Source organism: Collinsella sp. BA40 (assembly GCF_008014645.1).
Classification (GTDB): domain Bacteria; phylum Actinomycetota; class Coriobacteriia; order Coriobacteriales; family Coriobacteriaceae; genus Collinsella.
This window is the reverse complement of the sequence record NZ_VOWY01000001.1, coordinates 57,365-115,035: the sequence shown is the minus strand read 5'-3', so window position 1 is coordinate 115,035 and position 57,671 is coordinate 57,365. Positions and strand designations below refer to the sequence as shown.

Here is a 57,671-nt window from a genome sequence, read left to right as displayed (position 1 = left end):
GAAGACCGTCATGAGGAAGCGCTTCTTATAGCGGAAGAGGTTGCGCGCGCTCACCTTGTTGAGGAAGCTCATGCGGCGCCACAACGGCGTGATGCGCTCGAGCATGATGCGCTTGCCCGCACGCGGCGCCTTGGGGCGCACGAGCGACGCCGGGGTCTCGCGCAGCACGTAGCGGCAAGCCAGGAAGGTGGCGCCCACGATGCCGATGGCGAACAGCGACACGCCCATAAGCGCCGAGCCCGGGTTGAAGTGCAGCTGGAAGGGCGGCAGCGCGTACATGGTGGCGAAGATGGTGAAGATGACCTCGGGCAGGGCCACGAAGCCGAACAGGTCGCCTGCGATGCCGCCGGTAACGCAGGCCGCGAAGGCGTAGATCACGTACTTGGACAGGATGCGCGCCTTGCTGTAGCCCAGCGCCTTGTATACGCCGATCAGGCCGCGGTCCTCCTCCACCATACGCGTCACCGTGGTAAGGCTGATGAGAACGGCCACCGTGAAGAAGATGAGCGGGAAGACCGTGGCGATGGACTCGATGGATTTCGCATCGGACTCGACGCTGGCGTAACTCGGCAGCGAGGAGCGGTCCTGGATGTACCAAGTCGCGCCCTCGATGCCGTCCACCTCGGCGCGCGCATCGGCGAAGCGCGCCTCGGCGTCGAGCTTCTTCTCCTGGAACTCGTCCTCGTTGCGCTCGAGCTCGGCGCGCCCGTTGGCGGCCTCGGCGGCGCCGGCCGCCAGCTCGTCGGCGCCGGCCGCCAGCTGCCTGCGCGCATCGGCTCGCTTGGCGTCGAGCTGGGCCCGGCCCGCTTCGAGCTGCGCCTGCCCGCGAACGACCTCGTCGCGCGCGGACGCAAGCTGGCGCCGGCCGCTCGCGACGGCAGCGAGCGCGGCTTCGACCCGAGGCTTTGCCAGGACCGCATCGGCCAGCTGCCCCGCCTGGGAGCCCGCGGCATCGATCTGGACGCGAAGGTCGGCCAAGGCGGCGGCGATGCGGTCGAGAGAGGCATGCGCCTCGTCGAGGCTCGGCGCCCCGGCCACATACGAGGCCACGAGCGCGCGGACGCGCTCGATCTCGCCCGCGGCATCCGGATAGACGGCTGCAAGGATCTTTGCCAGCCCATCGATGCGCTCGAGCAGCTCATCGCGCACGCCCGGCGTTGCGGGCAGCTTATCCAGCAGCCCGCGCACGGCGTCGAGCAAGCACGACGCTTGATCTATCTGCGCGACCGCCTCCGCGGTATAGGCGCTCACCGCCGACACGAAGGGCTCTCGGGCCGATGCATCGCCGGCCTGCAGGCGCGCCCAGGCATCGGCCGGCCACGCCTCGCCCATCAGGGTTTTCAGCGTAGCGGCGCCCGCCTCGGCGCGCTCGATCTGCTTCAGCGAATCTTCAGCAGCAGCCGCTCCCACATCGAGCTCGGCTTGCTTGGCTTGGACCGTGGCCCATGCCGCATCGAGCTGGGCGCTCGAAGCGTCCAGCTGTTTTTGCGCGGCATCGAGCTGCGACTCGGCGCTCGCCCCCTGCCGCTCCAGCTCGCGCCGGCCGGCTTCGATCTGCGCGAGGGCGTCGGCGACCTGGCCGCGGGCGCGGGCGAGCTGTTCGTCCGCCTCGGCCAGCTGTGCCTCTGCCTCGCGCTGCTTCTCCTCGATCTGGCCCAGGGCGTCGGCGCGCACGCGGTCGGTCCGCGCCGACGCGCCTGCTTCGCGCGTCTCCTCGACGCGCTGCTTGACCTCGTCTACCAGCTCGTCATATTCATCCGAATACGTAGGCAGCTCGGCCGCGCCCGCCACCGTGAGATACGCGACCGTGAACGTATCGCGGTCCCGTACGGCAGCCGGCGTGAGGAAGAAGGCGAACTGCGCACCGCCCCCCGCGCGAAACGACATCGTCTTGGTTCCAGCGTTCACGTCCATGGGATCGAGGACCGCGCCGGTGATGGTATAGGTGCCGCGCTTGAAGATCGGCTCGGACGCGGCGTCCGTCGCCGCGCCGTCCTGCGAGCCGGCGGCCTCGTCCCCGGCGCCTGTCGGCGCGTCCCCGGACGGCTCGTTTTCGTCGGCGCCGGCAAACGTCACCGTATCGCCCACGCGCTTGCCGCTCGCGTCGAGGAAGCGCTGCGTCACCGCCACCTCGCCGACATCGCGCGGCAAGCGGCCCTCGAGTACGCGCGGCTCGTTGATACCCGCCGCGGACAGTGCCTTGAGGTCGACCTTCGCGCGCCGCCCGTCCACCTGCGTGTAGGCGGTCTCGGTATAGCCGCCCTCCGCCTCGTCCACGCCCTCGAGCGCGGCGAGCGCCGCGATGTCCACCCCATCCAGGCCAAGCGTGGACTGCACGGATATGTCGAACAGGCGCTGCTGGTCGTAGTAGCTATCGGCCGTGGCACGCAGGTCGTCGCAGGCGGCCTTGAGGCCGACGAACATGGTGGTGCCCAGCGCCGTGATGACGAACAGCGAGATGAAACGCTTGAGGTTGCCCGTTATCGTGCGTTTGATATCGGTGGTAAACGCGTTTGGCCGCGCCTTCGCTGCGCGGCGGCCCTTCTTTCCCATCGCCATGCCTACCACTCGATCTGCTCGATGGGCACGGGATGCTCGTTGCGCTCCATGGACGTGACGCGCCCGCTCTTGAAACGGATAAGGCGGTCGGCCATGGGCGCGAGGGCGGAGTTGTGCGTGATGATGACGACGGTGATGCCGTCGCGGCGGCACGTATCCTGCAGCAGCTTGAGAACCTGCTTGCCGGTTTGGTAGTCGAGCGCGCCCGTGGGCTCGTCGCACAGCAGGAGCTTGGGGTTCTTGGCAATGGCGCGCGCGATGGAGACACGCTGCTGCTCGCCGCCCGAGAGCTGCGCCGGGAAGTTGACCGTGCGCTGCGCCAGGCCCACCTTGGCCAGGCATTCGGCCGCGTCGAGGGAATCGGGGCAGATCTGCGCCGCCAACTCGACGTTCTCGAGCGCCGTGAGGTTGGGCACCAGGTTGTAGAACTGGAAGACGAAGCCCACGTCGGCGCGGCGGTACTCGACCAGATCGTCCTCGGACGCGGCGCTGATGTCGCGCCCGTCAACCACCACGCGCCCGCTCGTGGCGCTGTCCATGCCACCCAGGATATTGAGCGCCGTGGTCTTACCGGCGCCCGACGCACCCAGCACCACCGCGAGCTCGCCGCGCTCGACCGAGAAGCTCGCGCCGTCCAGCGCATGCACCTCGCCCTCGCCCGATCCGTAGATCTTGTACACGTTTTCGAACTCTATATACGGCATGCAGGTACCTCCGACGCAAATACGCTCCATCGTGCGCGATGATTGGTACTTATACCCCGCACGGCGCCGATTTGACGCGATAAAACAGGCCGCTCAACGAGCAGGCCGCGTGCTGCAGGCAGGCAGCACGCGGCTTGAAGCGCGTTCGATATGAGAAGGGGCTGCAGGAGAGCGCCGGCGACGCACGGGCCCCGGGACCCATGCACCCCCGCGGCTCCTACTCGCAGAGGAGTTTGGCGATCTGGACGGCGTTGGTCGCGGCGCCCTTGCGGATCTGGTCGCCGCAGCACCAGAAGGTGATGCCGCGCAGGGCGTCGGGGTTGGAGATGTCGCGGCGCACGCGGCCGACCCAGATGAGGTCCTGGTCGGTGGTGTCCAGCGGCATGGGCCAGCGGTCGTGCGCGGACTCGGCGGCCAGGTCGTCCACGAGCTTGACGCCCGGGGCGGCGGCCAGGGCCTCGCGCGCCTGCTCGAGGGTGATGTCGCGCTCGAACTCGAGCATCACGCTCTCGGAGTGCGAGCGCAGCACCGGAACGCGCACGCAGGTGCAGTTCACACGCAAATCGGGCAGGTGCATGATCTTGCGGCCCTCGTTTTGCATCTTCATCTCCTCGGAGGTGAAGCCCTCGAACTTCTCGCCGCCGATCTGCGGGATGAGGTTGCTGGCCAGCTGCGCCGCGAAGGCGGACGGCGCCGGAAGCTCCTCGCCGCGGCCCATGCAGCCGATCTGCTCCTCGAGCTCGCGCATGCCGGGCACGCCCGCGCCGGACGCGGCCTGATAGGTGGATACGATCATGCGCGTCACGCCCGCGATTTGGTGCAGCGGCCAGGTGGGCACCAAGCCGATGATGGTAGCGCAGTTGGGATTGGCGATGATGCCCTTGTGCTGCAGGGCGTCGGCGGCGTTGATCTCGGGGATGACCAGCGGCACGTCCTCGTCCAGACGGAAGGCGTGCGAGTTGTCCACCACCACGGCGCCGCGGCGCACGGCTTCCGGGTACAGCGCCTTCGCCACGTCGTCCTCGGCGGCGCCCAGCACGATCTCCACGCCGTCGAACGCCTCGGGCGCGGCGGCCTCGACCGTGACGGGGCCCCACGGGGTCTCGACGACCTTGCCTGCAGAGCGCGGGCTCGCCAGGAGCTTGAGCGCGCCCACGGGGAAGCGCTGCTCCTCCAGGCATGCGAGCATCTGGGTGCCGACGGCGCCCGTCGCGCCGACGATAGCGACTGTGTACTGCTTCATGGTTGCTCCCCTTATAACTTAGAACGGACGCGGCGCGGGCTCGAGGTCCGCGGTGGTCACGATGCCGTCTTCATCGGAAAACGCCTCGTAGATGGTCTTGATGGCAAGGTCGAAGTCGCGCTCCTCCACGCCTACGATGATATTGATCTCGTCGCAGCCCTGCGTGATCATGCGCACGCTCACGCCCGCCTCGCCCAGCTTGCCGAAGAGATGGCCCGAGATGCCGGCGCGGCCGCGCAGGTTGCGGCCCACGGTGGCGATGAGCGCAAGGTCCTCGACGACCTCGATCTCCAGCGGCTCGACCTCCTCCTGGATATCGGAGATGAGCGAGTACAGCGAGTCCTTCACATCGGATGCCTGCACGACGGCCGCGAACTGGTCCACGCCAGTGGGCATGTGCTCGACGGAGATGCCGTAGCGCTCGAACACCGACAGCGCGCGGCGCATGAAGCCGATGCGGCTCTTGGTGCGGTCGCGCGAGACGTTGATGGCCAGGAAGTTTCGCTTGCCGGCGATGCCGGTGATGATGGGCTCGGTGTCGCCGTCCTTGGCCGTCTCGGAGATGATGGTGCCCGGGTCATCGGGCGCGTTGGTGTTCTTGATGACGAGCGGGATGCCCGCGTCGCGCACCGGGAAGACCGCCTCCTCATGCAGGACGGAGGCGCCCATGTACGACAGCTCGCGCAGCTCCTCGTAGGTGATGCGCGGGATGGGCTGGGCGTGGGCGACGATGCGCGGGTCGGCGGACAGGAAGCCCGAGACGTCCGTCCAGTTCTCGTACAGGTCGGCCTCGAGGCACTGGGCGAGGATGGAGCCCGAGATGTCGCCGCCGCCGCGATCGAGCAGCTTGACCTTGCCTTCCTTGGTGGCACCGTAGAAGCCCGGCATCACGAACCCGCCCTCGCGGGCGTTCTCGCGCACGAGCTCGGCGGTGCGCTTCATGGAAAGCGTCCCGTCGTGGTGGAAGGCAACCATATCGATGGCGTCGATAAAGGGAAGACCGAGGTACTCGGCCATGAGGCGCGCGGTGAAATACTCGCCGCGGCTCACCAGCTCCTCGGTACTGTAGCCGCCCGAGCGGGCGCGCTCGGCGAACGCAGCGAACTCCTCGCGTATGGGATAGGACAGACCGAGCTCGTCGGCGATGTCGAAATAGCGCTGGCCGATGTCGGCGAGCAGGTCGTCGCAGGACACATGGTAGTTCACGTGCGCGTCCACCAGGTAGAGCAGGTCGGTGACCTTGGTGTCACCCGAGGAGCGGCGTCCGCAGGCGGACACGACCACGAAGCGGCGGGCCGGGTCGGCATCGATGATGCCCTTGATCTTCCTGAAGTGCTCGGCATCGGCAACCGATGAACCGCCGAATTTGGTGATCTTGATCATGGTGAACGAATAACCCTTCCAACTCATACGTGCGACGCGCATCCGCGCCATCGTTTCACGAGCTATCGCTTTATCGTGGGAAAGCACCGTGAATGCTTAGTCTACTAAACCACATCGGCGGCATATTGCATAATCGCACTTTTGTTTCCAAACAAAGAACGTCCTGTGAAATGCAGCTGCACCCGTGCGCCAGACGGCTGGCGGCGCCGATGGGACCCTGCATGCTCTGCTACCATGTGCTGCAACGTTTCATCAGCGCCTGCATGGCGCTGCCGCACGCCGAAGGAGCACGTTTATGGCGACGTACCACAGCACCCGTTCCCGCATCGAAGCCCTCAGCGCCAAGCAGGCCATCCGCCGCGGCATTGCCCCCGACGGCGGTCTGTACGTATCCGACGAGCTCGGCGAGCGGCGCATCGACCTGGCGGGCCTCGCCTCGAAGGGCTACCTGGAGCTGGCGCGCGAGGTCCTGGGCCTGCTGCTGCCCGACTACTCCGCCGACGCGATCGCCGCATGCGTCGATGAGGCATACGGCGACACCTTCGCATCTCCCGAGGTCACACCCCTTGTAAAGCTCGCGGGCGAGAGCACGGACGCGCAGGCGCTCCCCTCCTACGTGCTCGAGCTGTGGCACGGCCCCACCAGCGCGTTCAAGGATGTCGCGCTGCAGATGCTCCCCCGCCTCATGGCACGCACGAACGCCGCCGACGAGGGCGCCGCGGACAAGATCATGATCGTCACCGCCACGAGCGGCGACACCGGCAAGGCGGCGCTCGCGGGCTTCGCCGACGCGCCCGGCTGCGGCATCACCGTCTTCTATCCCGAAGGCAAGGTCTCCCGCGTGCAGGAGCTGCAGATGAGCACGCAGGAGGGCGCGAACGTCTCGGTCTGCGCCGTGCGGGGCAACTTCGACGACGCGCAGAGCGCCGTCAAGGGCATCTTCGCCGACCGCGAGCTCGCCGCGCGCCTGGCCGCATCCGGCGTTCAGCTCTCCAGCGCCAACTCCATCAACGTCGGCCGCCTGGTGCCCCAGGTCGTCTACTACTTCGCCGCCTACGCCCAGCTGCTGCGCGAGGGCGCCGTCGAGGCGGGCGACGCCGTGGAGTTCTGCGTGCCCACGGGCAACTTCGGCGACATCCTGGCGGGCTACTACGCCAAGCGCCTGGGGCTGCCGGTCGCCAAGCTCATCGTTGCGAGCGACAAGAACAACGTGCTGTTCGACTTCCTCACCACCGGTGCCTACGACCGCGAGCGCCCCTTCTACACCACCACCTCGCCGTCCATGGACATCCTCATCTCGTCCAACCTCGAGCGCATGCTCTACTATCTGGCGGATGGCGACTGCGAGCTCGTCGCGCGCCTTATGGATGAGCTGGCCGGAGGCCGCTACACGGTGCCCGCCGACCTGCTCGCCCGCATCCAGGAGGTCTTCGGCTGCGGCTGGGCGGACGAGGACGAGGTGGCCGCGGCCATCAAGGACTGCTGGGAGCGCCATGGCTACCTGATCGACCCGCACACCGCCTGCGGCTACCACGCGCTGCAACAGGTCGCAGCCGCTCCAGACGCTCGCGCTCGCGTGGTCCTCTCCACCGCGAGCCCGTACAAGTTCCCGCGCGCCGTCGCAAGCTCGCTCGGCCTGTTCTGCCCGCCCGACGACTTCGCCTGCATGCAGGTGCTCGAGAAGGCAACGGGCACCTGCGCGCCCACGCAGCTGTCTGAGCTGCGGGAGAAGCCCGTGCTGCACGACGCCGTGGTGGACATCGATGGCATGGGCGCGTTCGTGGAGGCGGCGTCCGCCAAGCTGTAACCATCCCGCCCGAGAGCCGGGGTCGGTGCATCATCCGGCGCTCGGACAGTCCTGGGCTCGCGCGAAGGCGCCGCCGGCGCCTTCGGCTCGTGCGGAAACTCGCGGCGGACGATGCGCCGACCCCGCCCCGTCCTGCAAAGGAGCATCAACATGATCAAGATCACCGTGCCGGCCACCAGCGCGAACCTCGGCATCGGCTACGACACGCTCGGCATGGCCGTGTCGCTCTACTCGCACTTCACCTTCGAGCGCGCCGAGACGCTGCAGATCACCGGCTGCCCCGAGGAGTTCTGCAACGAGGACAACCTCGCGTACGCCTCCTTCGCCGACGCGCTGCGCGAATGGGGCGAGGAGCCCTTCCCGGTGCGCCTCCACATAGAGACCGAGGTGCCCGTAGCGCGCGGACTGGGGTCGAGCTCGACCTGCGTCGTGGCCGGCATCATGGCGGCCGCCGCGCTGACCGGCCACACCGTCGACCGCGCCGAGCTCGTGCGCATCGCCACGGCGGTCGAGGGGCACCCCGACAACGTCGCCCCCGCGATCCTGGGCGGCGCCGTATGCTCCTTCACGCCCGAGGGCGGACTCCCCCGCTGCCTTCGCTACGAGGTGAGCGGCCGCCTGCGCTTCATCACGATCATCCCGCCCTACGAGGTGCACACGAGCGAGGCGCGCAAGGTCGTACCGCAGGAGGTACCGCTCGCATCCGCCGTATGGCAGATGGGGCGCATCGCAGGCATGACCCGCGGGCTCGAGACCGGCGACCTCGCGCTCATCGCCGACGCCAACGACGACCGCCTGCAGGAGCCCTACCGCCGCGCGCTCATCCCCGACTACGACGCCATCCGCCGCACGTGCCTGGACGGCGGGGCGGGCACGCTGTGGATCTCGGGCTCGGGCTCCACGCTCATGGCCGTGACCGACGACACCATCGTTGCCAAGTTCCTGCAGGTACGCCTGCGCGAGCGGTTCCCGGAGTGCGAAACGCATATCCTCACCTGCGACACGCAGGGCGCGCAGATCGAGTACCTGTAGCGCCCGATCGCAATCGAAAGCGCATCATACGATTACACAGGCGAGCCCCGCCCGCGCGCATGCGGACGGGGCTCGTCTTCGCTCTAACCGGGTTGCACGCGGTCGCTCCCAGCCGCGGCGGCGGTCTATGCGCATCGTGACGAGCGTGAGGACGAGGGCGACCACCGAGAAGGACGCGCCCACCAGGCCCGCGCTCGCCATGCCGGGACCCGCGACCACTGCCGAGCCGACCGCCGTGCCGAAGCTGATGCCGATGTTGAAGGCGGTGGGCTCCACGGAACTCGCCAGCATCATGGCCTTGGGGTGCCGCTGCCGCGCGACGCGCATGAACATGGTGATGCACGGCACCGAGAGCACGTACATGGAGACGCCGATGGCGAGGACCACGGCCAGGGCGAGGGGCATCGTCGAGCCGAGCGCGTACAGCGCGAGCAGCAGACCGGTCTGGATGACGAAGACCGGCACCAGGCCGCGCATGCCCGCGCGCGAGTCCAGCACGCCCGAGAGCATGTTGGAGATGATGCACATCACGCCGTAGACCATGAGCACCGCGGACGCCTGGAAGGGGCTCAGTCCCAGGACCTGCTCGAGGTAGGGCGTGATGAACGCGTAGAAGACGTAGACGCCGCCCACGCCGAAGACGAAGATCGCCATGCCGGTCAGGACCTGGGGCTCGGCCAGAAGGCCGATCTGGTCGCGAACGGTCGCGGGCTCGTCGGTCTCCCCGGCGCGGGGCAGCACGGCGACGAGCGCGAGGCACACCACCACGGCGACGGCGAGGACCGCCCACATCGCGACGTGCCAGCTCGAGAGCTCGGCGATCATCTTGCCGATCGAGGTGGACAGCACCATGGCCACCGAGAAGGCGCCGTAGACCAGGGAGATCGCGAAGGGCGTTCGCTTGGGATCCATGAGCTCGGGCAGGTAGGTGACGCCGACCGCGAGCAGGCCGCCGGAGACCGCGCCGAGCACCAGGCGGGCGGCGTACAGCAGCTCGAACGTCGGCGCGAGGGCCGCGAGGAGGTTGCCCGCGCAGAAGACGACCGAATACCCGACGAGCAGCGTGAACCGGCGGAACCTGCCCGTGGTGAGCGCGAGGATCGGGGTCAGGATCGCATAGGAGAGGGCGAACGCGCTGACGAGCCCTCCCACGTGCGCGAGCGGCACCGAGAAGGCATCGGCGATCTGCTGCTCGATACCAATGACGATGAACTCCGAGGAACCCAGAATGAAGCCCATGACCACCAGCAGCAGGACGCAGAGGCTGCGCCGGGCCGCAGACAGGTCGGCCGCAGAGGCGGCGCGCGGCGCCTCGATGGAGCGGTTGTCGGTAGTCATGCATCTCCCCTCGCCATACCGGGCTGCCACCCGGCCCAAATCGCATTCCGCGGGCAATCGTACCATGGGCGACACGCATTTTTTCCATGCAAGACTGGTACCATTAGGCATCGAAAACACGCCAGACAACTGCGAGGAGCATCATGGCACCTACCATCGCGATCATCGGCGCGCTCGAGAAGGAAGTGCGCCAGATCTATACGTCCATCGAGCGCGGCACCGTGTGCGAGGAAGCCGGCCTCAAGATCATCGGCGGCGAGTACCACGGCTTCAACATCGTGTGCACCACCGCCGGCATGGGCACCGTCAACGCCGCGGCCGCCGCGCAGCACCTCATCTCCAAATACGGCGCCAACGCCATCATCTTCAGCGGCATCGCCGGCGGGCTCAACCCCGCGCTGCATATCGACGACGTCGTCATCGGCGAGCGCCTGCGCTACACCGACACCGACACCGCGCTCATCGCCGAATCCGCACCGGGCCTGGAGGAGTTCGCCAGCAGCGATTTCCTCGTCGACCTCGCCGAGGAGACCCTCCTCTCCCACGGCTTCGTGAACGCTGCCATCGCCGAAGGCGAACAGGACGCCGAGGCCCGCGCCGCCGCCGACGCCACGTTCTTCCGCCGCAACGATACCTCCGCCGACGTGCACCGCTACCTGCGCGGGACCATCGCATCGGGCAACCGCTTCATCACGGGCGCCGAAGCGCGCGAGCGCGTCATAGCCGCCACCCAGGCGGACTGCGCCGAGATGGAGGGCGCCGCCATCGCCCATGTGGCAGCCAAGAACAAGATCGACTGCCTGGTGCTGCGCGCCATCTCCGACAACTGCGACGAAGCCTACGACGCGTTTTGCGACCGCGAGTTCGATCTGGACGGCTACGCCCGCTCCGCGAGCGCCCTCACGCTCTCGATCATCCGCCGTCTCGCCGCGAAGCTGGGCATCTCCGACAACTAGGCCGACCGCCCGGCACGCCCGCATACCCATTCCCTAGGAGGCCCCATGAGCCAGATCAACTACAACCTCGCCAAGTTCATCGCCAGCTACGGCGCCACGAGCCAGATCCCGCCGTCGACCTGCCCCGAGGTGAGCTTCGTGGGGCGCTCCAACGTGGGCAAGTCATCCATCATGAACAAGCTGTTCAACCGCAAGGGCCTCGTCAAGGTCTCGAGCACCCCGGGCAAGACCGCCAACATCAACTTCTTCGAGGCCGACGGCATCCACTTCGTGGACCTTCCGGGCTACGGTTTCGCGCAGCGCTCCAAGGCCGAACGCCAGCGCTGGGCCCAGCTCATCGGCGACTACCTCGAGAGCGAGCGCAGCTTCAACCTGGTCGTCTCGCTCGTGGATATTCGCCACGACCCCAGCAAGCTCGACTTCAACATGATCGAGTACCTGCGTGAGAACGAGTTCAACTTCGTGGTCTGCCTCACGAAGGCGGACAAGCTGGGGAAGGGCCAGCAGGCCAAGCAGCTCGCCAACATCCGCAAGCAGCTCCAGCTCGACCCCGAGGACATCATCGTGACCAGCTCCCAGACGGGCGCCGGCATCGACGCGCTCAAGCGCCGCATCGAGGAGGACTGCCTCGGCGACGAGGACGGCTACGAGGGCGAGGAGGAGTAGCGCCGCACGCGGGCGGCATCAAAAACGTCATGAGGCGTTCACTCGACCTCCACGCGGCGACTCCTCGAAAAAGGGACAGGCGCTAATCTGAGACCCTAGCCTGAAGCCTGTTCCCGCGGCACCGCCTCGCCGCACGCTTCCATACAATACGATGACAACCGATCGTCACGCTACGGCCGCCCGAAAGCCTCGCTCTCGGGCGGCCGCCTCGTTACCGTACCCTCGTCCCCGCGTCCTCGCTGTGCATGGCCCGACCGTCAACCAGGGTATAACTCCCCGTAAGGCCAGGCGATCGAAAGGAAGGGCCATGCTTGCCATCACCACCACCAACAGCCTCGACGGCTACAGGATCAAGGAGTATCTGGGCGTTGTTTCCGGCGAGGTCGTCAGCGGCATCGACATGTTCCGCGACATCGGCGCGGGTTTCCGCAATATCTTCGGCGGGCGCTCCGCGGGCTACGAAGAGGAGATGGCTCAGGCGCGCGACCACGCCCTGCAGGAGTTGTCCGATCGCGCCGAGGCCATGGGGGCAAATGCCGTCGTTGGCGCATCCCTTGGCTACGAGACCTTCGAGGGCATGATCATGACCTGCGCCACCGGCACCGCCGTCCGCGTGCAGCGCACCTCGGATTAGGGACAGGCACCAATCTGAGGTTCGGGCGCCCGGCGGAGGCTCAATCCGAGGTTGCCGCGTTGCGCCCGGCGCTTGACGCGCATGAAAAAGACCCGGCCCTGGGAGCTGCTTCGCCCGCCAAGGCCGGGTCCTCATGTCTCTCTCAGCCCGTTTCCCGCCGCGCCACCCTGCGGACACGCGGGCTCCACCGCGCCCCTACTCCGCGAGCTTGCCCGCCTCGACCTCGTGCTTGTGTGCCTCGCGTCCGTAGGCGATCCAGTAGCCCACGCCCACGATGAGGATGCCGCCGGCGATGTTGCCGAGCGTGGCGGCCGACAGGTTATAGGCGAGCGATCCCGCTGTGAGCGACTCGGCGCCCGCCACCGCCGCACCGAAGCCGGCGGCTTTGGCGGCAAGCCCCATGGGCAGGAAGAACATGTTGGCCACGCAGTGCTCGAAGCCCATCACCACGAACGCCGCCACCGGCAGGATGATGCCAAGCACCTTGTCCGCCGTGGTGCGCGCGCCGAAGCCGATCCACACCGCCAGGCAGACGAGCAGGTTGCACAGCACGCCCTTGAAGAACAGCGTATGCCACGCCGGTGCAACCTTGCCCACGGCGAGCGCCACCATGGCGTCTCCCGCGGAACCGCCGCCCATGCTCTGCAGATCGGCTAAAAAGATCAGCGCGGCGATCGCCAGGGCGCCCACGAAGTTGCCCAGCCAGACGACGCTCCAATTGCGCGCCAGACCACCCCACGAGATCTTGCCCGACACCTTGCCCAGCACCATGAGCGCGTTGCCGGTAAACAGTTCGGCGCCGCACAGTAGCACCAACTCGAGGCCCAGGCAGAAGCACAGGCCGCCGAGGGCGCGCTGCGCCGCGAACCCCATCTCGGTATCGCCCATGACCACGGTGAAGAACGCCGCGCCCAGCGCCACGAACGCGCCGGCGAACATAGCGAGGACGAACAGCTTCACAAACGGCATGTTCGCCTTGCTGATGGCCACGGTCTCGGCCTTGGACTCGATCTGCTCCGGGGTGAGCGCATCGGGCACCAGGTGATGGGCGGGCAGGTCGTGCATGGGCTTGGGCTCTACGGCCATGGATACCTCCTGTGGGATTCGATAGTGCTCAAGCGAGTATACCGAAAACCACCTGCCGCCGTGGGGATAGATGCTCGGTGCGCGATAACGGTCGGCCGCGTGCCGGGCAGCACGCGGCTATCCCTACGCCTGCGGCACGGCACCGGTCGCCAGGATCTCCTCCATCTGCTCCTCGTTCAAAACAGGCACGCCCAGGCCCTCGGCCTTGGTGAGCTTGGAGCCCGCCTTGGGCCCGGCAACCAGGTAGCTCGTCTTCTTGGATACCGAGCCGGTCACCTTCGCGCCCAGAGCCTTGAGTGCGGCGCCGGCTTCGTCTCGCGTGCGGTTGACCAGCGTGCCGGTGAGCACGAACGTGAGCCCGGCGAGCGGCTGCGTCTCGGCGAGCCGGGCATCGACGCCCGTTGCCTCGGCCGCCCGCGACGCCGCGGCGCCCAGGTCCTCCTCGAGCGCGAACCCGGCGTCGCGCAGACGCTGGAGAACTTCAAGGTTCTCGGGAACGGAGAGGAACTGCTTCACGCTCGCGGCGATCTTGGGCCCGATGCCCTCGCAGCCGGCGATATCCTCCTCGCTTGCCTGCACGAGCGCGTCGATACTCAAGAACCGCTGCGCCAGCGCCTCGCCCACCGTCTTGCCAACGTGGCGGATACCCAGGGCGAACAGCACGCGCCCCAACGGCTGCCGCTTCGACTTATTGAGCTGGTCGACCGCTTTCGCGGCGATGGTGGGCCCCACGGGGATAGCGTCTCCCGCGCGCACGCCCTTCTTCGCGTTGGAGGTGGCATACACACGGCCCGTGTCGAGCGCAGCGATGGTGTCCGCATCCAGCTGGTAGAAATCCGCGACGTCGTGCACCAGCCCCGCTTCGACGAGCTTGTCCACGAGCTCCTCGCCCACGCCGTCCACGTCCATGCAGCCGCGACTCACCCAGTGGATCAGGCGCTCCTTGAGCTGAGCCGGGCAGTCGAGCGACACGCAGCGATACGCTACCTCGCCGTCCTCGTGAACCACGGGGCTCCCGCACGCGGGACACTCGGTGGGCATGTCCCATTCGACCGCGTCGGGCCAGCGCTTGTCCAGGACGGGCCCCACGACCTCGGGGATCACGTCGCCCGCCTTGTGCACGACGATGGTGTCGCCCACGCGCACGTCCTTGCGGCGGATCTCGTCGATATTGTGCAGCGTGGCGCGGGCGATGGTGGAGCCGGCAACGGTCACCGGGTCGAACTCCGCCACCGGGGTAAGCACGCCGGTGCGGCCCACCTGGATGCGGATATCGCGCAGCACGGTGGTCTTCTCCTCGGGCGGGAACTTGAACGCGATGGCCCAGCGCGGGGCGCGCGCGGTGAAGCCGAGGTCGGCCTGCTGGTCGAACCCGTCCACCTTCACGACGACGCCGTCGATGTCGTAATCGAGGTCGCCGCGGTGCGCCAGCGCGTCGGCGCAGAAGGCATGGACCTCGGCCGGCGAGGTGCAACGGGCCACGTTCGGGTTGACGGAGAAGCCCGCCTCGCGCAGCCAATCCAGGAACTCATGCTGGGACCCCACGTGCAACGGCTTCGTGTCCGCGATGGCGTAGATGAAGGTTGCAAGGTCTCGCTTGGCCGTTATCTTGGGATCCTTCTGGCGCAGGCTGCCCGCAGCGGCGTTTCGGGGGTTGGCGAAGGGCTCGCGGCCCTCGGCGTCGGCCTCGGCGTTGAGGCGCGCGAAGCTGCCCTTGGGCATGTAGACCTCGCCGCGGACCTCGATGGGGGTCCCGCGGTCCGCACCCATGTGTGCGAGGGCGGCCTCGAGGAGATGCATGGGCACGTCCTTGATGGTGCGCACGTTCAACGAGACGTCCTCGCCCGTGGTGCCATCGCCGCGCGTCGCCGCGCGCACGAACGCACCGTCCTGGTACGTGATCGCAACACCCAAGCCGTCGATCTTGAGCTCGCAGGTATAGGCGACATGCCCCTCGCCCAGCGCGGCTTCGGTTCGCGCAAGCCACTCGTCGAGCTCCTCGAGGTTCATGGCGTCATCCATAGAGTACATGCGCGCCATGTGCGTGACGGGCGTGAATTGCTCCACGTCCACGAATCCGCCCACGCGCTGCGTGTAGGAGCCCGACGTCACGAGATCGGGATAGGCGGCCTCGATCTGTTGGAGCTCCACCAGCAACGCGTCGAAGGCGGCGTCCGTGATCTCCGGCGCGTCCAGCGCGTAGTAGCGGTACGCGTGGTAATCGAGCAGGTGGCGCAGCTCGGCCGCGCGCGCCGCAGCCCGAGAGCGGGCATCCTGCGAGGTCTCGGCAGGCGATGCCGGAGCGCTATCCGTCCTCGCGTCTCCATTCGCCGCCATATCGCCAAACAAGCTCTGCTGCTCCGTCACATGGGCCTCCCTAGTGGTCGAATCTCAACCACTACAGGGTACCATCGTACGCGGAGTGCGAGGCATGCGCGAGCCCATATTGCAATCCTGCCGGCTTTTCCCATCGTTTTACGATTGCGCCAAGTATCCCTGTGACGATCGATTACAAACCCGCAGGTTATAAAAATGCATGGAAGCGAGTATACATTTGCATCTCCAGAACCGATGGGAAAAGTCGGCAGAACTGCACATCAGCGGCTCCTTCGATAGCTCCGATCAGCCGCGCAGCATGCCGATAGCGGAATGACGGCGCGCCGTCTGGCAGCCCGAACGGCGAAGTCGCGTTTATCCACCCGTTTAGTGGATAGACTTCTGGCAAATACGTGCGCGCAGGAGCTGCATCCGCACGCCCCGCAACCGCACAGGCTTCAAAAGAGAGAGGACTCATCATGAAGCAGCTGAACGAGAAGGTCGCCGTCGTAACCGGCGCCGGCCAGGGCATCGGCAAGGGCATCGCGCTGTGCCTGGCCAAGCGCGGCGTCAAGGTCATCGCCACCGGCCGTCGCCTCGAGCCCATCGAGGCCACCATCGCCGAGATCCGCGAGCTCGGCGGCGAGGGCTTCGCCATGACCTGCGACTCCGCCGACCGCGAGCGCGTCTTCGAGGTCGTCGAGAAGGCCGTCGAGACCTACGGCTCCATCGACGTCATCGTCAACAACGGCCAAGCCATCGTTCCCTCGCAGCCCGTCGAGGACACCGAGTACGACAACATGCTCAAGGCCTGGGAGTCCGGCGTGATCGGCTCCCTCAACTACATGCAAGCCGCCTTCCCCTACATGAAGGAGCGGCACGAGGGCCGCATCATCAACTTCGCCTCCGCCACCGGCATGTTCGGCATCGCCGGCCAGCTCGCCTACGGCTCCAACAAGGAGGCCCTGCGCGGCCTGACCAAGATCGCCGCCAAGGAGTGGGGACAGTACGGCATCACCGTCAACATCGTGCTGCCCGGCGCCGAGTCCCCGGCCGCCAAGGCGTGGGCCGAGAAGTTCCCGGAGGAGTACGCCAAGCAGGTCAACCTCAACCCGATGAAGCGCTTCGGCGACCCCGAGATGGACATCGCGCCCGTCATCGCCTTCCTCGCCGGTCCTGACTCCTGCTACTTCTCCGGCCAGAGCGTCATCGTGGACGGCGCCAACAGCATCATGCCGTAACGCGCACGCGCGACAGCCATGCATCCGTGCAGCGGGCCCCTCGTCGAGGGGCCCGTTTTCGTACGGCGCCCACACCCCAATTCGATCCTAGGCGTAGACGATCGCGATGAATACCGCCGCGAGCGCCACGAGGAACAGCGTGTACAACGCGGGGATGTTGGTGAGGACCGTGCGGTAGAAGACGTTGTTCGGCGGCTCCTGGCCCGCAGGATAGCCCTCGACGAACATCATGATCTCCACCGCGTCACCCAGCTCGTGCCCGCGCGTGATCTCGCGCATGCGCCTCGCGACGGGAATGGAGAACGCAGCCAGGGTGATTCGGATGCCGCTGCACACATAGTGCGCCGTATGGTTCCACTCGCCGCGCATGAACGCGACGTCGACGATATTCACGATGAGATAAAGGATAAAGAGAGCAACAAGCGTGGCAAGGCAGCGTGCGAGCTTTCGGCGAGCCTCGGTTGTCTCCTGCGCGATCGCAGGCACCTCGCCACCCAAGAGTCCATCGACCGTGGTTCCCAGCGTCCGGACTCAAGTGCTCGCCTCAAAACAAAAGCGCTCCCCAGGACTAACCTGGAGAGCGCTTTGCTGCAAGCGTGGTCGAGAGGCGCTACGCCTCCGCTGCCACTTCCTCGGACGCCGCGTCGGAAGCCTCGGCTTCCTCGGCCTCGGCGCGAGCCTCGCGGCGGTCGACGAAGTTGTTGATGCCGGCGCAGATGCTCAGAGCGATGGCGACGCCGCCGCCGATGACGGCGAGCAGAATGGGCGGAACGCCCACCATGATGATAGGATCGGTCATCAGTCAAATCCCCCTTACACGAACAGTCCGCCAGCGATGCCCGCGACGCCCGTAAACGCAAGCGCCATGAGCGAGGCGGTGATCAGCGTGATGGGCAGGCCGCGCAGCGCATGCGGAACCAGGCGCTCGTCGATGCCGTTGCGAACGAAGGCGAACAGCACCACGGCCAAGAACAGGCCGAAGCCCGCACCCAGCGAGGTACCGAAGGCCGACCAGAACGTAAGCGTCTCGGCCACGGCGCCGTTTGCCAACGGAACCGCCAACACGGCGGCGTTGCACGCCAAGATGGTGCAGGAACGCAGGATACGCGTGCGCTCTTCGGAGGGCTTGCCGGCACCCATGATGGTGCCGCCCACGAAGATGGCGCCGGTGCTGGCGAGCACGCAACCAAGCGGCGCGAGGTAGGAGACGCTCCAGGGAATCAGAAAGCCCGCATACAGCGGCCAGCCGATAACGCCCGCCGCCGCGACGGCGATGCCCAGAAGGCCGCCCATGCGGATGGCATCCTGCGGGCGATGGGCCACCAGGATCACAGAGACCATGGCGATAAGCTGAGCGAATACGATGTTGTTATCGAATGCGGCGGTGAAAAACGAGTTCAGGAACTCCATTAGCGCTCATCCTCCTTAGCGTTCTCGGACGAGGCGCACACGTCGCAGATAGACTGCACGAACGCGGCAACCAAGGCGAGCACGAGCAGCGAGCCCGCAGGCGTACCGAAGATGGACAGCGGGGAGGCCGCGAGCTCGGGCATGGTGAGGCCGAAGACGACACCGGTGCTGAACATCTCGTTGATGAAGCCCACGAACACCAGCGTTGCCAGCGCGCAGAGCGCGGCGAACGCGGCGGTGCCGACCGAGGACTTCGAGGTGGGGTCGGCGGTAAACCCGTCGCAGGCGACGAACACCACGGCCATGGCGTTCACGCAGGTGAGCGGCAGGTAGATACCGAGCGACTCGTAGGCAGCCGGATCGGCCACGCGCACGCCGAAGCTCACGAGCACCGATACCGTGGCGCCCGCAAGGAGCGTGAGCGGCAGGAAGGAGAACGCGCCGGTGAAGCGGCGGAACAGCGGGGCGACGACGGCCATCGCCAGGATGGCGACGGCGGTAGCCAGGCCGATGGCGATGCCGTTGACCGTGGACGTGGCCGCAAACAGACCGGGCAGGGCCGCGGCGACGACGACGAAGGTGGGCGTGCGCACGAAAGCGGCCACGCGCTCGTCCTGCTCGCGCACGATGTTTTCATTCAGCGCCATATTATTTGCCTCCCATCTGCGCGTACGCCTCGAAGGCGATGTTGAGGTCGGCGATGACGGCGTTGGCCGTGAAGGTGGCGCCGGACACGCCGTCCACCTTGGTCTCGCCGGCACCGGCGTCCTCGACCGTGAGCACGCCGGAGGCGGCCAGGTCGGTAAAGGTGCCGAAGTACTCGTCGGTAAGGGCGTTGGTGCCGATGCCGTCGGTCTCGTCCTCGGCTACGACCTGGATGCCCGCGACCTTGCCGGCAGACGTGATGCCCACCATGAGCTCCACATCGCCGTGATAGCCCTTGGACTGGACATCGAAGACGTAATCGCCGGCGTCGGTCTTGTACACCGAGTTGAGCCCCTCGATGGCGGGGGCGGAAACCTTCTCGAACGTGGCATCGGGGAACAGCAGCGCACGCTGGGCGCCGCCCTTCGATTCATCGAGCGCGGCATCGGACGCGGCGAAGGCGTCGGTAAGCACCCAGTGGACGCCAGCGGTCACGCCGCCGCACACCAGGGTGCCCGCGAGCACGAGCCCGAGCGTGTAGAACGCGCCGTTGCGGTGGCGCGAGAGCCAGGAGCTAGACGAGGGCATTCTTCACACCTCCAACCGGACGGGGACGGGTATAGCGGTCGATCAGGGGCACGAACATGTTCATGAACAGGATCGAGAACGCCACGCCCTCGGGCGCGGCGGCAAACAGGCGCACCAGCGACGTGATCACGCCGCAGCCAATACCGAAGACGATCTTGCCCTTCGGCGTCATGGGCGTGGTGGTGTAGTCGGTGGCCATGAAGAAGGCGCCCAGCGCCAGGCCGCCGGAGAGCAACTGGAAGACGACATCCTCGCCCGCAAAGCCCATGATGAGCGCCACGGTGCCGATGAACGGCACGGTCGCCCACGCATCGACGACCTTGATGGCCAGCAGGAAGAGGTATCCGATGAGCAGCGTGATGACGCAGGTCTCGCCCAGGGCGCCCGCGTGGTTGCCCAGCAGCAGGTCCATGATGCTGTAGGGATTGGCCTCCAATGCGAGCGGCGTCGCGCCGGTGATGGCGTCGAGCGGCTTGCCCACCACATCCGGATAGGACGAAAGGGCGCTGGGCAGCGCGACCATCACGAAGATGCGCGCGGCGACGGCCGGGTTGGCGAAGTTGTTGCCGATGCCGCCGAACATCATCTTCACGATGACGATGGCGAACGCGGTGCCCAGGACGGCGACCCACACGGGCGCCGTGGCGGGCAGGGTGAAGGCGAACAGCATGGCCGTGACCACGCAGGACATATCGCCCGCGGTGGACTCGCGATGCATGATGGCGCAGCACAGGTGCTCGCAGACGAGCGCCGTGGCGATGCATACCAGCACCAGCAGCGGAGCGGCCAGACCGTAGAGCCACGTTGCCGCAAGCAGCGTGGGCACGAGCGCCAGGCACACGGCGCCCATGATCTTGAAGGTGGACGCGCTGCCGTGGAAGTGCGGGGAATCCTCGAAGATCAGGTTCATACGTTACGCCTCCTTCGCAGGCTGGGTCAGGCGGGCGACCTCGCCGCGATAGGCGGCCTTGCCCTCGCGGATCGATGCGGTGATGCGCCTATGGGCGGGGCAGGTGAACGCGCAGGAGCCGCACTCCATGCAGTTCATGACCGCGAGCTCGTCGAGCTCGACCGCGTCGTGACGGCGGCTGGCGGCGTCGAGCGCGTACGGCATGAGACCGAGCGGGCACACGCGCACGCAGCGTCCGCAGCGGATGCAAGGCGACTCCTCGGGCAGGACGGCGTCCTTGTCCAGGCACAGGATGGCGTTGTTCGCCTTGAGGATGGGGCAGTCGATATCGGTGACCGTGCGGCCCATCATCGGTCCGCCCATGATGATCTTCTTGGGCTGCTTCTCAAGGCCGCCGGTAGCCTCGATGACGTCGCGGACGATCATACCGAGCGGGACGCGGTAGTTGCCGGGGTTCTTCACGCAGTCGCCGGCAAGGGTGATGGTGCGGCGGACCAGCGGCACGCCGTAGCGGAAGTACTCCTCCACGCGCGAGACCGTGGTGACGTTGAGCACCAGGCAGCCGGCATCGATGGGCAGGCCGCCGGCGGGGACGGCGCGGCCGGTCGTGGCCTCGATGAGGACCTTCTCGCCGCCCGCGGGGTACTTGGTGGGAACCATGAGCACCTCGACGATATCGCCGACGCCCTTGTCCGCGATGGCGCGGTTGAGCGCGTCGACGGCCTCGGGCTTGTTATCCTCGACGCCGATGACGGCGGCGGGGATCTCGAGCGCACGCGCCACGCGCACCACGCCGTCGATCACGCGCTCGGCGTGCTCGATCATCTGGCGGTAGTCGCTCGTGATGTAGGGCTCGCACTCCATGGCGTTGATAACCACGAAGTCGAACTTCTTGCCCTCGGGCGCGCGCATCTTGAACCACGTGGGGAACGATGCGCCGCCCAGGCCCACCACGCCGGAATCGCGCACGCAGGCGATGAACTCGTCCTTGCCGCTATAGGTGGGAACCGTGAGCGCGGGGTCGTTTTCCATCTTGCCGTCGGAGGCGATGGTGACCACCGGGGCCGTGGCGCCAGTGGGCAGCTTCTCGGTGGCAACCGAGGTCACCGTACCGGAGATACTTGCATGAATAGGGGCGCACAGCCCCTCGCCGTCGCCGATCTTGGTGCCCACGTACACGTGCGCGCCCTCCTCGACGCACGGCGTGCACGGCGCGCCGATGTGCATGTTGAGCGGGATGCGAACCTGCTTGGGAGGCTCGATCCACGTGCAGGGACAATCCCGCGTGTCCTTGCACTGGGGCGGATGGACGCCGCCCAGCGTCTTATGAAGAGAGAACATTACTCCCCTTCCTGTCCTCTTCCTCCACCGCCCGCAGGCGCAGGGCGGCTTTAGTCCGACGTTCTATTCTAACGGGAATCGTCCATCGTTTGAACACGTATCATTATTCGTAAGATAGAATAATGGCGAAATACGTGCGGTTTAGTAACGAACGAGGCGGGACCGCGCGTTTCCGAGCGGCCCCGCCTCGTGCGAGCTGACCATAGCAAAAGGGGCCGCGCGCCATCGCACGGCCCCGAAGCGCGCCCTCGCGGGAAGGCACGCGATTCGCTTTACTACCCCAACGGGCTCGCGGAACCGCGGCCCATGAGCTCTTCGAGGTAGCGCAGGAACTCCTCTTCGGTCATGGAGTTGCCCGCCGCGTCACCGGACGAGACATCCTGGTTCTCGGCCTGGAGCGCTTCGTCGGAACCGAGCTCGACCTCGAGCTCCTTGCTGTCCTTGCCGCGCACCACAGTGAGCTTGACCTTGTCGCCCACGTTGTGCTCGCGCAGGGCGATGATCAGGCCGTCGGCCGAAACCACCGGGCTATCGTCGATCTTGGTGATAACGTCGTTCGCCTCGAGGCCGGCCGCGGCGGCGGGGCCCCCATCCACGACGGACACGACGAGCGCGCCCTCGGTGACGCCCAGGCCGTTCCTACGCGCCGTCATGGCGTTGACGGACGTAAGGTTGACGCCCAGATACGGATGAACGGGGGTCTTGCCATCGATGATCTGCTCGGCGATGTTGACGGCATAGTTCACGGGGATGGCGAAGCCCACGCCCGAGCTGGAGCCCGAGTACGACTCGATGATCGAGTTGATGCCGATGAGCTCGCCGCGGTCGTTGACGAGCGCGCCGCCGGAGTTACCGGGGTTGATGGCGGCATCGGTCTGGATCATGTTGGCGTAGATGGACGTACCGCCCGTCGAGGGCAGGGCGGTGGAGCGATACAGGGCGCTCACGATGCCGGTAGAGACCGACTGCTCGTTGCCGAAGGGGCTGCCGATAGCCATGACCCACTCGCCTACCGCAAGCTCGCTCGAATCGCCGAGCTCGATGGGCGCGAGCGCCTTCTTATCGACGTCCTTGAGGCGGATGACGGCAAGGTCGCTCGAGGGATCGGCTCCCACCAGCTCGGCTTCGTACGACTCGCCGCCCATGGAGACCGTCAGGGCCGTGGCGCCCTCGATCACGTGGTTGTTGGTGAGGATGTTGCCCTCGGTATCGAGCACCACGCCCGAACCGATGCCGCCGCTGTTCTGGGAATCCCCCGTGGCGGTGATCGAGACCACGGAGGGCTGCGCCTTGGCGGCAACGGTCTCGGCAAGGGTGGTGTCCTCGGGGTCGATCTGGATGTTCTTGGTCGTTGAGGACGAAGCCTCGACGTTGCCGTCGGTGATGCGGAACGCGCCCGACATGACCAGCGCGATAACGAGCACGGCGCCCAGGACCAGGCCGCCGAGCGCCGCCAGGAACACCGGCAGCTTCTTGGTGCGGGTCTTCACGACCGTGTGCTTCACGGTCTCGCCGGCGGGGGCGGCGTGCTTCGGCGCGTCATCGCCGGAAGCGGGTGCCGAGCCCGCACCCGGCACGGGCGTGGGCTCGACCTCGACGCGCGGCAACGAGCCAAGGCCATCGGGCCGCTGGGGCATTTTCTCATCACTCATGGGGAGCTCCTTTCGCCAGCATCAACTACTAGCAACGTTGTACCCCAAGAGGCGCGCGGACAGCTCGGTCGCGCGCAATGATTAACTCTTTCACAAGCCCTTTAAGTAATTCGTAAACACCCCGGTCGGAACCGTGGGGCAGCCAGCGGAACGCGCGGCAAGACAGGGTCGGCGGACGACGCTACTCCTTGAACAGATAGCCCACGCCGCGCACCGTGTTGATGTGGCCGGCGATCTGCGGGCCGATCTTGGAGCGAATCCGGCGGATATGAACGTCGACGGTTCGGGTGCCGCCGCAGTACTCGAAACCCCATACGCGGTGCAGCAGCACCTCGCGGCTGTACGCGCGGTTGGGATGCGTTGCCAGAAACGACAGCAGGGAGTATTCCATGAGCGTGAGGTCGACGGGCTCGTCGTCCAGATACACCTGATAGGTAGCCAGGTTGATGGTCATGCCGTCGATATGCAGGATATCGTCGCCGGAGAACGAATCGTCCTCGCCCAGGAGCCGGCGCACGCGCAGCTCGAGCTCGACGGGGCTCGCTCCCGAGCAGATGAAATCGCAGCGACCGTGCGAGGGCATATGCAAGCTCGACAGGGCGTCCTCGTCCACGATCAGCATCATGGGGACGCTTCCGCGGCCCTCGAGCCATGTGGCGATGGACTCCAGGCGATCGGGGCGCACGCCGTCGGTGTCGAGGAGCAGCAGGTCGAAATCGTGCGCGGCGCTCGGCGAATCGGGCGTGGCGGCGAACACGTCGGCACCCATGGTAGCGCTCAGCGTTCGCGCGAATTCGTGGAACCGCGTCGTCCGCGCCATGAACAGGATGTTGTTATCGGACATGGGCACCCCCCAACTTGATGCCGCGGCATCGGGCCCGGAAACTCATTTTGATTACTTTATCGCACGCCGAACGCATGCGCCACGCGTTCAGGCTACGAATTTGCAAGGTAATGCTTCAGTTCCCACTCCGTGATGGTCGACGAGTACTTCTCCCACTCCTGGCGCTTCTTCTTAAGGAAGAAGCTGTGGATGTGCTCGCCGAGCGTCTCGCGCATCAGCTCGGACTCCTCGAAGCAATCGAGCGCCTCGGAGAGGTTGCGCGGCAGCGGCTTGATACCGCGGCGGCGCAGCTCCGCATCGGAAAGCGACTTGAGCGCGCTCGTGCCCTCCTCGGGCAGCTCCAGGCCGCGCTCGATGCCGTCCAAGCCGGCGGCGAGCGTCACGGCGTTCACCAAGTAGGGGTTGGCCATGGGGTCGGGGGTGCGCAGCTCGATGCGGCTCGACAGGTGCTTGCCCGGCTTGTAGATGGGGATGCGGATCATCGCGGAGCGGTTGCGCATGCCCCACGTGGCGTATGCCGGCACGGTGGCGCCGCCCGTCACCAAGCGCTTGTACGAGTTGACGGTGGGGTTGGTGATCGCCGATATCTCGGATGCATGGGCCAGTATGCCGGCCATGTAGCTCTTCGCGATGGGCGACAGGTGGTAGACCGGATCGTCCTCGCCGTAGAACACGTTGTTGCCGCTCTTGTCGAACAGCGACTGATGCAGGAACATCGCGCTCGACGCCTCGTTGGCGATGGGCTTGGGCATGAACGACGCGTGCACGCCGGCCTCGTACGCCTCCAGGCGGATGACGTGCTTGGCCGTCATGATGGCGTCGGACATCGAGAGCGCCTCGGCATGGCGCAGCGAGATACCGTGCTGCGAGCGGCCCGAGGAATGGAAGGTATACTCCACCGGCACGCTCATCTTCTCGAGCATCAGCACGGTGGAGCGGCGCAGGTCTCGCGCCGAATCGGAGGGCGTGAGGTCGAAATAGCGCACGTCGTCGAGCGGCTCGGGCGTGTGCTCGTCGGGGAAGTAGTAGAACTCGAGCTCGGCGCCCACGTTCATGATGAAGCCGGCCTTCTCGGCCTTGTAGAACATGCGGCGCAGGCACTCGCGCGGATCGCCCGCGAACAGCTCGCGATCCGGGGTGCATACGTCGCAGAAAATACGCGCGGCCCCGTCGTGGCTCGGGCGCCATGGCAGGACCTGGAAGGTCGAGGGATCGGGAAACGCGAGCATGTCGGCCTCATCGGGCGTGGTAAAGCCCTCGATGGCGGAGCCGTCGAAACCGATGCCCTCCTCGAACGCGACCTCGAGGTCCTCGGGCGCGATGGCAAAGCTCTTGAGCCGGCCCAGCACGTCCGCAAACCACAGGCGAATGAAGCGTATGTCGCGCTCCTCGACCGTGCGGAGCACGAAATCGATGTACTGCTGCTGATCCATGAGGGCACCCTCCCGCGCAAAGAAACAACCATGGCCTTCGGCCATCGAGCCATTGTTTCATACGTTTGTTTCGTCCTGGTTTCATGCACGCCGCCGGGGGCGCGCGCCGGTTCGGTCCCGACACGCGCCCCCGGCGAAGACGTGGATATGATGCGGCAACCCGCTAGAGGTCGCGGCCGAGGCGCTCGGCCACGCGGTCGACCCCCTCGCATGCGGGGCAGCCCGCGCGCGAGGGCGTCGCGCATCCCGCGCACGAACCCGCACACGAGCCGGAGCTTCCGCAATCGCCGCAGGTACCCTTCTTGCGCACGCGCATGACCACGGCGGCAAACGCCGCGGCCACGGCCAGCAGGATAACGATATCGATCGGTCCCATACGCATTCCTCCTTACATCCAGCATAGCAATACGGGACGGGGCCCGCCGCCGTGGCAACGGGCCCCGTATACGATGTTCACGGTCTAGCGTGCCGCCTGCGGGCGCGCGGCCGGGGCCGAGACCGCCTCGTCGTCCCACGCCCCCTTCGGCATGGGGCGGAAGAGCTGGAACAGCATGCCTGTCGCCAACACGACCGCGACGACGGTCCACAGGCTGAAGACGCCCTGGGCGGCCAGGTAGAACTGGTTGATAAGCAGTCCCACCACCCACGCGAAGCCGCACTCGTAGCCCAGCGCGATAGCCGTCCACTTTGCCGAACCCATCTGGGCGCGGATGGTTCCCATGGCCGCGAAGCAGGGGGCGCACAGCAGGTTGAACGCACCGAACGCGGCGATGGCGCCCACGCTGGGGAACAGCGCGGCGAAGGCGCTCCACAGGGAGGGGTCGGTCTCGGTCGCCTCGGCCAGATGCAGCAGCGAGGCCGCCGTGGCCATCACGTTCTCCTTGGCCACCAGGCCGGTGACGGACATGGCCGTGGCCTGCCAGGAGTCGAAGCCCAGCGGGGCGAAGATCCAGCTCACGGCACCGGCGACCGCAGCGAGGACAGAGTAGTTCGTGAACTCCTCGGGGATGCCCTCCATCGCGGGCAGGAATCCGAACGCGCCCTCGTAGACGCCGAAGTTCGACAGGAACCACACCACGATGGTGGATGCGAAGATGATCGTGAAGGCCTTCTTGATATAGGCGCTCACGCGCTCCCACACGTGCAGGGCCCAGCTGCGCGCACTCGGCATGTGGTAAGCGGGCAGCTCCATCACGAAGGGGGTGGGGCGGCCGGCGAACAGCTTCGTCTTCTTGAGCATGATGCCCGAGACGATGACCGCGACGACGCCCAGGAAGTAGAAGAGGGGCGCGATCCAGGTGGATTCGGCGTCGCCGATGAGCGCGCCCATGACCAGCGCGATGACGGGCAGCTTGGCGCCGCACGGGATGAACGTGGTGGTCATGACCGTCATGCGGCGGTCTTTCTCGTTCTCGATCGTCTTGGTGGCCAGCACGCCGGGCACGCCGCAGCCCGTGGAGACGAGCATGGGGATGAACGACTTGCCGGACAGGCCGAAGCGGCGGAACACGCGGTCCATGACGAACGCGACGCGCGCCATGTAGCCGCAGTCTTCAAGGAAGGACAGCAGCACGAACAGCACGAACATCTGCGGAATGAAGCCGAGCACCGCACCCACGCCGGCGACGATGCCGTCGCACACCAAGGAGATCACCATGTCGGACGCGCCGGCAGCGGAGAGCCAGCCCTCGAAGAGCGCGGGCACGCTGGGCATGGCGGCTCCGAAAAGCTCCCAGCCCTCGCCGAAGAGGTTGTCGTTGACCCAATCGGTCATGGCCGTGCCGAAGGTCGAGATGGACAGGTAGTACACGCCGAACATGATCAGGGCGAAAATCGGCAGGCCCAGCCAGCGATTGGTGACGATACGGTCGATCTTCTCCGATGTGCTCATGCGCGCCGGCGCCCGATGCAGGCACTCGTCCACGATATGGGCAATCACGGCGTAGCGCTCGCCGGTGATGATCGACTCCGCGTCGTCGTCGCAATCCGCCTCGCATGCCGCCACCAGCTGCTCGATGCGCTCGGCGGCCGCGGCGTCGAGGGCGAGCGAGGCGGCTGCCCCGGCATCGCGCTCGAACAGCTTCACCGCGTAGTACCGGCGCTTGGCAGCGGGCACGCGGGCGGGCAGCTGGTGCTCGATGCGCTCGAGCACGCCGTCGACCGCGGCATCGAATGCATGGCGCTTCGGAGCGGCCTTGCGAGCCGCAGAGCGCTTCGCCGTTTCCAGCAGGTCGTCGACGCCCGTGTTCTTCAGCGCGGAGATCAAGACCACGGGGCAGCCCAGCGCGCGCTCGAGCGCGGGCACGTCGATCCTATCGCCGTTCTTCTCCACCAGATCGGCCATGTTCAGCGCGACCACCACGGGAAGCCCCGTCTCGATAACCTGGAGCGCCAGGTACAGGTTGCGCTCGAGGTTGGTGGCATCGAGAACCTGGATGACGGCATCGGGCTCGTCGCCCATGAGGTAGTCGCGGCTCACGCGCTCCTCGGGGCTGTAGGGCGAGAGGGAGTAGATGCCGGGCAGGTCGGTGACGACGACGCCCTTATCGGAGGAGAGGCGCGCCTCCTTCTTCTCCACCGTGACGCCCGGCCAGTTGCCCACGTAGCCGTTCTGACCCGTAATCAGGTTGAACAGCGTGGTCTTACCGCAGTTGGGGTTGCCCGCCAGCGCGATATGCATGCTCGTTTCTGCCATAGTTCCTTCCCTTGCATCCTGTCCGGGGCCGTGCAATATACGGCATCCGCGACGTAGCATTTGTTAGATGTGGGTAACTTACTGCTCAAAAAAAATGCGCTACCGCACCTCGACGATGGCCGCCTCTTCCTTGCGGATGGACAGCTCGTATCCACGCACCGAGATCTCGACCGGATCGCCCAGGGGAGCGACTTTCACGACCTTGAACGGCGTGCCCTTGATCAGCCCCAGATCCATAAGGTGCCGGCGCAGCGGCCCCTCGCCATGCAGCTTCACGATGACGGCGGACTCCCCCACCGGCACCTCTCCCAGCGTTTTCATACCTTCCTCCTGTTCCCAGACGTGCAAGCCTAAGCGACCATGACGTTGCGGGCGACCTTGACATCGAGGCCGAAGCGCGCGCCCTTCACCATGACGATGATGTTGCCGCCGCCAACCGTCACCACGTGCACCTGCGAGCCCTCGACGAATCCAAGGGTCTCGAGATGCCGCTTCACGTCGGACGCGCCCTTCACGCGCGCGACGGTCGCCGTCTCACCCGCCCTCATCATCGAAAGGGGCATCGACGGCATCTGCGGTCCCTGCGGCATTCGACCCACCATCTTTCCAAAAGTTAGCCTTGGCTTTGTTCACCTTGGTAAACTACCACGAAATGCCGCCCCTGGGAATAACCATGGCTAACTTTTACGAAAAGATAATTCGATTGTTCATCATCAGATTTATATGCGCTGCTAGATGCATATGAGCCTGCTGTCGCGAGCAGAGCCTCAGATCGGTGCTCAGATTGGTGCCTGCTCAGATTGGTGCCTGTCCCTAATCTGAGACGGTCGGTGCTCAGATTGGTGCCTGTCCCTAATCTGAGGCGTGATGCGCGCCGAGCGCCATCGCAAACGAAAAGCGGCCTTCCACCCGGCTTGGATGGAAGGCCGCTCTATAGCCGTCGCACATGGGCGGCGAACGGGCGTGCACGCCCTCGCGCAGCGCCCGCTATTCGTTTTGCGCTAGATCGCGCAGGCGGCGTCGTAGGCGGTCTTGGTGGCGCAGGAGATGTCGCCGCCCTCCTCGCTGCAGTCGCCCACGAAGGTCCAGGCCACGCCTGCCGCATCGAGCGCGACGGTGTCGAAGGCGACGCGCTTGGCGCCGATGGCCATGACGGCGTAGTCGATGGGCATGCGGGCCTCGGAGCCGTCGGCGGTCTCGCACACAAGCTCGGTCGGGGTGATCTCGAGCACCTTGTGCTGCGTGAACCGCTTCACGCCGCGGGCCTCGAAGTGCTCGAAGAGGGTCGGCTTGATGGTCGGACCCTCGTCGGCGGCGATGCTCTCGAGCATCTCGACGACGCTCACCTCGCAGCCCTCGTCGGCCAACAGCTCGGCGGTCTCGCAGCCCACCATGCCGCCGCCGATGACGGCGACCTTGCCGTAGACCTCGGCCGTACCAGCCAGGACGGACCAGGAGTCCACCACGTTGGGGAGCTCGCGGCCGGGGATCGGCGGGCAGGCGCACTGGGCGCCCACGGCCACGATCACATGGTCGAATCCCGCGGCGGTAAGCTCATCGGCGGTCGCCTCGTGGCCGAGCTCGAACGTCACGCCGGCGTTGCGGGCCGCGGTCACGCCGTCCTGGACGGCGCGGCGCAGCTCGGCCTTTCGCGGGGGCACGCATGCGATGTTGAGCTGTCCGCCCAGCTCGCAGGCGCGCTCGAACAAGGTGACGTCGTGGCCGCGCAGCGCGGCGACGCGGGCGGCCATGAGGCCGGCGATGCCGCCGCCGATGACGGCGACGCGCTTGGCCTCGCGTGCGGGCGCGATGCGGCGCACCGTCTCATAGCCGTTCTCGGGATTGAGGACGCAGGAGAGGCCCTCGCGGCGCTGGATGGCGTCGGTGCAGCCCTTGTTGCAGGACAGGCAGCGGATGATCTGGTCGGCGCGGGCCTCCTCGACCTTGCGGACCCAGTCCTCGTCGGCGAGGAACCCGCGGCCGATGCCAACCATGTCGGCCTTGCCGGACACCACGATGCGCTCGGCCATCTTGGGGTCGATGATGCGGCCGACGGCGGAGACGGGGATGCTCACGGCGTCCTTGATCTGGCCGGTGATGTCGACAAAGAAGCCGTAGGGCTGCACGCCCATGGGCGGGATGGTGTCGGCCATGTTGCCGGTGTGGTTGGCCTGGGCGACGTGCAGCATGTCGACGCCGGCCTCCTCGAGCCACCGGGCAAACTGCGGGGCGTCCGCCAGGTCGATGCCGCCCTTGCCGCGCTCGGGCGTCACGATGGGGAACTTGTAGTCGATGACCATATCGGGCACGGCCTCGCGCAGGGCGCGGACGAGCATGAGCGCGAAGCGCGTGCGGTTCTCGAGCGAGCCGCCGAACTTGTCGGTGCGGTGGTTCATGCGGGTGGAGCACAGGCAGCCGGTCAGGCGGTCGCCGTGGACCTGGATGACGTCGACGCCGGCCTTCTCCGCGCGGCGGGCGCAGTCGCACATCTTGTCGATGATCTTGAGCAGGCCCTCCTCGCTCACCTCGTCGGTGAAGTGCATCATGTCGTGGTGCAGGCGCTCGCGCACCTCGGCCATCTTGCCCTGCTGGAAGAGCTCGTTGATGGCGTCGCAGTCGTACTCGGGATGGAAGATCTGCACGCCGAGCTTGCAGCCGTACTCGTGCACGGCGTCGGCGAGCTTCCTGAAGGAATCGATCTGCTCATCGCAGTAGAGCTTGGGCGTGGGCGAGAACGAGGCGATGGGCGCGACGTCGCCCAGCACGATATAGGACGCGCCGCCCTGCGCGATACGGGTATAGAAGCCGCGGCTGCGCTCGCCGATGCTGCCGTCGCGCTCCTCGTAGCCGGTGGTCAGCGGCGGGAACATGATGCGGTTCTTGAACTCGACGCCGCCGACGGTGATCGGCTCCAGGATCCTCATATCCGGTTTGCTCATGTGCGTGATTCTCCTTTCGTAGCGGCGCGCCGCCCTCCCGCGGCCCGCCTGCCTATGGAACCTATGCTCTGCAGTTGCCCTTGACGAAGTCCGCCATGGCGTCGAACACCATGGCGCGGGCATCTATGTTGGCGAAATCGTGCCCGCCGGCGGGCGCCTGCACGTACTCGACATCCCCGTAGACGGACCGGTAGCGCTCGCAGTCCTCGCTCGAGACGAGCTCGTCGTCATCGGCGCGCACGATAAGCACGGGTCCGTCGTAGCCCTCGGCCTCGATGTAGGGGTCGGGATGCGCGCCCATGCTATGGTTGAAGGCCATCTTGAAGACGAGGCCCTCCATGTCGGCGTAGTCGCGTCCGGTATGCTGCTCGAGCAAGCACGCGTTGCGCTCGGCGTCGCGCCACATGGCGGCCCCCGGGCTCAGCAGGACGAGGCCGCGTGGGCGGATATCGGGGGCGGCGCTGGCCGCGACATAGCCGCCCAGGCTATGGCCCGCCAGGAACATACGGTCGGCATCGGCCCATGGCTGCGCGGAGGCCCAGGCGAAGATGTCCGCGGCGTCGTCAAGCAAGCCGTCGAACAACATGTCGGAAAACTCGCCGTCCGACTCGCCGCACCCATAGAAATCAAATCGGACGCACGCAATGCCCTCGCGCGCGAGCGCACGGGCCAAATTCGTGCCAAAGTACCTGCGCCCCGAAACGGAGCCGCCAAACCCATGCAGCATGACGACGCACGGATGGACCCCCTCGCCCGCCGGCACCGTGACGATGCCGCGCAGGGTGTGACCGCCCCTGTTCTTAATAGCTACCTGCAGTGTTTCCATAGCGCACATCCCCTTCGAACTACGGCTATACAACGATAGCGGCACGCTCGTCGTTCGCTACACCTATGGCGGACGGCAAGGCAACGTTACTGCTATTCACTATTGTAGGCATTCGGCGCACATTTGTTACGTCAGCGCTTTGTAAACCACATTTCACCGCGCGGCCCGACCCCGCACCTCAGATTGGGGACAGGCACTTTTCTGAGGTCGAAGCCGACGGCGAGTCGCGTCTCCATCAACGCCCCGAACCTCAGAAAAGTGCCTGTCCCTAATCTGAGACGGCGGCGCTCCTATCGACCCAAAAGGTCGAGGACGCGGCGCTTGTGCTCGAGAAAGGCAGGTGTGAGCGCAAACTCGGCACGCTCGGCGCGCGGACACGCCACGCGCTCGCTACCCGCGATGCGCGCCGGTTCGCCCTGCTGCGGAGCACCGCGCATCACGTAGATCACATCCGCGAGCTTCACAGCCTCGTCGATGTCGTGCGTCACCAGCAATGCCGTGGTTCCGCACGTCTCGACCACGTCGAGGAACCATGCGTGCATATCGGCCTTGGTGAAGGCATCGAGCGCCGAGAACGGTTCGTCGAGCAACATGAACTCGCTCGAAAACAGGTAGCTGCGCAGCAGCGCGGCGCGCTGGCGCATGCCGCCCGAGAGCTCCGCCGGCCAGCGGTCCGCCGTTCCCTCCAGGCCGAAGAGACCGAGCAGTCCGCGCGCCCGCTCGCGCGCCGCAGCCGTCGGCTCGCCCTTGAGCACGAGCGGCAACGACACGTTGTCGATAATCGTCTTATGGGGAAGAAGCAGGTCCTTCTGCAGCATGTAGGCCAGTTGCCCGGGTTGGCCGGCGATGTCGCGCCCATCGAGCAGCACGCGACCCGCACGCGGCGAGGCGAGGCCCGCCACCACATGGAAGAGCGTCGTCTTGCCGCAACCCGACGGACCGAGCAGGCAGGCGACCTGCCCGGACTCGACGACGAGGTCGATATCCTCCAGCACGTCCACCGGGCCGAAGCCCTGCGAGACGCCGTCTATCACCAGCTTTGCCAACGGTTCCTCCCCCGTCGCGCTCCAATACACGTATCCCGGCGCGGAGCCGCAGCGCATGCGGCTCCGCGCGGCGCTCTCCGGCGCTAGGCGCCGATGAACTCGGTGGTCATGCCGGCGCCGGGCTCGATCGGCGCGGCGAAGCCCTGCTCGGTGACCCAGCCGAAGAAGTCGTCCCAGCGCTGCTGGTCCAGCTGGCCCCACATGGAGGCATCGGCCTGGTACTGCTCGGCGAGGTAGGCCTGCGACGCATGGACGAGCTCGGGCTCGAGCTCAGGGGCGGCCTTCAGCAGGATCTCGGCGGCGGCGTCGGGATCCTTGATGCAGTCCTCGTATCCCGCACGCGTCGCGTCGATGAACGCCTTGACGGTCTCGGGGTCGCTCTCGATCAGGTCGTTGCCGGCGATGATGACCGGCGTGTAGAAGTCGAGGACCGGATCGATGTCGGCGAAGGCGAAGTAGTTGGTGTCGAGGCCCGCCAGGCGGCACTTCTCGCCGGCCCATGCCCAGTAGATCCAGATGCTATCGACCTGGTCGGTGGTGAGCGCGGTGACCTCATCGGTGACCGTGGAGGGGATCATCTTCACGCGGCTGAAGTCGCCGCCGTCCGCCTCGACGCAGCGCTGGATGACGCCCTGCTCGATGGGCAGCTCCCAGGTGGCGTAGGTGTGGTCCATCATGCCGGCGGGGCTCGCGATGCCCTTGTCCTTCATGCTGATGATGCCCGAGGTGTTGTGCTGGATGATCGCGGCGACCGCGGTGACGGGCATCGGCGCGTCACCGGACACATAGGACGCCATGGTGTCCTGGAAGGTCACGCCGAACTGGGCGTCGCCCGCGGCGACGAGCGCGTCGGCGCCGTTCTCGGGCGCCTGCAGGATCTCGACGTCGAGGCCGGCGTCCTTGTAGTAGCCCTTCTCCTGGGCCACGTAGAGACCCGTGTGGTTGGTGTTGGGCGTCCAGTCGAGGGCGAAGGTAATCTTCTTGAGGCCGCTGCCCTTCTGCGCGGAGCCGGACTGATCGGCCGGCTTGCCTGCGCAACCCGTCAGGGCCGCGGCGCCCGCCAAACCGGCGCCGGCGATGCCGGCATGCATGAAGGCGCGACGGCTCAGGGGACGTGCCGTGATAGTCTTGGGATTGCCCTGCATGATTGCTCCTATTCTCCCTGATGACGCTCGATGCGCTCCCAGGGCATAGCGATGCGGCGCACCGCCTCGACGACCCACATGAGCACGAGGCTCAGGGCCGAGATGAGGAAGATGACCGCGAACATCTTGTCAAACGAATACGCTTTGCGTACGCGCGTCATGTACACGCCGAGGCCGGAGAACCCGCCCAGCCATTCGGCGATGACCGCGCCCACGATGGCGTACGCGGCCGAAATCTTGAGGCCGCTGAAAAACTGCGGCAAAGCCGCCGGAATCTTCACGTGGTGCATGATCTGCCACCGCGACGCCCCCATCGAGCGCATAAGATCGATCTCGTCCGGGTCAACCGATTTGAATCCGCCGAGCAGGCCCACCGTAATAGGGAAAAACGTTGCCACCACGATGAGCACGACCTTGGGCAGCATGCCGTAGCCGAACCACAGCACCAACAGCGGCGCGATGGCCACCGTGGGAATCGTCTGCGTAAGCACCACGAGCGGGTAGAAAGCGCGATAGAGCACCTCGAAGCAGTCCATGGCCACGGCGGCAAGCGCGCCGAGCGCGATTCCCGCCGCCAGACCGATACCCGCTTCCGCAAGCGTAGTCAGAGCATGGCCCACCAGCAGCGGCCAATCACCCACGAGCGCGCGCACCACCGCGATTGGACTTGGCAGCAAGTACGGCGGCATGATGCCCGCCGAGCATACGACCTGCCACAGCACAAGAAGCGCGATGATGGCAATCGGAGCCGCGAGGGCGAGCAGCCGGCGGCGAGGCCGTCCACCGTGGCGCAGAGCCGAATCGGTTGCCGGGGACGAGCCGCGCATGCTAGCGCTCGTCCTGGTGATACTTGGAGATCTTCTCCTCGGTGGTGAGCACGCCCGCCTCGGGCGCGAAGAAGATCTTGACGTACGTCGCGACCTCGGGGGCGCCGGCCTGCGTGCAGATGCGGCTCACGCCGGCGACGACCTCCATGCAGGCGTCGTAATCGCCCTGGATGGTAGTCTCGAACGGCCCCACGTACGCATCGGGGAACTTGGCTTGGATATAGGCGATGGCCTCGTCGACGATACGGATGACCTCCTTGGTGCCGTCCACGCCCTGAGGCAGTACCTGGATCGCTACGCTCGCTTCCATGAGCTTCCTTTCCGAGGCCGCACAAAACGGGCCCCTTCTCTCGTAGGGGCCCGCTCAACACGATGAACTCGATTGCAAGCACGGCTGCTCAGTCCCTACGCCGGCATTACCCGGATCAGGTTTCGGGTCGAAACGGTGCGGGCGGCGACGTGGTCGCCAAACAGCCCGCGGGTTTCCTCTCAGCCGGCCTCCGCCAGCTCCCCATTGGTACGCAACCGAGTATAGCACTGACACCCATCAGGCCGACTCGGGTGCCGTGGGCTTTGATTCGCCCGCGGTCTCCAGGCTAGCCAAGCATTACAGCAATATGCATCTTTTATGCATATATTTCATACTATTTACTATAGTTTGCAATGCTATTTTCGAGCGCATTGTTGAATCTTGCCATTATGGTCAAATACCTAATCCGTGTGGCACCGCCGGGCGAGCCGGAAGAGCTGAAGACGCTCATTCGGAGACGGAATGCCCGCGCGGGCCCCTCTTCCGACGCCCCCTCCCCCGTCGTTCAAGGATGTGCCCCCTAGATTTACAACAATTGTCTGTTATCTAAGGAAGCATGCGGCAGCGAACGAGTGCAGATCGCGCAAGCACAGCATGTATCACGGGATGTATGCCACAGAGATTTGCAATTTGACCACTACACGGGATTTAACGCGTGCAACCGCATCGCATCGCAAGCGCCACGTGCGCGAAGGAGCGATTCGCCCTAGCGCAGCCATCCCTTATGGATCGCCATTCCGACACCGATGGCGAGCATCATAAGGATACAAAGAAGGACCAGGTAGTTCATCATAGCCTGCAACATGGGCGCCTCCTTACAGGTGCTGGGGCGTCCGCGCTCGGAGCAAGGAAGAGCAACGGCGCCCCGCTAACCACCTCTATTGTGAGAAGCCCACGTCAAACCTGCGTAAAGGACGCATCAAAACTAAAGCGGGTCCGCCGAAGGCGGACCCGCTTTAGTTTTGCTGAAGCAGCGCGTGCCTCGTGCGCAGCGTCCGGAAATGAAAGAACGAGGTCACCAGGTGCCCCGTAAACCCCTAGTCGATGCGAAGGCCAACTTCCTTGAGCTGTCGCCCGGAGACGGCGCTGGGGGCATCGGACATGAGGTCGGAACCGGAGCTGGTCTTGGGGAACGCCATGACCTCGCGAATGGAATCGGCGCCGGCCAGCAGCATGCACACGCGATCGAGACCGAGCGCGAAACCACCCATGGGCGGCGCACCGAACTCGAGGGCGTCCATGAGGAAACCGAATTGCTCGCGCGCGCCCTCGATGGTGAAACCGAGCATCTCGAGCATGGCGAGCTGCATCTCGGAATTATGGATGCGCATGCCGCCGCCACCGGCCTCGTAGCCGTCCATGACGAAATCATAGGTGCAGGAACCCGCGGCCAGCGGGTCGGCCTTAATAGCCTCGAGGTCGTCGGTGCTGGGCAGGGTGAAGGGCTGGTGCTCGGCCTCGTAGGCGCCGCGCTCCTCGTCCCAATGGAACAGCGGGAAGTTGACGACCCACAGGAAGTCGTGGCCCTCGCGCGGCAGCTCAAGCGCATCGGCCATATGGTTGCGCATGCCACCCAGGATCTCGTCGGCGCCCTTGCGGTCGGCCACGGCGAACATCACGAGGTCGCCGGGCTGGGCGTCCATCTCGGTGCGCAGCGCAGCCATCTCGTCGTCGGTGAAGAACTTGACGATGGGGCTGTTCACGGAACCGTCCTCGCGGAAGGCGATCCAGGCCAGGCCCTTGGCGCCGAAGTCGGCGGCGACGCCCGCCAGCTTATCGATCTGCGCGCGCGGCCAGGTGCCGGCGCCTTTCGCGTTGATAGCCTTGACGTACTGACCCTCGGTGGCGGCGGCGCTGGCGAACAGCTTGAACTTGGACTCGGTGAAGATGCCGGTCACGTCGTGCAGCTCCATGCCGAAGCGCGTGTCGGGCTTGTCGGAGCCGTAGGTATCCATGGCGTCCCAGTAGTCGATGCGGCGCAGCGGCGTGGGCATGTCGACGCCCATCTTGGCGAAAGCGTCGGACAGCACGTCCTCGAGCGTGCTCATGACATCGTCCTGGTCGACGAAGCTCATCTCGATGTCGACCTGGGTGAACTCGGGCTGGCGGTCAGCGCGCAGGTCCTCGTCGCGGAAGCACTTGGCAACCTGGTAGTAGCGCTCGACGCCGCCCACCATAAGGAGCTGCTTGAGCAGCTGCGGGGACTGGGGCAGCGCGTAGAAATGACCGGGCTGGATGCGGCTGGGAACCAGGAAGTCGCGCGCGCCCTCGGGCGTGGACTTGAACAGGGCCGGAGTCTCGACCTCCATGAACAGACGGTCATGCAGCGCCTGGCGGATGGCGAACGTGAAATCGGAGCGCATCTGCAGGTTGGCCATCATCTTGGGACGACGGATGTCGAGGTAGCGATAGCGCAGGCGAATGTCCTCGCCCGCCTCGACGTGGTCCTCGATCTGGAACGGCGGGGTCTTGGAGGTATTGAGCACCTCGATATGGGAGATGAGCACCTCGATCTCGCCGGTGGCGAGCTTGGCGTTGGCCTGCCCTTCGGGGCGCTCGCGCACCACGCCGGTGACCTTGATGGGCCACTCGGAGCGAATCGTCTCGGCGGTATGGAACGCGGTGCCGCCGGAGTGCTCGGGGTCGAAGGAAACCTGCGTCACGCCCTCGCGGTCGCGCAGGTCGACGAAGATCAGCCCGCCGTGGTCGCGGCGGCGCCACACCCAACCGGTGAGCGTGACCTCCTGGCCGATGTGCTCGCGGCGGAGCTCGTTGCAGGTATGCGTGTGCATGGAGCGGATTTCAGTCACGAAAACCTCCTCATCCGTGCCACCCCGTGTCGGTCCGGGCGGCTTGTCGTACAGATGGCCCCGCCTGCGTAGACCGCGCAGCGGGACAGGACCCGGAGCCGATAGGAGCTCGGACGGGCCACGCGCGAACAACAGCACGTCCGAAATCGAAGGCGGTGCTCGCGCGATAGTTCAATAGGATAGCGGAAGGCGGGCGCAAGCGTGAGGAGAAGAACGCGTTGCGTGCGCGCGTAACAGGGATGTGACATTTGCTCGTGACGCTGAAATGACATTGTCCAGGGTGAAAAACGAGCCTCGCGCACGATGATGGGGCTGGTTCGGGCGCGAACATCCAATATAGATGAGATCGTGGCTCCTGATTGGATCCGACCCGGGCGCGAAGCGCGCAACGAAACAACGCCGAGGGCGTCGCGCACATGCATCGCGGACCCTCGGCGTCGCGTACGAACTCAATGTCGCACTTGGAATTACCCCGTATTCTGGAGGCCGGCGGAAACTCCGGTCACGGTCGCCAAGATGAGGCTCATGAATTCGGCCTTGGCCTCCTCGGACAGCTCGTCCTGGTTCATGCGGACCTCGCGCAGCGCGCGAACCTGAGCCAGGGACAGCGCGTCCACGAACGGATTGCGCACGCGGACGGCGCGGCCGAGTACGCGGCGCTTCTCGAGCGGCCAGGCGTTGCCGGTGATGGCCAGCGTCCACGTGCGCGTAAGCTGCATCTCCTCGAACACCTTGGCTGCCAGGTCCTCGCGGTCGCCCAGGGCAAGGTACATCTTGGCGATGCGGCCGTCGGTCTTGGCGATGGACATCTCGATGTTGTCGATGAACGTGCTGAACAGCGGCCACTCGGCATAGGCGCGGCGAAGGAGGTCGAGGTCGCCCAGCGCCTCGCACGCCGAACCCAGGCCGTACCAGGCCGCCAGGTTGATGCGGGCCTGGCTCCAGCTGAAGACCCAGGGGATGGTGCGCAGGTCGTCGAGCGACTTGGCGCCCAAGCCGCGCTTTGCCGGGCGGCTACCGATGGGCAGCAGGCCGACCTCGGTCAGCGGGGTCACGGTGGAGAACCACGGCGTGAACTCGGGCGTGTTCAACAGGTCGAGATAGGTCTGGTGCGACACCTCGTTGAGGCGCGCCGCCATATCGGCGAACTCCTCGGTGGTCTGGGTGTTCACGCGCTCGATCGACGGAGCCGAGTTAAGCAGCGTGGCCGCCGCGACGCTCTCCACGTGGCGCTGGGCCAGCGCCGGGTTGCCGTACCGGGCGAAGATGACCTCGCCCTGCTCGGTCAGCTTGAAGCAGCAATTGACCGAGCCCTTGGGCTGCGCGAGCACCGCGCGGTTGGCCGGGCCGCCACCGCGGCCCACGGCGCCGCCGCGGCCGTGCATGAGCACCAGGTCGATGTTGTTGCGCTCGGCCCACGCGGCGATGCGCGCCTGCGCGGAATGCAGCGCGAGCGTGGCGGTGGTGGGGCCGGCGTCCTTGGAGGAATCTGAGTAGCCGAGCATGACCTCGAGCTTGCGATTGGTCTGCGCCAGGCGCTTCTGCACCGCGGGGATCTGCAGCATGCCGTCGAGCACGTCGACGCAGCCCTCGAGGTCCTCGAGCTGCTCGAACAGCGGGATCACATCGATGGCGGGGACGTCCTCGGCATGCGCGAACGCCAGCTGCGCCAGCTCGTACACGTCGGCGACGTTCTGGGCGCTCTTGGCAAACGAGATGATGTAGCGGCGCGCGGCCTTGAGGCCGTAGCGCTTCTGGATGCTGCCCATCGCGCGGAAGGTGTCGAGCACCTCGCGCGTCATGGGCGCCAGCTCGCCGCGCTCGCCATGGACGCCGTGCTCGCGGATATCGGCCAGGGCGCGCTCGTGCACGACGGAATGCTGGCGGAACTCGGTCTCGACCATATGGAAGCCGAAGGTCTCGGTCTGCCAGATGATGGTCTGGACCGGTCCGTAGGCCGCGCGCACCGCGCCCGCCTCGGCGAGCGAGCGCTGCACCACGCGCAGGTCGGCCAGGAACTCATCGGCCGAGTCGTACATGGTGTCGGCGTTGCGCGCCACCGTGGCGTCCAAGCGCGCGGCCATGACCAGCATCACCGCGCGATGGGGCTCGGATTTAGAGATCATGCTGGCGCGATCGGTGAGGATCTCGCTCATCTCGACCTGGTGGTTCCACAGGTTGAGCAGCTCGTCGGTAGGCTTGGTGTACTTGGCCTCGAGCGTGAGGTTGCGGCCCACGCGGCGGCACTTGTTCGCGAGGGCGCTGATCATGTGCGACGCGAACTTGGCCGCCACCTGTCGGCTCACCTTGGCGGTCACGTTGGGGTTGCCGTCGCGATCGGTGCCGATCCAGCTGCCGGGATGGAAGAACGCCGGGCACACCGGCGGCACCGTGCCCGCGCGGTCGCCCAGGACCCAGTCGTCGAAGCGACGGTACACCATGGGGATGGTGTCGAACAGCGTGTTGTCGAAGATGTCGATGATGGTATCGGCTTCCTCGACGGGCGTGGGCTTCTTCGGCGCGATGGGCGTCGTGCGCACCAGGGCGTCGATCTCCTGCAGCAGATGGCGCTCGTTTTCCATGAGGTCGGAGCCGCCCAGGCGCGAGCGCTCGGCGAGCAGCCGCGCGATACGGCGGATCTTGCCCTCCACGGCCTTGCGGCGCGCCTCGGTGGGGTGCGCGGTGAACACCGGGTGAAACTCGAGGCGGTTGAGCAGCTCGTTGGCGCGGCCCACGCCCACCTCGTCGATGAGCTGGCGATAAGCCACGGTGAGCTCGTTGGCCGGATCGACGGGGGAATCGATGGACACCTCGCTCTCGCGGCGACGCAGCTTCTCGACGCGGTAGTTTTCCTCGGAAAGGTTGGCCAGGTGGAAGAACGTGGTGAACGCGCGGACGATCACCTGCGCGCGGTCGAGCGGCAGCGAGTCGATGAGCTCCACGGCATCGCGGAACGCGTCGGCCGTGGCGCTCTGCGTAGTGGGGACGCCCTCCTCGTTCGTGGGGTCCGCCGCGGCCTCCGCGCCCGGGTCCCCCTCGTTGGCGGCGATGACGCTCGCGAGCAGCCGGTCGAAGATATTGCAGATCTCCTCGTCGTACTCGCGCAGCACGCGGCGCTCCAGGCGCACGAACAGCGCCAGATGGTCGCGCAGCTGCGCGGGGATGTTGAACTCGGAGAGCGCCTGCATCGCGGCGCGGGCCTCATCCCGGTCGATGCGGCTGACCGACTCGACCGCCGCGCCGCCCGACACGGTGGCGACGTCTTCGGTTTGATGCTTGGTTTCCTCTGTCACGGCAGGTCCTTTCGGATAAAAGCGTGAACACGTGTTTCTTTCAGTATACGGCGATGCGGCGCCCTCCAAGCGCCCGATATCCGAGCGCCCTCCACAGAATCGACCGGGCGCGGCCGCGCGCAAGGCCTAGCGGGCGCGCAGCTCGTCGACGACGGAGGCGCGGGGGACGAGGCGCTCCTCGCCCGTGGCCATGTCGCGCACGCGCACGTTGCCCTGTGCGAGCTCGTCGCCGCCCACGACCACCATGGTGGCCGCGTTGAGCTTGTTGGCCAGCTTGAACTGGGCCTTGAGCTTCTTACCCAGATAGTCGGCCTCGGTGCGGATGCCTGCCTCGCGCAGCTCGCGCGCGAGGGCGAACACCTCGCCGCGCAGCTCGTCGCCGGCGTTGGCCACGAAGACGCACGAGGGGTCCGGCGACGCCATCTCGCCGCCGAAGGCCTCGAGCGCCAGCATGGCGCGCTCGAAGCCCACCGCGAAGCCCACGGCCGGCGTGGGCTTGCCGCCCTCGAGCTCGACCAGGCCGTCGTAGCGGCCGCCGCCGCCGATGGAGCCCACGCCCGCACCGGGAGCCTCGACCTCGAAGACCGTGCGCGTATAGTAATCCAGGCCACGCACGAGCGTGGGGTCCTCCACGTAGGCGATGCCGGCGGCATCCAGGTAGCGCTTAACCTGCTCGTAGTGCTCGCGGCACTCGTCGCACAGGCTCTCGCGCATCAGCGGCGCGTCCTGCATGATGGCGTGGCAGTGCTCGTTCTTGCAGTCGAAGGCGCGCAACGGGTTGAGCTCGGCGCGCTCCAGGCACTCGGGGCACATCTCGTCGGCGTGGTCGAGGATGAAGGCCCGCACCGAATCGCGATAGGCGGGGCGGCACGCCGGGTCGCCCATCGAGTTGATAAGCAGGCGCAGCTGCGACAGGTCGAAGCCCAGGCGCTTATAGAACTCCATGAGCATGATGATGCACTCGGCGTCGGCGGCGGGGTCGGACGCGTCGAGCCACTCGATGCCCACCTGGTGGAACTGGCGCAGGCGCCCCTTCTGCGGGCGCTCGCCGCGGAACATCGCCTCGGCGTACCAGCCCTTGAACGGGGCGGATCCCTGGGCCACCAAGCCGTTCTCCACGGCGGCGCGCACCACGCCGGCCGTGCCCTCGGGACGCAGGGCCAGACGCTGCTTGGCCTTGAGCTTGGCGTCGGTGCCCTCCTCGAGCACGCGAGCGAAGTTGGCGCCGGAGAACACGCGGAACATCTCCTTGCGCACCACGTCGGTGGACTGGCCGATACCATGGACGAAGACATCGACCTGCTCGATGGCCGGGGTCTCGATCGCATCGAAACCGTACGGGCCAAATACCTCGGAGGCCACCTCCTGCATCCGCTGCCACGCGCGCATCTCGCGACCGATCAGGTCCTTGGTGCCCTCAGCCCTCTGTGCCTGCATGCATACTTCCTTCCATCATAATTCGCCCGGGGGCGCATTCGTAACTCTCCTATTATATGGGTGGGCCGCAAACCACGCAGCCGCCCGCTGCATCATACCCGCGAATACCACACGAGCGGGCACGCTATATCCATCCGGCGCGCGTCGAGGGCGCGCCGGCCATCCAAGGGAGACGCCATGCACCAGTTCCGCAACGACTACTCAGAGGGCGCCGCGCCCGAGATGCTCGACGCCCTGCTGCGCACCAACGCCGAGCAGACCCCCGGCTACGGCACCGATCGCCACTGCGCGCAGGCCACCGATACGATTCGCGCCGCGTGCGGGCAACCCGAAGCGCTCGTGCGCTTCATCCCCGGCGGCACCGCGGCGAACGCCATCGCCATCAGCGCGCTCACCGAGGAATTCGAAGGGCCCATCCTCGCCGCCGACGCGCATCCCACCGCGCACGAGACGGGTGCCATCGAGGCATGTGGCCGCCGCATCCTGGCGACCGCCGACGCGAACGGCGTGCTCACGCCCGAGGAGTGCGAGCGCATCTACGTTCAGACGACGGCTGGCGGCTGCCACGCCACGCGCCCGGCGATGATCTACTTCTCCAACACCTCGGAACTGGGGCACGTGTACACGCGCGCCGAGTTCGACCGCCTGTGCGACTGGGCGGAGAGCCACGGCCTCGCCGTCTACGTGGACGGCGCGCGCATGGCCAGCGCGTTGGCGGCGTCCGACGGCGACCTCGAGCTCCGGCACATCGCCGCGCGCGCCGACGCCTTCACGCTCGGCGGCACCAAGGCGGGCATGCTGTTCGGCGAGGCGCTCGTCGTGAACCCGCGCACCGAGCGCACGCGCCGCGCATGCGACCGCATCCCCTACCTCATCAAGCGAGCGGGGCACATGACCGCCAAGGGCCGCCTCATGGGCGTCCAGTTCCAGGCGGCGTTCACCCCCGGAGCCGACGGCTCCCTTCCCTACCTGCGCCATGCGGCCCATGCCAACGCCTGCGCCGTGGCGCTTGCCCGCGGACTGGAGGACGCCGGCCTCGAGCCCTACATCCGCACCATGGGTAACCAGCAGTTCTTCTGGTGCACCCGCCCGCAGGCGGAACAGCTCGAAGCCGACCTGGGCGCCGAGGTCACCTATGTGAACGGGCGCCCCGTCGCACGCTTCGTGACGAGCTGGGCCACGCCGATGGAAGCGGTCGACGAGGCCGTCGCGTTCGCGCGCACGCTGCTATAGCGCTTAAAGGCGCCCACGGGGGTGCCAGCTAAAAGCACCGCACGCAGACGCCCGGCGGCGCCCCCCCGATGGACATCGAGGCGCCCCTCGCCGCCGCGGCACCACGCCGGCCGGCATCCACCAACCCCTCGCACCACCTCGCCCGCGCCCGCGCCCTCCCCCGGCGCGCCCGCGGGCGCTTTCCCCCACTTCACTACCGCTTGCATCGGTATTTCATCCGTACACGGGTTGCCCGGTCGGAGCCCTCCTTTCCACTCGTCGCCGCATGGTAGGTTGTATCGCTATGTGTACGATCGGCGCACGCTGACCATATCGCGCGCGCCGCACCTGCCAACGTCGCTTCGCCTGCGCGAGCGAGAAAGGACGGCTTCATGAAGCTACGAAGTCAGGAAGCGGATATACCGTCGCGCGGCCTGCGTCGCGCGGCCTGCGTCGGTGCGGGCCTGGCGCTCGCGCTGGCGCTCGGCGCGAGCGCCAGGCCCGCCCTCGCCGCCACCGCCGCCCCCGAGGGCGCCACCGGCATCTGGACCTTCGAAGGAGACCAGCCGCTGAAGGGCGCCGGCAGCAAGAACTTCAGCATCGAAAAGGTGGCCGATCCGAACGGCACCGTGAAGGTCGAGGACAGCGGGCTGGCCTCCCTGGGCAAGAGTCTGTCGTTCACCGACAAGAACGACGCGCACGACGTGCGCGTGCGCGGGGCGCTGGAGCAGCAGAAGGACTTCACCGTCTCGTTCTGGATCCGCGATGCCGATAGCAGCCAGCCCGCGGCGGGCAAGCGCACCGTCCTGCTGCATTCCGCCGGCCAGCCCACCTCCGTCCTCACCGAATGGAAGGACGGCACCTTCTCCTCCTCCATCGACAAGGCCGACAGCAATATCACGCTGGGTAAAAACCCCTCGCGCGCCGCATGGCAGCACGTCACCGTGGTCAAGCAGGTCACGAATAACGGCGCCGCCAAGAGCATCAAGCTCTACCTCAACGGCAAGGAGCTGGGCTCCGGCAGCTGGTCGCAGTCCCTGCCCGCCGGCGCCGTGGGCCTCGTGCTGGGCTCCTGGGGCTCCGATGCCGCGCAGCCGAATAACACCGAGCGCTTCGAGGGCAAGCTCGACGAGCTGCGCCTGTACAACAAGGCGCTCTCCGCCGACGAGGCCAAGCGGCTCTACGATTCCTACGGCGCGGTCAAAGCCGAGCTCGAGGTGGCGAGCACCAAGGCCGAGCTCCAGCGCCTGGTGGCCAGCGCGAAAGAGCTCCTTAGGAACGGCGACGACTCCGCCGAGTACGCCGCGCTGGACGCTGCCGTGAAGAAGGCCGAGACGGCCCTGGAGAACGCCGGCGCCGGCGCCATCAAGCAGGCGAAAGAGGAGCTGGCCCAGGCCATCGGCGCCGTCTACGCCCTCGGCGTGCAGGTGAGCGTCGACACGAGCCACGTCACGCGCACGGTGGATGACGCCGTCTTCGGCATCAACCACCGCTACGCCTTCAACGGCTACGGCACCTTCGACTCCCAGGCCATGAAGGTCAAAGACGAGTTCGCGAAGCTCTACGACGAGGCGGGCTTCGGTTCCATCCGCTATCCGGGCGGCACCATCTCCAACCTCTTCAACTGGAAGGAGACGCTCGGCAAGAAGGAGGAGCGCACCAACCAGATCCACGGCTTCTATAACAACAGCGGCCAGGGCGGCATCGCGCCCAACTTCGGCATCTCCGAGATCGGAACCTTCGCGCAGGAGCACGGTTCCGAGATCGTCTACGTGTACGCGCTGGGTCGAGGCGATGCAAACGACGCCGCCGACCTCATCGAGTTCCTCAACGCCGCAGCGGGCACCAATCCCAACGGCGGCACCGCCTGGGCCGACGTCCGCCGCGACCTCGGCCACCCCGAGCCGTTCAACGTGCGCTACTTCGAGATCGGCAACGAGATGAACCAGGGCGGCGCCGACGGCAACTCGTCGCAGCAGTACTGGACCGCAAGCGTTCCCGGCGGACCCGAGAAAGCCTATATCGACGGCGGCACCGCCTCGTTCACCAACCAGTACGCCGTCGTGCGCGGCAACTGGAACGAAACCGCCTCAAAATCGACCGGCAAAGCCAACCAGGAGTTCGGCATGCGCTATGCGCGCGTCGAGCGCGATAAGAAGGCGTCCGACTACGCCGATTTCACCGCGGTGAACGTCGGCTCCGTCAAGGTGAAGGTGGCGGGCGAGGAGTGGCGCCGCGTCGACGACCTCAAGGCCGCCGGCGCCGCCGACAAGGTCTACCAGCTCGACGCCAAGACCGGCTACTTCACCTTCGGCGACGGCGCCCACGGCATGATTCCCGCCAAGGACGCCAAGATCACCGTCGACTACTCCGTGAACCGCGACGGCTTCGTGGCCGTCTCGCGCAAGATGCGCGAGACCATGGCGCAGATCAACGCCGATCGCACGCGCGCAGGCCAGCCCGCGGGCGAGATCCACATCTACTCGAGCTACGAGACCGAGGGCTTCGTCAACAAGATGCACGAAGGCGGCCACGATGCGCTGTACGACGGCCTCACCATCCATCCCTACTCGGGCGACCCCGGCAACAACGGCAATAACGAGGCCTTCTACCTGCAGGCCATGAAACTCGGCGACAACAAGCGCGAGCACGTGGCAGGCTACGTCAAGCTCATGCAGAAGTACGATCCCAACAAGGTCCCCGTCATCAGCGAGTACGGCATCTTCCGCTCGCAAAACCTGCTCCTGCGCTCCCAGACGCACGCGCTCTACATCGCGCGCGCCATCATGGACTACGTGGAGCTGGGCAGCCCCTATATCCAGAAGCACTGCCTCGTCGACTGGTACTCCGATGGCGCCGACTCGCTCGGCCCCACCCAGCAGGCCGTGATCCAGGCCGTTCCCGTGAAGGGCAGCGGCGACACCAAGACCGGCGAGGGCGCCTTCACCTTCTTCAAGACGCCCAGTGCAAGCGTCTTCACCATGCTGAACGGCGGTTTCGGCACGAACATCGTGACCGCCCGGACAGCCGCCATGCCGGTGCTCTCCAACGGCGTGAAGCAGTACGACGTGATGGCGTCTACCGACACCGCGGGCAACATCTACGTCGCCATCGTCAACCTTGGCCTCGCCGAGGCGGGCGCCATGAAGCTGAGCATCCCCGGCGTCGACCTCACCGGCCGCGCCCTCGAGATCCGCTCGCTCGCCGGCGACGACTTCACAGCTGCCAACACGCCCGAGCGACCCGACGCCGTGCGGATCGATACGAGCACGATGACCGCCGAGCAGGCCGCGCCCCGCATCGAGCTTGCGCCGCACTCCTTCACCATCGTGAAGGTACCCGCCCAACAGCAGCCGGAGCCGCAGCCCATCGAGCGCACGGTGACGTTCGACCCCGGCTACGAGGGTGCAACCGCCATGCAGGTGAAGGTCGTCGACGGTCAGAAGGTGGCCGAGCCCGCGACGCCTGCACGCGAGGGCTATGAGTTCCTCGGCTGGCTCAACGGCACCGAGCGCTACGACTTCGACGCGCCCGTCACCGGCGACCTCGTGCTCACCGCCTCCTGGAAGAAGATAACGGCGCCCGTGGCGAAGCACACCGTCACGTTCATGAACGGCGACGCCGTGTTTGCCACGGCCGAGGTGGAGAGCGGCTCGACCGTCTCCAAGCCGCAGGACGACCCCGTCCGCGCGGGCTACACCTTCGAGGGTTGGACGCTCGACGGCAAGCCGTTCGACTTCGGCACCGCGGTGACGGACGACCTCACGCTCGTCGCCGACTTCAAGAAAGACGTCGCGCCGGAGCCCGAACCCGAGCCGCAGCCCCAGCCGCAGCCGCAGCCCAAGCCCGATCCGCAACCCCAGCCGCAGCCCGAACCCGAGCCGCAGCAGCCCGCACGCCCCGGCGGCCTTCCCACCACCGGCGATATGGCCGCCTTCGCGGGAATCGCGGCGGCCGCCGGTTCCGCCGCGGTCTACGCCGGCCGCAAGCTGAAGAAGCGTCGCTAGCCGCACGCGCGCCTCACGACGCGCGAGCCGCTTCGGTCGCGCGGACGCGCGCATGAGAAATAGCCCCGCTCCTCCCTCCTGGAGGAACGGGGCTATTCAGTCTCTTTCAACATCGAGCGCGCAGGCGCTTCCGATACCGCCTTACAGCAGGTAGCTCTCGCAGCGCTTGGCGCATTTGAGCGCAAAGGCCTTGCGCGCCACCGCCAGCTTCAAGCCGCCGCCGATCTCGCGGGCGCCGCGATGGCAGGCAGCGACGCAGCGCATGCACGAGATGCAGCGCTCCTCATCGGTGTCCTCGGGATGCTCGGGATCGATCGCGCCCACGGGGCACAGCGCCACGCACGCGCCGCACTGGACGCAGCGATCGGCCTGGCAGACCGGATGGAGCGGCACGCCGTCGTACGCACGGTACGGCCGCGCTCCCGGAACCTGCGCCAAGCGCGCGTCCTCGACGCACGGCGCGTCCTCGAGCGCGGAGCGCACGCGCTGGGCGAGCTGCTCGACCGCCGCCAGGTCCTGGGCGTCGGGACGCCCCTCTGCCACGTTGGTCATAAGAGAATGATGGGCCACCACGGCGGCACCGCCCACGGGCACGATCCCCTGCGCGTCGAGCGCATCGGCGAGCTCGATAAACGTATCGTCGACCGCGCGGTTGCCGTAGGTGACCAGCATGACCGCGGGAACGGGCTCGCTCGCGCGCCCCATCGAAGCCAAGCGCTCCAGGAAGGGAGCGGGCACGCGGCCGCCATAGGACGGAACCGCGCACACCAGCAGATCGCCGGGGCGGGCGGCGCGGAGCTCACATGAACGCGGCGTCGCGTCGACCAGCTCGAACGGCGCCTCGATGGCCCTGCAGAAAGCCAGCGCCACGGTCTTCGTCGTACCAGCGCCCGTAAAATACAGCGCGCGCACCGAATCGATCTTCATACCATCACGTCTTTTCAATCGAACACAAGAAGCCGCGCAGGCGCTTTATGCGCGCTTGCGCTCCGGCAGCCACTTGGCCAGGAAGCTGAAGTGGGTCTCGGACAAAACGATAGACAAGAAGATGAGCGCGAAGCCCAAGATAAGCTTGCCGGTAAGCACCTCGCCCGCCACGAGCACCGAGAACAGCACGCCGAAGGGGCTTTCGAGCGACAGCAGCAGCGAGCCCGTCGCCGGCGGCACGTGGGACAGCGCCTGGTTCTGCAAAAGCAGGCCCACCGTGGTGCACATGACCGCGAGGAAGGCCAGCTGCCCGATGGTGCCGGGCGTCCACATGGCGGCCGGAACGACAGGCTCGAAGAACGTGGTGGTGATCAACGAGAACGTTCCCACGAACAGGAACATCCAAAACGTCAGGACGCTCACGTCGCGGGTGCGCCCCACATGGCCCACGACCGCCATATCCAGCGCGAAGAAGCCGGCTCCCACCAGGGTGAGCAGGTCGCCGCGACCGATGGAGAAGTCGTCGAGCGCCACGAAGCCCACGCCCACCAGGCACAGCACCGCTGCGGAGATGTGCCACTTGGTGATGCGCTCGCGGAACAGGATGAACGCGATGAACGGCACGAGGATGCAGTACGTGCCGGTGAGGAAGGCGTTTTTACCCGGCGTGGTATCCACCAGGCCGAGCGTCTGCGTTCCGTACGCCGACCAGATGACGCAGCCCATCAGCAAGCCGATTCCCAGGTATTCCAGATTGAAGTGCGCGCGAATACGCTTATGGAAGATGGCGAACATGATGGCCGCCGACGGCAGGAAGCGGCAGGCCAGCAGCATGTAGGTGGGAATGGTGTCGAGCACCGTCTTCATGGTGAGGAACGAATAGCCCCAGATGAGGGCCATGGCCACCAGCATGAGCTTCCAGAACAGCGGCGAGCGCGCACCCGCGCCGCGCAGCGCGCCCGGCGCGCGGTCCTCGGGCGGCACCGGCACGCTGTCGCGCGTCTCGTCTACCAGCGACGTCCACTCCGCTTCGACGTCATGGGCATTCGCGGTCTTGCTGCCACGTGCTTCGGTTTCGATCATCTCTTTCAATGAACTCCACGCCTCGCTTTCCCCTTCGTAGCGCACCCCCGACCGGCATGCGCAGGCATACTTCCATGTTCCACCCGGATGGGCCTTCTTCAGCGCGCGCACCTCTTCGACCGTGCGCGGCTCGCGCGCCGCCTCGCGCGCATCGGGTCGACCGTCTTCCATAGGCTTCTCCCCTGCGCCTCGCGGTCCCGCCGGGCACCGGAGCGCAAGCGCGCGCAGGCGTCCGGCAGATCCGTGCGAACCTTGGTGTTAGCACGAAGAATGTACCACGCTGAGCTGGGGTTTCTCAATCCATTTGAATAAAGCATCCGCCGTTCGGCGAACGCCTCCCTCGAGTGCCGACGCTCGCTGCACGCGGTCCCGCGGGTTAAAAAACCCTCCCGCCCCAACGGGGGCAGGAGGGAAAAGGGGGACTATGCAGTCGACCGCGCAGACGCGCTTCGAGCGATTAGGCGCGGCCCACGGAACCGAGGTTCTCCATGCGGATCTTGACGATCTTGGTGATCTCGGCCATGCCGGCCTGACCCGGGTTCTTGGGATCGAAGTTGTTGGGGTTCTCAGCCATGTAGGCCATGTAGCCCTTGGTGTAGGCCTGACGCAGCTCGGTGGCGTAGTTCACCTTGCAGATGCCGTTCTTGACGGCCTCGGCGACCTGCTCGTCCGGCACACCGGAGGTGCCATGCAGGACCAGCGGCACGTCGACGGCGGCGCGGATGGCCTTCACGACGTCCTGGTCGATGTGGGGCTCCTCGGTGTACACGCCGTGAGCGGTGCCCACGCCGATGGCGAGGGAGGTGCAGCCGGTGCGCTCGACGAACTCCTTGGCCTCGACCGGATCGGTGTAGGGGGACTCGCCCTCGACCTCGACGTCGTCCTCCTTGCCGCCGACCTTGCCGAGCTCGGCCTCGACGGGCACGCCCATGCAGGCGCCGGCGTCGGCCACGGACTTGGTGAGGGCGATGTTGTCCTCGAAGGACTCGTGGGAGCCGTCGATCATGACGGAGGTGTAACCGGTGCGCAGGGCCTTCATGCAGCGATCGTAGCCGTCGCCGTGATCGAGGTGCAGGGCCACGGGCACGGAAGCGCGCTCGGCGGCAGCCTTGACCATGCCGTAGAAGTAATCGAGGCCGGTCTTCTTGATGGTGCCGGAAGTGGTCTGCATGATGACGGGGGACTTGGTCTCCTCGGCGGCAGCCAGGACGGCCATGACGAACTCGAGGTTCTCGACGTTGAAGGCGCCGACGGCGTAGTGGTTCTTCTGCGCGTCGAGCAGCATCTCCTTGGTGGTTACGAGCATGAGCTATCGCTCCCTCCTGCGCGCTTCATGTGGGTTATCGCGCGCCATAGTGCCGAACCCTGCTGTTCGGCGTTCCATGCCCGTATTGTACGAAAAACCCGTTTTACGTGCGCCGATGACCCTGCCAAACGCAATGGTTTCGCCGTCGGCGGTAGCGAAGAAAAAGAAAGTGGAGCCGCGCGGTTTTCGAACTCCGTCACGCGTCCAGCTTTGCAATTCGTTTTCTTTTTTCAAATTGCAAGTAAAAAGAAACTTGTTTTCTTTCCTAAAAAGAAAGAAATGAAAATGCCTTCTCCATAGTTCCGCTACAATTGGGCGCGTCGGGATGTCTTGCGTAGACGTATCCCAAGAACCGCCCCTCCCGTTCGGAGCCGTCCCCCCCCCCCCCTTCCGGCCATTGCGGCTCCCTGCTCCCGCGGCATCTGATCTCGAAAGGAAAGCCCATGGCCACCTCCGCACATGGTCGCGCGTTTGCCGAAGAGCGCCGCAGCGCCATCATGTCCATGCTCGATCGAAGCACTTCGGTCCAGGTCACCGAGCTCGCTGAAACCTTCGGCGTATCCGTGGTCACCATCCGCGGCGACCTCGACGCCCTTGAAGCCGACGGAAAGCTTCGACGAACCCATGGCGGCGCCGTCTCGCTCCACAAGGCGCTGAAGGTCTCCGTCCAAGACAAGCGGATCAACCTCAACGCCGATGCGAAGCAAGCCATCGCACACCGCGCCGTCGAGCTCGTCCACGATGGCGACACCATCATCGTCGATTCCGGCACGACCACCCTGGAATTCGTCCGTATGCTCGATTCTCGCACCGATATCACAGTCATTACCGCCGACATCACCATCGCCGACTACATCGACCAGAATCTTCCGAACGTCGACGTGATCGTACTCGGCGGCGCGCTGCGCAAGGGCCATCGCTACCTCAGCGGCCTGCTCGCCTTGAGGTCCCTCGAGATACTCCATGCCGATCTCGCCGTCGTATGTCCGGGCGGCTTCGTTCCTAACCGGGGATTCATGACCGATTACCCGCAAATGGCCCAGCTCAAACAGGCAATCATCGGCGCCGCCGCGCGCACGGTCGTGCTTATGGACTCCAGCAAGGCAAACTCGGACTGCATGATCTGCTTCGCCGCCGCCTCGGATGCCGACGCCATCATCATGGACGCGGACCCCCATGGGTTCGTCTCCCATGCGCTCCAGAACCTGCCCGAGGGTTCCCCAGTCCCCGAGTTGCGGCTTGCCTGAGTTTCGGGCTTCGCTCTCCAGATGAAAGAACGGGCCGAATGCCCAAGGCATGCGACCCGTCCTGCAATCTATCGAAGCCGTGCAGCCGCCCTACAGCTCGGTAACCTCGATGGCGTTGTAGACCTCGTCCCACTTCTCGATAACGAGATGGCCGGTCTGCGGGTCCATGGCATTCAGCTTACCGCAGGTATTGCCGGTCTTCAGAACGGTCACGGGATCGGCGCCCGCAGCGATGGCATGCGCGAAGCCGGCGATCGTAGAGTCACCGGAACCCGTAGCGTTGACGGCGGGAATAGGCGGCACGACGGCGCGGTACACCTTGCCGTCATGGAAACCGAAAGAGCCGGCGGACCCCATGGACACGACGACCCAGGGAATACCCTGGAAGCGCTCGTCGGCCTGCAGCGCAGCCGCAAGATCGGCAACCTGGTCGGGCGTATAGCTCGTACCAAGCAGCGCGTTGATCTCGGTGAGGTTGGGCTTCACGAGCGTGGGCTCATACGAGCTCTCGAGCGCGGCATTGAGCGCGGCACCCGACGTATCGAGCAGCAGCGGCACGCCGGCATCCGTAGCCAGGGCCAGCAGCTCGACGTAATACTCGGCGGGAACACCCTTGGGCAGCGAGCCGGAGATGGTCACGCAATCGGCCTGCTTGACCAGCTCCTCGAACTTCGCGGTAAAGGCGGCGAGCTCGTCGGCAGAGACCTCGGGGCCGCTCTCGAGCAGCTCGGTCTGGTTGCCCTCATGCAGGATGTTCAGGCAGATGCGTGTCTCGCCCGAGATGGGGGTGAAGTCGTGCTTGATGCCGTCGGCGTCCATCAGCTCGCCCATGAAGGCGCCCATGTGGCCGCCCAGCAGGCCGGTTGCCACGACGTCGTCACCCAGCTGCGTGAGGACGCGCGAAACGTTGAGACCCTTACCGCCCGCGGTCTTCTTGGGCGAGACGCGGTTCACGTCGTCGATGACCAGCTTATCAAGCTGATAGGCGGTATCGATGGCAGGGTTCATGGTAACGGTGAGAATCATTGTTCGATTCCTTTCGTCGAATCGTTCTCCCAATAACGCGGGCATGCGGCGTACCGTCACCCGCAGTTCTTCCCGATGGTTCGGCGCTACAGCACCTCGATGCTAAAGCCGCGCTCCACGGTCTCGCCCGGATGGGCAACGAGGCATCCGCGCTTATGCTCGAACACGTCGTCCTCATCGGAGCAAGTCGACAGACCACCCCAGGGCTCGATGGCAACGAAATCGCCCTCGGTCTTGCCCCACACGATGAGATACGGCATGTCGTCGAACCGGACGCGTACGCCCTTCTCCTCATCGTTCTTCACCAGCTCGACCACGCGGCTCTCCAGCACGTCGAAAATGGTCTCGGCGAAGTCGAACAGCTCGTGCGTCAACGGCAGCTCTCGCCCGACCATGGGGTTGGGCACGCGACCCTCCACGTCGATCAGGCCGGTGTCGGGCACAGCGCAGCACAGCTCGTCGGCCTCATCGGCCTCGAACCGCAGCTTGTAATCGCTGTAGGACTCGCCCACATCGAGCGGGCAGGCGAAACCGGGATGGCCGCCGATGAAGAAGGGCATGTCCTCGCTACCGGTATTGGTGACCTCGTAGGACACGTTCAGGCGCTTTCCCTCGATGGCATAGCGGGCCACGAGCTCGAACGGGAACGGATACTGCTCGAGCAGCTCGGGCTTGCTAGCAAGTCGGTACGCGCAGGTCGCATCCTGCGCGTCGATCAGCTCGAACTCCTGCTTGCGTGCGAAGCCATGGCGCGCCAGCTCGATTCGCTTGCCCGAGGCCGTAACCGCGGCGCCGTCGCGCAGACCACCGCAGGTGGGGAAGCAGATAGGCGCCTGACCGCTCCATACAGCAGGATCGCCCTGCCAGAGATACTCGCGGCCGTTCGCCCTCAGAGAGGTAAACGAGCCGCCGGCGCTCGTCAGCGCAACCGTGAGCTCGCCGTTGGTAAGGACGTGTTCCAATGCAATCTCCTTCGTGCATCCTGGGGAGCGGCGCATCGCGGTCGCGAAGACCGGCGGCGCCGCTCATTCCATGCAGATGCGTTACGCGCGATACACGGACTCGCCGGCCAGGTACGTCTCGACGAGCGTCATATCGTCCTCGAGAACGACGAAGTCGGCGTTGCGACCCGGACGGATGGAACCGCACTCGTCGGCGATATCGTTGGCCTCGGCGGGCGCCTGGGTGGCCATGTAGACAGCCTCCTGCTTGGTGGCGATGCCCCACTCGACGACGTTCTTCACCGCATCCTTCATGTTGAGGATGGAGCCCGCGAGCGAGCCGCCGTCCTTCAGGCGCGCGGTGCCCCCGGCGACCACGACGGGAAGCTCGCCCAGGAAGTAGTCGCCTTCCGGCATACCGCCGGCGCACATGCAGTCGGTGATAAGCGCGACGTGCTCGTGGCCCTTGGCATTCATAACGATGCCGGCGGAGATGGGATTCACATGATGGCCGTCGCAGATGAGCTCGGAATAGGACTTGTCCTGGCTGGACAGCGCGGCACCTACCATGCCGGGCTCACGATGGTGCAGACCGCTCATGCCGTTGTAGGTGTGCACGAAGACCTTGGCACCGGCATCGAGGCAGGCCTGGGCCTGCTCGCAGGTGGCGGCGGAGTGACCGAGCGCCACGACGACGCCGGAGGCGACGGCCTGGGCGGTGAACTCGGCGGCACCGTCGTACTCGGGAGCCACGGCGACCTTCTTGACGAGACCGTGGGCGGCGTTCTGCCAGCTCTCAAGCTTGTCCATCGTGGGGGCAGAGAGATAGGCGGGGTTCTGGGCGCCCTTGTACTTCTCGGTGAAGAAGGGGCCCTCGAGGAAGATGCCGTGGATACGGGCGTGCGGCGTATCGTCGCCGGCCTCCACGTACTCGGCTACGCTGGCACACGCCTTCTCGAGCTGCTCCGTGCTTGCGGTCAGCGTGGTGGGAAGGTAGCTGGTAACGCCGTTGCGCAGGATGCCGCGGGAAACGGCGGCGACGCTCTCGGCCTTGCAGTCCATGATGTCGTGGTTGTCGAACCCGTGGATGTGGGTGTCAACATAGCCGGGGGCGATCTGCTTGCCGCTGTAGTCCACGATATCGCAGTCGGGCTTCTCGGTTACATAGGCTCCGAAGACGCCGTCCTCGACCATGAGGTAGCCACCGCGTGCCACGCGCGTGGGAAGATAGAACGCATCGGCCTTGATTGCATAGGTGCTCATACCAGTCTCCTTAAGACAGTTGGTGCAATTGAGTCTCTATATACCCAAAAGGCGCCTGCCCGTCCAAGCAGACCGGGCGGGCGCCTATCAAGCGAGGATTGTTGATCGGAATAGATCAGAAATCACGCACAGAGGCAGAAAATTAGGCCTCGAACGGGTGAATGGTAACACCCTTGACCACGCGGTTCACGGTACCGGTGGGCGACGGGGTGTCGGGGGTGTTGCCCACGCGGATGGAGTTGAGCAGGGAGACGACCTGGGCGAACATCACGAAGGGAAGCGCCAGATAGCCCTCGGGCAGAGCCTCGCGGCCGGCGAAGGTGAAGGAAGCGCCCTCGAAGGACGGAGCCATATCCTGCTGGATAGCGAAGGTCTTCTGGGCGATCTCGTCGCCGTTGATCTCGTTGAGGATGTCGAGATCGTACTTACGGGTGTACTCGTCGTTGTTCATGAAGACAAAGACGAGGGTCTTGTCATCGACGAAGGACTTCGGCCCGTGACGGTAGCCCATGCAGGAATCCCAAGAGGTGGCAACCAGGCCGTGAGCAAGCTCGAGGATCTTAAGCTGAGCCTCCTGAGCCAGGCCAACGAAGGAACCGGAACCCAGGTAGGTGACGCGGTTGAAGTCGCCGGACAGAACGTCGGCGATCTCGGCCTCGCGCTCGATGACCTCGGCACCCATCTCGGCAGCCTGCTTGACCCAGGCCTCCTTGGTGTCGAAATCGGCGGAGTCGAAGATAAGGGTGGAGAGCAGCGTCATGCAGCTATAGGAGCCGGTCATGGCGAAGCCCTTGTCGTTGGCGCGCGGGATGAGCAGCGTGAGCTGATCGGCATCGCCCTCAGACTCGACGGCAAGCTTGCCCTCGGGAGCGCAGGTGATGTTGATGAACTTGACGTTCTTCACGAAGGTCTTGGCAACCTGGACGGCGGCAAGGGACTCGGGGCTGTTGCCGGAGCGGGCGAAAGACACCAGAACCGTGGGCTCGTCAGGGTTCAGGAAATCGCGCGGAGCGGAAACGATGTCCGTGGTAGCGATGGGCTTGAAGTCATACAGCGCGGTATCGCCGGCATGGCGCAGATACGGAGCGCAGGTATCGCCGACGTAATCGGAGGTGCCAGCACCGGTGAAGACGACGGACAGACGGCCCTCGCCCATGGCGCGAGCCTCGGCCAGGAACGCATCGATAGCGTCCTTGTTCTCCTTGTAGATGTTGAGGGTGTCCAGCCACAGCTCGGGCTGCTGCTTAATCTCACCGGCGGTGATGTCGGCGCCGAGGGCCTTCAGGCTCTCAAGATCCTTCTCGAACATTGACAATACCTCTCTTTCACAGTAGGCCAACTACCTTGTAGTATATGCCTGCATTGGTTTGCTGGTTGTAACCAGTTTGCCAATGTAGAAACCATACAATCCCACCATATATGTTAATCGTTGCGCTGGTGGAAGATCTTGTATTTAAACTGGTCGGCTCGTGCAACCGACAGCGTGTATTCGACGATCTCGTTGCTCTCGTTATATGTGGTGCGGACCAAATCGAGAACAGGG

At 66.0% G+C, this 57,671-nt stretch carries 48 protein-coding genes and 1 riboswitch (2 of these 49 running past the window's edge); of the genes, 10 read left to right on the top strand and 38 right to left on the bottom strand.

Going from position 1 to position 57,671, the window contains the following annotated elements:
- From E4J93_RS00490 to E4J93_RS00475, 4 genes are all read right to left on the bottom strand, one after another.
- Positions 1-2,559: the 5' portion of an FtsX-like permease family protein gene (locus E4J93_RS00490; RefSeq protein ID WP_255431840.1), read on the bottom strand. The gene continues 1,095 nt to the left of window position 1, outside the view; 2,559 of the gene's 3,654 nt are visible here — the first part of the coding sequence; the start codon lies at positions 2,557-2,559; its stop codon lies beyond the left edge, outside the window.
- Positions 2,560-2,561: 2 nt separating this feature from the next.
- On the bottom strand, positions 2,562-3,263 hold the full coding sequence (locus E4J93_RS00485; RefSeq protein ID WP_147587524.1) for an ABC transporter ATP-binding protein: 702 nt from the start codon (positions 3,261-3,263) through the stop codon (positions 2,562-2,564).
- Positions 3,264-3,480: 217 nt separating this feature from the next.
- On the bottom strand, positions 3,481-4,506 hold the full coding sequence (locus E4J93_RS00480; RefSeq protein WP_147587523.1) for an aspartate-semialdehyde dehydrogenase: 1,026 nt from the start codon (positions 4,504-4,506) through the stop codon (positions 3,481-3,483).
- Positions 4,507-4,524: 18 nt separating this feature from the next.
- Positions 4,525-5,889 (bottom strand): aspartate kinase, encoded by a 1,365-nt coding sequence (locus E4J93_RS00475; RefSeq protein WP_147587655.1) that lies wholly within the window; start codon positions 5,887-5,889, stop codon positions 4,525-4,527.
- 295 nt (positions 5,890-6,184) lie between these two features.
- Here E4J93_RS00475 and thrC point away from each other — a divergent pair, with 295 nt between their 5' ends.
- Positions 6,185-7,696, top strand: coding sequence for a threonine synthase (gene thrC, locus E4J93_RS00470; protein WP_147587522.1), 1,512 nt, complete (start codon positions 6,185-6,187; stop codon positions 7,694-7,696).
- 150 nt (positions 7,697-7,846) lie between these two features.
- A complete protein-coding gene (gene thrB, locus E4J93_RS00465; RefSeq protein WP_147587521.1) occupies positions 7,847-8,728 on the top strand; it encodes a homoserine kinase in 882 nt (293 codons plus the stop codon).
- Between the two features lie 24 nt (positions 8,729-8,752).
- Here the strand turns inward: thrB and E4J93_RS00460 are convergent, their stop codons facing one another.
- The gene (locus E4J93_RS00460) at positions 8,753-10,066 is read right to left on the bottom strand and encodes an MFS transporter (RefSeq protein WP_255431839.1); all 1,314 of its coding nucleotides are present in this window, start codon (positions 10,064-10,066) and stop codon (positions 8,753-8,755) included.
- Positions 10,067-10,209: 143 nt separating this feature from the next.
- Here E4J93_RS00460 and E4J93_RS00455 point away from each other — a divergent pair, with 143 nt between their 5' ends.
- The 3 genes from E4J93_RS00455 (at position 10,210) to E4J93_RS00445 (ending at position 12,322) form a co-directional block, all read left to right on the top strand.
- Entirely contained in the window at positions 10,210-11,022 is an 813-nt protein-coding gene (locus E4J93_RS00455) for a 5'-methylthioadenosine/S-adenosylhomocysteine nucleosidase (protein WP_147587520.1), read from the top strand.
- 45 nt (positions 11,023-11,067) lie between these two features.
- Positions 11,068-11,688 (top strand): ribosome biogenesis GTP-binding protein YihA/YsxC, encoded by a 621-nt coding sequence (gene yihA / locus E4J93_RS00450; protein WP_147587519.1) that lies wholly within the window; start codon positions 11,068-11,070, stop codon positions 11,686-11,688.
- A gap of 307 nt (positions 11,689-11,995) precedes the next feature.
- The gene (locus E4J93_RS00445) at positions 11,996-12,322 is read left to right on the top strand and encodes a YbjQ family protein (protein WP_147587518.1); all 327 of its coding nucleotides are present in this window, start codon (positions 11,996-11,998) and stop codon (positions 12,320-12,322) included.
- Positions 12,323-12,517: 195 nt separating this feature from the next.
- Here the strand turns inward: E4J93_RS00445 and E4J93_RS00440 are convergent, their stop codons facing one another.
- Together E4J93_RS00440 and ligA are read right to left on the bottom strand one after the other, a co-directional pair.
- Positions 12,518-13,408 carry a formate/nitrite transporter family protein gene (locus tag E4J93_RS00440; RefSeq protein ID WP_147587517.1) on the bottom strand — a complete coding sequence of 297 codons (891 nt, stop codon included), beginning with the start codon at positions 13,406-13,408 and terminating at the stop codon, positions 12,518-12,520.
- A 123-nt stretch (positions 13,409-13,531) separates the two neighbouring features.
- A complete protein-coding gene (gene ligA / locus E4J93_RS00435) occupies positions 13,532-15,745 on the bottom strand; it encodes an NAD-dependent DNA ligase LigA (RefSeq protein WP_147587653.1) in 2,214 nt (737 codons plus the stop codon).
- A 458-nt stretch (positions 15,746-16,203) separates the two neighbouring features.
- Here ligA and E4J93_RS00430 point away from each other — a divergent pair, with 458 nt between their 5' ends.
- Entirely contained in the window at positions 16,204-16,965 is a 762-nt protein-coding gene (locus E4J93_RS00430; RefSeq protein ID WP_147587516.1) for an SDR family NAD(P)-dependent oxidoreductase, read from the top strand.
- An 87-nt stretch (positions 16,966-17,052) separates the two neighbouring features.
- Here E4J93_RS00430 and E4J93_RS00425 read toward each other — a convergent pair whose 3' ends face one another.
- The 23 genes from E4J93_RS00425 to hisS all read right to left on the bottom strand — a co-directional run bounded on the left by E4J93_RS00425 (position 17,053) and on the right by hisS (position 43,116).
- A complete protein-coding gene (locus E4J93_RS00425) occupies positions 17,053-17,451 on the bottom strand; it encodes a hypothetical protein (RefSeq protein WP_222705664.1) in 399 nt (132 codons plus the stop codon).
- Positions 17,452-17,575: 124 nt separating this feature from the next.
- Positions 17,576-17,764: a hypothetical protein gene (locus E4J93_RS00420; RefSeq protein ID WP_147587514.1), complete on the bottom strand. Its 189-nt coding sequence runs from the start codon at positions 17,762-17,764 to the stop codon at positions 17,576-17,578.
- Between the two features lie 14 nt (positions 17,765-17,778).
- Complete coding sequence (locus tag E4J93_RS00415) at positions 17,779-18,375, bottom strand: Rnf-Nqr domain containing protein (protein ID WP_147587513.1); 597 nt, start codon at positions 18,373-18,375, stop codon at positions 17,779-17,781.
- Positions 18,375-19,022, bottom strand: coding sequence for an Rnf-Nqr domain containing protein (locus tag E4J93_RS00410; protein WP_147587512.1), 648 nt, complete (start codon positions 19,020-19,022; stop codon positions 18,375-18,377). The genes E4J93_RS00415 and E4J93_RS00410 overlap by 1 nt, the downstream gene beginning before the upstream one ends.
- A 1-nt stretch (position 19,023) precedes the next feature.
- Complete coding sequence (locus E4J93_RS00405; protein ID WP_147587511.1) at positions 19,024-19,608, bottom strand: FMN-binding protein; 585 nt, start codon at positions 19,606-19,608, stop codon at positions 19,024-19,026.
- Entirely contained in the window at positions 19,595-20,518 is a 924-nt protein-coding gene (locus tag E4J93_RS00400) for an RnfABCDGE type electron transport complex subunit D (RefSeq protein WP_147587510.1), read from the bottom strand. Before E4J93_RS00400 ends, E4J93_RS00405 begins: the two co-directional genes overlap by 14 nt.
- 3 nt (positions 20,519-20,521) lie before the next feature.
- On the bottom strand, positions 20,522-21,859 hold the full coding sequence (gene rsxC, locus E4J93_RS00395; protein ID WP_147587509.1) for an electron transport complex subunit RsxC: 1,338 nt from the start codon (positions 21,857-21,859) through the stop codon (positions 20,522-20,524).
- A 275-nt stretch (positions 21,860-22,134) separates the two neighbouring features.
- Positions 22,135-23,511, bottom strand: a complete 1,377-nt coding sequence (locus E4J93_RS00390) for a S1C family serine protease (RefSeq protein ID WP_147587508.1) — start codon at positions 23,509-23,511, stop codon at positions 22,135-22,137.
- Positions 23,512-23,692: 181 nt separating this feature from the next.
- Positions 23,693-24,355 carry a winged helix-turn-helix domain-containing protein gene (locus tag E4J93_RS00385; protein ID WP_147587507.1) on the bottom strand — a complete coding sequence of 221 codons (663 nt, stop codon included), beginning with the start codon at positions 24,353-24,355 and terminating at the stop codon, positions 23,693-23,695.
- A 92-nt stretch (positions 24,356-24,447) separates the two neighbouring features.
- Positions 24,448-25,788 (bottom strand): glutamine synthetase family protein, encoded by a 1,341-nt coding sequence (locus E4J93_RS00380; protein ID WP_147587506.1) that lies wholly within the window; start codon positions 25,786-25,788, stop codon positions 24,448-24,450.
- A 163-nt stretch (positions 25,789-25,951) separates the two neighbouring features.
- A complete protein-coding gene (locus tag E4J93_RS00375) occupies positions 25,952-26,164 on the bottom strand; it encodes a hypothetical protein (protein WP_147587505.1) in 213 nt (70 codons plus the stop codon).
- 84 nt (positions 26,165-26,248) lie between these two features.
- Complete coding sequence (gene feoB / locus E4J93_RS00370) at positions 26,249-28,483, bottom strand: ferrous iron transport protein B (RefSeq protein ID WP_147587504.1); 2,235 nt, start codon at positions 28,481-28,483, stop codon at positions 26,249-26,251.
- Between the two features lie 99 nt (positions 28,484-28,582).
- The gene (locus tag E4J93_RS00365) at positions 28,583-28,804 is read right to left on the bottom strand and encodes a FeoA family protein (RefSeq protein WP_147587503.1); all 222 of its coding nucleotides are present in this window, start codon (positions 28,802-28,804) and stop codon (positions 28,583-28,585) included.
- 29 nt (positions 28,805-28,833) lie between these two features.
- Positions 28,834-29,073, bottom strand: coding sequence for a FeoA family protein (locus tag E4J93_RS00360; RefSeq protein ID WP_255431837.1), 240 nt, complete (start codon positions 29,071-29,073; stop codon positions 28,834-28,836).
- A 411-nt stretch (positions 29,074-29,484) separates the two neighbouring features.
- The gene (gene bilR, locus E4J93_RS00355; RefSeq protein WP_222705663.1) at positions 29,485-31,422 is read right to left on the bottom strand and encodes a bilirubin reductase, long form; all 1,938 of its coding nucleotides are present in this window, start codon (positions 31,420-31,422) and stop codon (positions 29,485-29,487) included.
- A gap of 61 nt (positions 31,423-31,483) precedes the next feature.
- Complete coding sequence (locus E4J93_RS00350) at positions 31,484-32,248, bottom strand: S9 family peptidase (RefSeq protein ID WP_147587502.1); 765 nt, start codon at positions 32,246-32,248, stop codon at positions 31,484-31,486.
- A 290-nt stretch (positions 32,249-32,538) separates the two neighbouring features.
- Positions 32,539-33,294, bottom strand: coding sequence for an ABC transporter ATP-binding protein (locus E4J93_RS00345; RefSeq protein WP_147587501.1), 756 nt, complete (start codon positions 33,292-33,294; stop codon positions 32,539-32,541).
- Positions 33,295-33,377: 83 nt separating this feature from the next.
- Positions 33,378-34,439 (bottom strand): ABC transporter substrate-binding protein, encoded by a 1,062-nt coding sequence (locus tag E4J93_RS00340; protein WP_147587500.1) that lies wholly within the window; start codon positions 34,437-34,439, stop codon positions 33,378-33,380.
- A gap of 8 nt (positions 34,440-34,447) precedes the next feature.
- Positions 34,448-35,266: an ABC transporter permease gene (locus E4J93_RS00335; RefSeq protein WP_255431836.1), complete on the bottom strand. Its 819-nt coding sequence runs from the start codon at positions 35,264-35,266 to the stop codon at positions 34,448-34,450.
- Position 35,267: 1 nt separating this feature from the next.
- Positions 35,268-35,576, bottom strand: coding sequence for a thiamine-binding protein (locus E4J93_RS00330; RefSeq protein ID WP_147587499.1), 309 nt, complete (start codon positions 35,574-35,576; stop codon positions 35,268-35,270).
- 75 nt (positions 35,577-35,651) lie between these two features.
- A riboswitch (TPP riboswitch) is annotated at positions 35,652-35,790 on the bottom strand.
- An 823-nt stretch (positions 35,791-36,613) separates the two neighbouring features.
- Entirely contained in the window at positions 36,614-38,368 is a 1,755-nt protein-coding gene (gene aspS, locus E4J93_RS00325; RefSeq protein WP_147587649.1) for an aspartate--tRNA ligase, read from the bottom strand.
- A 485-nt stretch (positions 38,369-38,853) separates the two neighbouring features.
- The gene (locus E4J93_RS00320) at positions 38,854-41,679 is read right to left on the bottom strand and encodes a phosphoenolpyruvate carboxylase (RefSeq protein WP_370511753.1); all 2,826 of its coding nucleotides are present in this window, start codon (positions 41,677-41,679) and stop codon (positions 38,854-38,856) included.
- A gap of 126 nt (positions 41,680-41,805) precedes the next feature.
- A complete protein-coding gene (hisS, locus tag E4J93_RS00315; RefSeq protein WP_147587498.1) occupies positions 41,806-43,116 on the bottom strand; it encodes a histidine--tRNA ligase in 1,311 nt (436 codons plus the stop codon).
- A 177-nt stretch (positions 43,117-43,293) separates the two neighbouring features.
- On the opposite strand from hisS, the gene E4J93_RS00310 reads away from it, so the two are divergent.
- Positions 43,294-44,349 carry a low specificity L-threonine aldolase gene (locus E4J93_RS00310; RefSeq protein WP_147587497.1) on the top strand — a complete coding sequence of 352 codons (1,056 nt, stop codon included), beginning with the start codon at positions 43,294-43,296 and terminating at the stop codon, positions 44,347-44,349.
- A gap of 371 nt (positions 44,350-44,720) precedes the next feature.
- Positions 44,721-48,335 carry an InlB B-repeat-containing protein gene (locus tag E4J93_RS00305; RefSeq protein ID WP_147587496.1) on the top strand — a complete coding sequence of 1,205 codons (3,615 nt, stop codon included), beginning with the start codon at positions 44,721-44,723 and terminating at the stop codon, positions 48,333-48,335.
- A 141-nt stretch (positions 48,336-48,476) separates the two neighbouring features.
- Here the strand turns inward: E4J93_RS00305 and E4J93_RS00300 are convergent, their stop codons facing one another.
- From E4J93_RS00300 to E4J93_RS00290, 3 genes are all read right to left on the bottom strand, one after another.
- Positions 48,477-49,262, bottom strand: a complete 786-nt coding sequence (locus E4J93_RS00300; protein ID WP_147587495.1) for a 4Fe-4S dicluster domain-containing protein — start codon at positions 49,260-49,262, stop codon at positions 48,477-48,479.
- Positions 49,263-49,307: 45 nt separating this feature from the next.
- Entirely contained in the window at positions 49,308-50,516 is a 1,209-nt protein-coding gene (locus E4J93_RS00295) for a DMT family transporter (protein WP_187231536.1), read from the bottom strand.
- 286 nt (positions 50,517-50,802) lie between these two features.
- On the bottom strand, positions 50,803-51,651 hold the full coding sequence (locus E4J93_RS00290) for a class II fructose-bisphosphate aldolase (RefSeq protein WP_147587494.1): 849 nt from the start codon (positions 51,649-51,651) through the stop codon (positions 50,803-50,805).
- A gap of 27 nt (positions 51,652-51,678) precedes the next feature.
- Between E4J93_RS00290 and E4J93_RS00285 the strand changes: the two genes are divergently transcribed.
- The gene (locus E4J93_RS00285; protein ID WP_147587493.1) at positions 51,679-51,951 is read left to right on the top strand and encodes a hypothetical protein; all 273 of its coding nucleotides are present in this window, start codon (positions 51,679-51,681) and stop codon (positions 51,949-51,951) included.
- Between the two features lie 143 nt (positions 51,952-52,094).
- A complete protein-coding gene (locus E4J93_RS00280) occupies positions 52,095-52,898 on the top strand; it encodes a DeoR/GlpR family DNA-binding transcription regulator (protein ID WP_147587492.1) in 804 nt (267 codons plus the stop codon).
- A 90-nt stretch (positions 52,899-52,988) separates the two neighbouring features.
- Here E4J93_RS00280 and E4J93_RS00275 read toward each other — a convergent pair whose 3' ends face one another.
- From E4J93_RS00275 to E4J93_RS00255, 5 genes are all read right to left on the bottom strand, one after another.
- Positions 52,989-53,924 (bottom strand): hexose kinase, encoded by a 936-nt coding sequence (locus E4J93_RS00275; RefSeq protein ID WP_147587491.1) that lies wholly within the window; start codon positions 53,922-53,924, stop codon positions 52,989-52,991.
- Between the two features lie 86 nt (positions 53,925-54,010).
- On the bottom strand, positions 54,011-54,886 hold the full coding sequence (locus E4J93_RS00270; RefSeq protein WP_147587490.1) for an aldose 1-epimerase family protein: 876 nt from the start codon (positions 54,884-54,886) through the stop codon (positions 54,011-54,013).
- Positions 54,887-54,967: 81 nt separating this feature from the next.
- The gene (gene nagA / locus E4J93_RS00265) at positions 54,968-56,128 is read right to left on the bottom strand and encodes an N-acetylglucosamine-6-phosphate deacetylase (RefSeq protein ID WP_147587489.1); all 1,161 of its coding nucleotides are present in this window, start codon (positions 56,126-56,128) and stop codon (positions 54,968-54,970) included.
- A gap of 142 nt (positions 56,129-56,270) precedes the next feature.
- Positions 56,271-57,437: an SIS domain-containing protein gene (locus tag E4J93_RS00260; protein WP_147587488.1), complete on the bottom strand. Its 1,167-nt coding sequence runs from the start codon at positions 57,435-57,437 to the stop codon at positions 56,271-56,273.
- Positions 57,438-57,550: 113 nt separating this feature from the next.
- Positions 57,551-57,671, bottom strand: partial view of a GntR family transcriptional regulator gene (locus E4J93_RS00255; RefSeq protein WP_147587487.1) — the 3' end only. It continues 611 nt past the right edge of the window; the window shows 121 of its 732 coding nt (coding positions 612-732); its start codon lies off the right edge, out of view — the gene reads right to left on this strand; the stop codon is at positions 57,551-57,553.

What these genes read in the sequence shown, in the direction of transcription:
- E4J93_RS00485 (WP_147587524.1), bottom strand. Translation starts at nt 3,263, where the DNA reads ATGCCGTATATAGAGTTCGAAAACGTGTACAAGATCTACGGATCGGGC.
- E4J93_RS00480 (WP_147587523.1), bottom strand. Translation starts at nt 4,506, where the DNA reads ATGAAGCAGTACACAGTCGCTATCGTCGGCGCGACGGGCGCCGTCGGC.
- E4J93_RS00475 (WP_147587655.1), bottom strand. Translation starts at nt 5,889, where the DNA reads ATGATCAAGATCACCAAATTCGGCGGTTCATCGGTTGCCGATGCCGAG.
- thrC (WP_147587522.1), top strand. Translation starts at nt 6,185, where the DNA reads ATGGCGACGTACCACAGCACCCGTTCCCGCATCGAAGCCCTCAGCGCC.
- thrB (WP_147587521.1), top strand. Translation starts at nt 7,847, where the DNA reads ATGATCAAGATCACCGTGCCGGCCACCAGCGCGAACCTCGGCATCGGC.
- E4J93_RS00460 (WP_255431839.1), bottom strand. Translation starts at nt 10,066, where the DNA reads ATGACTACCGACAACCGCTCCATCGAGGCGCCGCGCGCCGCCTCTGCG.
- E4J93_RS00455 (WP_147587520.1), top strand. Translation starts at nt 10,210, where the DNA reads ATGGCACCTACCATCGCGATCATCGGCGCGCTCGAGAAGGAAGTGCGC.
- yihA (WP_147587519.1), top strand. Translation starts at nt 11,068, where the DNA reads ATGAGCCAGATCAACTACAACCTCGCCAAGTTCATCGCCAGCTACGGC.
- E4J93_RS00445 (WP_147587518.1), top strand. Translation starts at nt 11,996, where the DNA reads ATGCTTGCCATCACCACCACCAACAGCCTCGACGGCTACAGGATCAAG.
- E4J93_RS00440 (WP_147587517.1), bottom strand. Translation starts at nt 13,408, where the DNA reads ATGGCCGTAGAGCCCAAGCCCATGCACGACCTGCCCGCCCATCACCTG.
- ligA (WP_147587653.1), bottom strand. Translation starts at nt 15,745, where the DNA reads ATGGCGGCGAATGGAGACGCGAGGACGGATAGCGCTCCGGCATCGCCT.
- E4J93_RS00430 (WP_147587516.1), top strand. Translation starts at nt 16,204, where the DNA reads ATGAAGCAGCTGAACGAGAAGGTCGCCGTCGTAACCGGCGCCGGCCAG.
- E4J93_RS00420 (WP_147587514.1), bottom strand. Translation starts at nt 17,764, where the DNA reads ATGACCGATCCTATCATCATGGTGGGCGTTCCGCCCATTCTGCTCGCC.
- E4J93_RS00415 (WP_147587513.1), bottom strand. Translation starts at nt 18,375, where the DNA reads ATGGAGTTCCTGAACTCGTTTTTCACCGCCGCATTCGATAACAACATC.
- E4J93_RS00410 (WP_147587512.1), bottom strand. Translation starts at nt 19,022, where the DNA reads ATGGCGCTGAATGAAAACATCGTGCGCGAGCAGGACGAGCGCGTGGCC.
- E4J93_RS00405 (WP_147587511.1), bottom strand. Translation starts at nt 19,608, where the DNA reads ATGCCCTCGTCTAGCTCCTGGCTCTCGCGCCACCGCAACGGCGCGTTC.
- E4J93_RS00400 (WP_147587510.1), bottom strand. Translation starts at nt 20,518, where the DNA reads ATGAACCTGATCTTCGAGGATTCCCCGCACTTCCACGGCAGCGCGTCC.
- rsxC (WP_147587509.1), bottom strand. Translation starts at nt 21,859, where the DNA reads ATGTTCTCTCTTCATAAGACGCTGGGCGGCGTCCATCCGCCCCAGTGC.
- E4J93_RS00390 (WP_147587508.1), bottom strand. Translation starts at nt 23,511, where the DNA reads ATGAGTGATGAGAAAATGCCCCAGCGGCCCGATGGCCTTGGCTCGTTG.
- E4J93_RS00385 (WP_147587507.1), bottom strand. Translation starts at nt 24,355, where the DNA reads ATGTCCGATAACAACATCCTGTTCATGGCGCGGACGACGCGGTTCCAC.
- E4J93_RS00380 (WP_147587506.1), bottom strand. Translation starts at nt 25,788, where the DNA reads ATGGATCAGCAGCAGTACATCGATTTCGTGCTCCGCACGGTCGAGGAG.
- E4J93_RS00375 (WP_147587505.1), bottom strand. Translation starts at nt 26,164, where the DNA reads ATGGGACCGATCGATATCGTTATCCTGCTGGCCGTGGCCGCGGCGTTT.
- feoB (WP_147587504.1), bottom strand. Translation starts at nt 28,483, where the DNA reads ATGGCAGAAACGAGCATGCATATCGCGCTGGCGGGCAACCCCAACTGC.
- E4J93_RS00365 (WP_147587503.1), bottom strand. Translation starts at nt 28,804, where the DNA reads ATGAAAACGCTGGGAGAGGTGCCGGTGGGGGAGTCCGCCGTCATCGTG.
- E4J93_RS00360 (WP_255431837.1), bottom strand. Translation starts at nt 29,073, where the DNA reads ATGCCGCAGGGACCGCAGATGCCGTCGATGCCCCTTTCGATGATGAGG.
- bilR (WP_222705663.1), bottom strand. Translation starts at nt 31,422, where the DNA reads ATGAGCAAACCGGATATGAGGATCCTGGAGCCGATCACCGTCGGCGGC.
- E4J93_RS00350 (WP_147587502.1), bottom strand. Translation starts at nt 32,248, where the DNA reads ATGGAAACACTGCAGGTAGCTATTAAGAACAGGGGCGGTCACACCCTG.
- E4J93_RS00340 (WP_147587500.1), bottom strand. Translation starts at nt 34,439, where the DNA reads ATGCAGGGCAATCCCAAGACTATCACGGCACGTCCCCTGAGCCGTCGC.
- E4J93_RS00335 (WP_255431836.1), bottom strand. Translation starts at nt 35,266, where the DNA reads ATGCGCGGCTCGTCCCCGGCAACCGATTCGGCTCTGCGCCACGGTGGA.
- E4J93_RS00330 (WP_147587499.1), bottom strand. Translation starts at nt 35,576, where the DNA reads ATGGAAGCGAGCGTAGCGATCCAGGTACTGCCTCAGGGCGTGGACGGC.
- aspS (WP_147587649.1), bottom strand. Translation starts at nt 38,368, where the DNA reads ATGCACACGCATACCTGCAACGAGCTCCGCCGCGAGCACATCGGCCAG.
- hisS (WP_147587498.1), bottom strand. Translation starts at nt 43,116, where the DNA reads ATGCAGGCACAGAGGGCTGAGGGCACCAAGGACCTGATCGGTCGCGAG.
- E4J93_RS00310 (WP_147587497.1), top strand. Translation starts at nt 43,294, where the DNA reads ATGCACCAGTTCCGCAACGACTACTCAGAGGGCGCCGCGCCCGAGATG.
- E4J93_RS00305 (WP_147587496.1), top strand. Translation starts at nt 44,721, where the DNA reads ATGAAGCTACGAAGTCAGGAAGCGGATATACCGTCGCGCGGCCTGCGT.
- E4J93_RS00300 (WP_147587495.1), bottom strand. Translation starts at nt 49,262, where the DNA reads ATGAAGATCGATTCGGTGCGCGCGCTGTATTTTACGGGCGCTGGTACG.
- E4J93_RS00295 (WP_187231536.1), bottom strand. Translation starts at nt 50,516, where the DNA reads ATGGAAGACGGTCGACCCGATGCGCGCGAGGCGGCGCGCGAGCCGCGC.
- E4J93_RS00290 (WP_147587494.1), bottom strand. Translation starts at nt 51,651, where the DNA reads ATGCTCGTAACCACCAAGGAGATGCTGCTCGACGCGCAGAAGAACCAC.
- E4J93_RS00285 (WP_147587493.1), top strand. Translation starts at nt 51,679, where the DNA reads ATGTGGGTTATCGCGCGCCATAGTGCCGAACCCTGCTGTTCGGCGTTC.
- E4J93_RS00280 (WP_147587492.1), top strand. Translation starts at nt 52,095, where the DNA reads ATGGCCACCTCCGCACATGGTCGCGCGTTTGCCGAAGAGCGCCGCAGC.
- E4J93_RS00275 (WP_147587491.1), bottom strand. Translation starts at nt 53,924, where the DNA reads ATGATTCTCACCGTTACCATGAACCCTGCCATCGATACCGCCTATCAG.
- nagA (WP_147587489.1), bottom strand. Translation starts at nt 56,128, where the DNA reads ATGAGCACCTATGCAATCAAGGCCGATGCGTTCTATCTTCCCACGCGC.
- E4J93_RS00260 (WP_147587488.1), bottom strand. Translation starts at nt 57,437, where the DNA reads ATGTTCGAGAAGGATCTTGAGAGCCTGAAGGCCCTCGGCGCCGACATC.